We start from the raw sequence: 55402 nt of genomic DNA, 5'->3' as shown, positions 1-55402 counted from the left end.
GCGATCGGCCCATTTGCAGGCGTTATCCAGCAGATTCCCTAGCAGCTCCAGCAGGTCTTCACGGTCCCAGGGCAATCGCAGTTCGGGTTCGGCTTGCCAGCTGAGTTCCAGATGATGGCCGTGGATCATCGCCAGGGTTGCGAATAGCTCAGGCAACTCGCTGGCACACTCGAAATGAGCCCCCGGTAATGCTTCACCCGCCAGGCGTGCACGGCCTAGCTCACGGCTAATACGCTGCTGAATATGCTGCAGCTGGCTATTGAGGCTCTCGCGCAACTCTGGCAACTGTTTGAGCTCCTCACGGGAGGCCAGGCTGACCAGCACCGCCAAGGGCGTTTTTAATGCGTGTCCGAGGTTGCCCAAGGCATTACGTGAACGTTTCAGAGTGTCTTCGGTGTGCGCCAGCAGGTGGTTGATCTGCGCCACCAGCGGCTCAAGCTCAAGCGGTACCTGCTGATCCAGCTGGCTGCGCTGGCCTTGTTGCAGCTGCATGATCTGCCGGCGAGTCTGCTCCAGCGGCTGCAACGCACGACTGACAATCAGGCGCTGCAGCAACAAAATCAACAGCAGAGCGGCAACGCCCAACCCCAGGACAACTTTCTGCACGTGGCTGAAACTGTTGAGCATCGGGGTATAGTCACGCGCCACATGGATCATGATGTTCTGGCCATAGCGTTGATAGTCGGCGCGGTACACCAGCCACTCCTGCCCTTGCGGGCCGTCAGCCAGCTCGTCCTGCAAGCCTTCAGCCTCAGCCGTGTTTAGCTCACGATCCCAGAGCGAACGTGAACGCCAGCTTTGCTCGGCAAGGTCGATGCGAAAATACAGGCCCGAGTACGGCCGCTTAAATGCTGCGCTCAGCCGGCGCTCGTCCAGCTGCAGGCCGTTGGGGCCACGCACAATCGCCCCCAGCAGGGTTTGCGTTTCATCCTGCAGGGTTGTCTGTAAATAGTTACGCAAGCTGCGGTCGAACAACCACAGGCTGCTTTGCGCCAGCAGCAGGCCGACAATCAGCAGTACGCTGACCAGCCCTAGACTGAGTCGTCGCTGAATCGACCTCAAGCCGTATCCCCATTAAAACGGTAGCCCTGGCCACGCCGGGTTTCGATGATCTCGCGCCCCAATTTGCGCCGTAGATGGTTAACGTGCACCTCGATAACATTTGAGTCGCGCTCACTCTCACCGTCGTACAGGTGGTCAGCCAGATGACTCTTCGACAATAACTGCCCGGTATGCAGCATGAAGTAACGCAGCAAGCGGAACTCGGCAGCGGTCAGCTGGACCTCTTCACCATTGCGCTTAACCGTTTGCCGGCCTTCATCCAGTTGTAACCCAGCAGCCTCCAGTTGCGGCTGATTGGCCAGACCATGGGCCCGGCGCAACAATGCCTGAATGCGCAGTTGCAGTTCTTCCGGGTGAAAGGGCTTGCTCAGGTAATCGTCCGCGCCGGCCTTCAGCCCCTCAATGCGCTCAGCCCAGGAGCCCCGAGCGGTGAGAATCAGTACCGGCGTGCTGAGGCCACCTGCACGCCACTCCTGCAACACCTGCAGCCCCGGTTTGCCAGGCAGTCCGAGGTCAAGAATGATCAGGTCATAAGGCTCAGTAGCGCCTTGGTAGGCCGCATCACGGCCATCGGCTAACCAGTCCACGGCGTAGCCCTGACACGCCAGGCTGGCCAGTAACTCATCGGCGAGGGGCACATGGTCTTCAACCAGCAGTAGGCGCATTTAGTCTTCCACTTCGTCCTTGAGTACTTCACCGGTACTCGCATGTAATTCCAGTTCGCGCACAATACCCTGCCCAGTTACCAGCTCAACTTCGTAAACCAGTACACCGTCCTCTTCCTCCAGCTCGACTTCAAGCAAAACGGCGCCAGGATGACGCTGCAAAGCCATCTGCAACAGCTGTTCGAGGGGCATGATCAGCCCCTCACGGCGTAGACGCAGTGCTTCGTCCTGATCCAGATCACGCGCGCTGCTGCTGAGCGTAACCGTCAGCAGCAGACAGGCCAGGAGTGGGCGTACAAGCCAAGCAGTGATGTTCATCAATCGTCTCGTTGGTTCTTCAGCACTTGAGCGTTGGTAGCATCCAGCTCGACATCCCATTGAACACCCTGGGCATCGCGCACTTCGACCTGGTAAATGTAGCGGCCGTACTCTTCTTCCAATTCAGTGTCTTCGGTTTTGCTACCTGGGTGCAGCGCCAATGCTGCTGCGTTGAGCTTTTCAAAGGACATAATAGTGCCCGCATCACGCAGTTTTAAGGCTTCATCCGGGCCCAGGTCACGGGCTTGGACCAGGCCGGCAGTCAGTGTCAGGGCAGCAGCGGTCAATACGGCAGTCAATGTGTGCATATCCACGTTCCTTTTCACGTTGGCTTTGGGTGGCATTCAAGTTACTGCAAATGACTTAATTCAAGCTGAATGCAGCTAAGGGCGAGCTCAAAGGCTGATCAATCCATCGCTGTACGCGTCATTCACACGCTGAACGTACTTGGTCTGGCCACTCAGCGTTTTATAATCGCCGCCCTGCGCGATGGAGGCCAGCATGAGTGCGATAGTAATCAAGTCCCCTGCCCTGACGATCAGAGCCGGCAAACGCGCCCTTGCGCGCATTCGTGAGCAGGGCCTACAACCGGCAGATGTCGGTATTCTGCCCGGTGCAGCAGGCGGCCCGAAGGCCCTGGGTATTCAAGGGCTGGATCTGGCCTTGTTTGGTGATTGGCTGCAACGTGCGCCGCGTGAGCGCTCGCTGATTGGGGCATCCATCGGCTCGTGGCGGTTTGCCAGCGCCTGCCTACCTGATCCAGCTGTCGGCTTACGCCGACTCGGTGAGCTATACACCTCACAGCGCTTTACCAAAGGCGTGAGCATGAAGCAGGTATCACACAGCTGCAGCCTTATGCTGGAGCAACTGTTGGGCAGCGACGAGCCCAGCATCCTCAGCAACCCGCATTACCGGCTTAACATTGTGGTGGTGAAAAGCCATGGCCTGCTGCAGCACGATCACCGTGGCGCACTGAGCCTGGGTTTGTCTTCGGTGATTGGCAGTAACCTGATGGGCCGAGCGCGCCTGGCTAAGCACTTTGAGCGGGTGATCCTGCACGACGCCCGCCAGGCTCCACCGCTGGGCGTGCTCAATGATTTCCCATCACGCTACCTGCGACTCGACAGCGGCAATTTACGTCATGCGCTGCTGGCCTCGGGCTCTATCCCGATGATCATGCAAGGCGTGCGTGACATACCGGGTGCCGGGCCCGGAACCTACCGCGATGGCGGGCTGCTCGACTACCACCTCGACCTGCCCTTCAGCGGCGATGACATCGTCCTCTACCCTCATTTCACCGACAAGATCATCCCTGGCTGGTTCGATAAAAGCATGCCGTGGCGGCGCGGTGATGGTGGCCGCCTTCAGGATGTGCTGTTACTCGCCCCCTCACGTGAATACCTGGCACGCCTACCTCACGGCAAACTCCCAGACCGTAAGGACTTCAGCCGTTATCAGGGTGATGATGGCGGCCGTGAACGCTATTGGCGTAAGGCCATGAGCGAGAGCCAGCGCCTTGGCGATGAGTTTCTCGAGCTTGCCGAAAATGGTCGCCTTGGCGAGCGCCTTCAGCCGTTATAAGTGATGCTGTCCGCATGAAGGCCGAGGCCGAGCAGACTGGAACATTCAGTCGATATTCGTTATGCAACCGGTAAAACTGTGATTTATCGGGCAAATAGGTGCAATTTTTGGCCAACATGTGACTTAACAGTCAACTTCGTTCATCAACAGCTATGACTGGCAAGCGGAACCTACCGCCTGTCCTTGTGTATTTGGGATCACCTCGGAGAAACCGACCCCATGAACGCACCGCTGCGTTTTAACGAAGCCCTGCTGATTGCTGACCGCGCCTTTCAACCTTTCCAATGTGTGGCCTGGGCCCCGCAGGACGGTTCTGGCAATCTCAGCCTGACAGTCATTGACCGCACCAGCACTCGACTGCTCGGTCGCACTCAACTGTCGAGCAGTATCTACAGCGACCCCGTGCAGTTTGCCGACATGCTCAAACAGTCCCGCGAGCAGCTAAGCCAGCAAGGCTTCGCGCTAGAACCGTGGAGCATGCCGGAGTAATCCGCTACTTCTTGAGGGCTCTAAGCTACCGTTAGGCCACGTCCTAATTAGAGCCCTCAACGTGTGCACGGTTTAGCGAGCGCACGGCCTCGTTAAACCGCGCGCATAGCCACCGTAGAACAGTTTTGTCGCACATGAACATTTGCGTTTATGCTCAGCCGACACGTCTTTCTGCGGAGCCTTCCATGCTGCAATTGCGCCCTAACTGCGAATGCTGTGACCGTGACCTGCCGGCTGACTCAAGCGATGCCCTGATCTGTTCGTTCGAGTGCACGTTTTGTCGTGATTGCGCCTTGCACACCCATCAAGGTGTCTGCCCGAATTGCTCGGGAGAATTGCTGCAACGACCACGCAGACCAGCAGCCAAATTATTGAAATACCCCGCCTCCAGCGTGCGCGTCAATAAATCCTGAGTCCTAGCATTGCCAGATACAGCAGCTACTCTGAGCACACAGGGGGACGGCATGATGGACGATGACCAAGACAAACCGCTGACGTTAAAGGAAATGCTGCAGAGCGTTCTTAGTGCGGCGCTCGGTGTGCAGAGTGGCAAGAACCGCAGTCGGGATTTTTCCCGCGGCAAGCCCAGTCACTTCATCATTCTTGGTGTGCTATTCACGATGGTGTTTGTGCTGGTGATTTTCGCTGTGGTCAAACTCGTCTTGCACTTGGCGGGCGTCTGACTTACTGCAGCAAGGGTTTGATGGAGAAGCCGTAATCCCTGATCTGCGGCCGGTACACCGCGCTGAACTGACGAAAATCCAGCGTAGAGCCCGGCACCTTAAGCAGCTTTTGCAGGTGCGCGGCCTGTTTGACATCCAGAAGACTGAACAGCGGATCGACCCGATCCTTACCCCCGCGCGCAGCAAAATCTAGCCCCTTATGGTAATCATGCAGCATCACCATGGCCCAGCCGCCAAGGGTGAAATGCCCGCTAGCCAATACACTGAGAGTGCCGTCTATACGCGCCTGCAGCACTTCATCCGAATTGTTCAGCGCTGCCAGGTAAATATCCTTGCCCGGTTGCTTACCCAACTCCCGCGCGGCCTGCATCACGCCAAACGCCATTTCGTCGTTGGCCGACCACACAAGCCGTACTTCTGGATAACGTGCCAGCACCAGCTGCGCCTGTTCGTAGGCGCGCTGACGCTTCCACTCGCCCTGTAACACCTGCTGAAGTTTGATCTCAGGGTGCTCGCGTAAAGCGCGGCGCAGGCCATCTTCGCGCAGGGTGGCGGATGGCGTGAAGCGCACCCCTGCAAAGGCCAGCAGGCTAGCTGGCTGGCCTTCCAGCTTGCCGATCAAAGCCTTAGCCATCCAGTAACCGGCCTGCTCGTCGTTAGGCACCAGGCTGCCTATCCAGTTACGGTACTGACCACGCGAGCCGCCAATGATCTGCTGTTGTTCAAGCGTTAAGGTGCTGTGCAGGGAGAACAGCTTGATTGGGCTTTCCGCGAATAATCTGAGCAGTTGCGGCGCGGTATACATTTCATTGACGAACACTAGGTAGTCCGGCTGCTTATCTCTGGCCATTAGGCTGCGGGCGCTCTCAAGCAAGCGCTGCGAATCGCGCTCACCATAAATAACCTCTAGGTGCATGCCCAGATCATCCGCAGCAGCCTGCATAAATGCGCTGTAACTAACCCAAAAAGGCTCGTCAGAAAACCCCGGGTTAAGGAACACCACCGACGCCGGAGCCTTGCTTTTAACATGTGCGTTTTCTGCAGCGGCCAGGACTAATTGGCTGAAGACCAATAAACATAAGGTGCCAATAACAGCCAAAGCGGACCTGAACACATCGATCATCCTAAAAACGGGTGCAGAGTATATCGGCAAAGCAGTAGCCATTAGCCATCCAGCCGACAAGCGTCTTTTAGCCGCCAAGACGCCACGCCCGGCAATCGCTACAATCGCCGTCCCTTGTTACCTCTCGCTAACCGGTGATGTGTGTCCTCTCTGGAAATTATCGCTTCAGCCATTGGCATATGGGCCGTTTGGCTGACCGTGCGGCAAAATCGCTGGTGCTGGCCGCTAGGCTTGTTGATGGTGCTGATGTACGCCTGGATTTTCTATGACGGGAAACTCTACTCAAACATGCTCCTGCAGGGTGTGTATGCCGTGTTGCAAGGTTACGGTTGGTGGCTATGGACACGAGGCGGTAGCAATCACAACGGGGTGCAGGTCAGCCGGCTAAGCCCAAACGGCATATTGGCGAGCCTGGCGGTCGGTGCAATCGGTTCACTTACCCTCGGTTACCTGATGGCCACGTTCACGGACGCCGCCGCCCCCTGGCAGGATGCAGCCCTCAGCGCGTTTAGCCTGGTGGCTCAAGTATGGATGGCACAGAAACGGGTGGAATGCTGGCCCCTGTGGATCGCTCTGGACCTGCTGTTTGTCGCTCTATTTATGCAGCAGGGTCTTTACCCAACTGCAGCGCTGTATGGGGTATTTACCCTGCTAGCACTCAACGGCTGGCTAACCTGGCGACGTGACCGCGCCCTGGCTTGCGCATGAAGGTGCTGGTACTCACTGGGCCAGAATCCAGCGGTAAAAGTTGGCTGGCTGCAGAAATTCAGACGAACTTTGGTGGGCAACTGGTTGGCGAATATGTGCGGCACTTTATCGAACGCGAGCAGCGCGACACCTGTTACGCCGACATTACGACCATTGCGCAAGGGCAATTGGCCTGGGAAGACCAGGCCAGAGCTGCGCGCCCCGAGCTGCTGATTCTTGACACCCACTTATTGAGTAATCTGCTCTGGAGCCAGGCCCTGTTTGGCGACTGCCCTTCGTGGATCGAACACGCCTTGCTCGAGCGCGATTACCACCTTCATTTGCTGCTCGACCCAGTCGATGCACCGTGGGTCGATGATGGCCAGCGCTGCCAGCCGGAGCTGGCTCAGCGGCTGGCGTTCTATCAACAGTGTGAGGGCTGGTTACAGCGACATCAGCAACCGCTGCGGCGCATACAGGGCAATTGGACGCAGCGACGTGAACAGACTCTAAAGACGGTGGAGCACTGGCTCAACTCAACGCAGCAACACACTGCCCCAGGCCAGTAGCAGACTCAGGCACACGACAATCGTCAAAGGCCTGCGCAAACTGGGGTACCACTGCGGAGCCAGGCCCAGTTTGACCGCTCGCAAATCCGCAACGTACAAACCGCCGAACGCCAGCAAACATAACGGCAAGGCCAAACTGGTTGGCATGCCGCCAGTAATCGCCAGCCAACCCAACAAGGGCGGCACCACTGAAAGCCCCAGCTGCACTTGCGCCTGCTCGTTCGTATCCTCTGCACGCATAGCCAAGCCCCAGTGAATCGCCCCCATGAAAGCCAGAATCACCGCGGCATAATCCAGCAACGCCGCCAGCACCACCGGCCGCCAGCCTTCAGGGGTAATCCAAATACCCAAAGCACCGCTTACAAAAGGCACTAACCCGGCATAGCCAAGCAGCAATGCCAATTTAGGCGGGTGCGCCGCGTCAAATGGATGCATATCTTCACTCCTGTTAATCAATCCTGGATAGCCACACTTTAAGGTCATATTCGTTATTAGTAGAGGGCCGCCCTCTTAATTACTCATCTTACAGGCTGCTGCTCCCGCCCTACCGACATAGCGGCAGAACGCGTCAATCTGACCCCAATCAAAAGCCACGCCAGTTTTTCCGCAGAACACCTGATACGCGCGACCTAATGGCAGAAAAAATCTATCGACTGATGCCTGGCCATACATAAACCGTTACCCAGTTCCCACGGCACTCGGTTAACCGCGCCTGAGCTGATAATATTCGCGGCTTGCTAAGCGCGCGGTTAACTGCGCACACCTGAGAGAAATACCGTGGAATTGTTCAAAGAGTTTATGTTCGAGGCCGCGCACCGCCTGCCTCACGTCCCCGAAGGGCACAAGTGCGGTCGCCTGCATGGCCACTCGTTCAAGGTCGCGGTGTATATCGAAGGTGAGGTTGATCCTTATACCGGCTGGATTCGTGACTTCTCCGAGATCAAGGCGATCTTCAAGCCACTGTATGAGCAACTCGATCACAACTACCTGAACGATATTCCTGGCCTGGAAAACCCCACCAGTGAAGTGCTGGCTAAATGGATCTGGCAACAACTCAAGCCGCTGCTACCTGAGCTGTCGCGTATTCGCATCCACGAAACCTGCACCAGCGGCTGCGAATACCGCGGCGACTAATCGCCCAGCGCTTAGTGCGCTTACACCAGCCCGCTCTACTGGCTAGACCGCGCATAGCACCAACTCTAACCAGTCACTGCCCTCACGCGTTACGCTGGAGGGCAGTGCACAGCGGATAACGCGCCTAGAGGCCGAAGCCAGCTAAAGCTGACAAGAACTGCGCCTCGTCCATAACCCGCAGCCCCAACTCGCTGGCTTTGGCCAATTTTGAGCCTGCGCCAGGACCTGCCACCACACAGCTGGTCTTAGCCGACACAGAACCCGCCACCTTGGCCCCTAGGCTCTCCAGCTTTTCCTTGGCGACATCGCGGCTCATCACCTCCAAACTGCCGGTCAGCACCCAGGTCTGTCCGGCCAGCGGTAGGCCAGCGATAACTTTCTTCTCACTGTGCCAGTGCATGCCAAAGGCTTTTAGCTGAGCCTCAATGGCGCGCGCGCGTTCGGCATTGGCTGCGTGATCAAAAAACTCACGCACGGCCTTGGCTTGTTTCTCGGGTAAGGTCTGGCGCATGTCCAGCCAATCAGCCGCCAAGATAGCCTCCAGGCTGGCGAACTTGTCTGCCAGTTTTTGCGCACCGCCAGGCCCCACTGACGGGATATTCAACTTGTCGAGCATCGCCGCCAAAGTGACGCTGGCGCTGAACTCGGCACTCAGCTCGCCCTGCTCCTGCAGCTGCAGGCCGCACTCATCACGGCTAAGTAAGTCTGCAATCACCTGCTGGTTATGGCTGTCGGCAAAGAAGCTATGAATCTCATGTGCCACCTCCAGGCCGATATCCGGCAGGTAGGTCAGCACCTCGGGCAAGGCTTGCTGGACACGCTCCAGCGAGGCCAGCGCACGGGCCAGCACCTTGGCGGTTTCCTCACCCACGTCAGGAATCCCCAGGGCATAGATAAAGCGCGCCAGACTCGGCTGCTTGCTGTCGGCAACGGCCTGCAGCAGCTTATTGCTGGAAACCTCAGCAAAGCCTTCCAGGGTGATGATCTGCTCGTATTTCAGCTTGTACAGATCGGCCGGCGAGGCAATCAGTTGCTCATCCACCAATTGCTCGATGGTCTTGTCGCCTAGGCCTTCAATATCCATGGCACGACGCGAAACAAAGTGGATGATCGCCTGCTTGAGCTGCGCAGCACAGGCCAGGCGACCGACGCAGCGGTACACCGAGCCCTCGCTAAAGGTTTCCTTACCCTTGCTACGTTTAACCAACTGGGTGCGCTCAACGTGAGAACCGCATACCGGGCAGCTTTCAGGAATTTGCACGGGTTTGGCGTTGTCTGGGCGCCGCTCAAGCACCACCTGTACCACCTGCGGGATCACATCACCAGCGCGGCGGATGATGACCGTATCGCCGATCATCACCCCCAGACGCGCCACTTCATCCATATTGTGCAGCGTGGCATTGGACACCGTGACACCGGCTACTTTCACCGGTTTCAAGCGCGCCACTGGGGTGACTGCGCCGGTGCGGCCGACCTGAAACTCTACATCCAGCAGCTCAGTCAGCTCTTCCAGCGCCGGAAACTTATGGGCGATTGCCCAGCGCGGCTCGCGAGCACGAAAGCCCAACTCACGCTGATAAGCCAGGCTATTGACCTTGAACACCACCCCGTCAATCTCATACGCCAATGCATCACGCCGTTCACCGATATCGCGGTAATACGCCAGGCATTCCTCTGCGCCTTTGGCCAGCTTCAATTCACGGCTGATCGGCATGCCCCATTGTTTCAGGGCCTCCAGAATGCCGATATGCGTCTGCGGCAACTCACCTTGTACCTGGCCGATGCCATAGCAACAGAACTCCAAAGGCCGGCTGGCGGTGATTTTTGAGTCCAACTGACGCAAGCTACCTGCGGCCGCATTACGCGGATTAGCGAAGGTCTTGGCGCCCTGTTCCAGTTGCCTGGCGTTAAGCGCAGCAAAACCGGCCTTGGACATAAAGACTTCGCCACGCACTTCAAGAACCGCTGGCCAGCCTGCGCCCTGCAGCTTTAAGGGCACATTACGAATGGTGCGCACATTAACGCTGATGTCCTCACCCGTGCTGCCATCACCGCGCGTTGCGCCGCGCACCAGCAATCCATCGCGGTACAACAGGCTGACGGCCAGGCCGTCGAGCTTAGGTTCGCAGCTGTACTCGACCTCGGCACCGCCGCCAAACAAATCGCCCGCTGGCAAATCCAGCCCCTCACGCACCCGCCGATCGAAGTCCAACAGGTCAGTTTCAGCAAAAGCATTACCCAGGCTGAGCATCGGTACTTCATGCTTGATTTCGCCAAAGGCAGAAAGCGCCAAACTACCAACGCGCTGGGTCGGCGAATCCGCAGTGACCAGCGCCGGATGCTCAGCCTCCAGGGCTTTAAGCTCATGGAACAAGCGGTCATATTCGGCGTCTGGAATACTCGGTTCATCGAGTACGTGGTAGCGGTAGTTATGCCCATCCAGTTCGGCTCGCAGTTGCAGAATGCGCTGGGCGGCAATAGAGGCGTCGGTCATTGCGGTGTGCTCTCAAACGAAAAGAGCAGCCTTGGCTGCTCTTTCTACTTCACAGGTTAATTCAGCGTTTGTTGGTCAGCAGCTTGCGTTCATATTCAACAATGCGCTGACGGTAGTGCTCGATAGTTTGCGCCGTCATAACGCTGCGTTGATCATCCTTCAACTCACCGTTGAGTTCATGAGCAAGCTTGCGTGCGGACGCTACCATCACATCAAATGCCTGCTTAGGGTGGCGTGGGCCCGGTAGACCGAGGAAGAAGCTCACCGCACGGGTACTGAAACCTTCAATATCATCCAGATCAAACGTGCCGGGCTTAAGCGCATTGGCCATGGAGAACAAGACTTCGCCATTACCAGCCATGCTCTCATGGCGATGGAAAATATCCATCTCACCAAAACGCAGGCCACTTTCGAGAATATTCTGTAGCAACGCCGGGCCTTTGAAGCCATCGTCTTCACGGGCGATCACATGGATCACCAAGACTTCTTCAACCGGCGGCAGCTCTTTAGTGTTTTGTTTACCCTGAGCAGAAGGCTTAACTGCATCGCCATCTACTGGATTGAGCAGCGTCGGCACAGGCTCTTCCTGGCCCAAGTTGAGGTCGCCCTGCTGCGGCTCGCCGGTGCGACGGTTCAATTCACGGGCACTTAGCGACGGCAAATCTTCTTCGTCAAAACCAGGTTCATGGCTGCGATCAACAACCCGTGGCTGACTGAGCAGATCAGGGTCGCTGTCATCATCCGGCAGGTTGGCAAAACTGCGGTCAAGTTTGAACTTGAGTTTACCCTTGCCACCGCGCATTCGCCGCCAGCCATCAAACAAGATGCCAGCAATCACAATAATGCCGATGACAATCAGCCACTCGCGCAGACCGAATTCCATGAAATACCTTAACCCCTAATAATAATGTGATGAAAAAGGCCATCCCGGGCCATTTTGCTAATTCTTTTACGTGACGCCAAGCCTATGTTCTGACAAGCCTTTCCGTGCTTTTCGCAGATAAGCCTAATAACAATGCGCATTAAGCTAGCACGACGAAAGATAACTTTACACCGCCTCGCGCATCAGGACTCCACCAGCGCCAGCGCTTCTTCTACATCGACCGCCACCAGACGCGAACAACCCGGCTCATGCATGGTCACGCCCATCAACTGATCGGCCATTTCCATGGCGATTTTATTATGGGTGATATAGATAAACTGCACGGTTTCTGACATCTCTTTAACCAATCGCGCATAACGCCCTACGTTGGCGTCATCCAATGGCGCATCCACTTCATCGAGCATGCAAAAGGGTGCTGGGTTGAGCTTGAAGATGGCAAACACCAATGCCAATGCAGTCAGCGCCTTCTCACCACCAGACAACAAATGAATGGTGCTGTTCTTCTTGCCCGGCGGCCGCGCCATGATGGTTACACCGGTATCCAGTAAATCTTCGCCCGTCAGTTCCAGATAGGCATTGCCACCCCCGAAAACTTTTGGAAACAGCGCCTGCAGGCCGCCATTTATCTGGTCGAAGGTTTCCTTGAAGCGGTTACGGGTTTCCTTGTCGATCTTGCGTATGACGTTTTCCAGCGTTTCCAGCGCTTCTACCAGATCAGCGTTTTGCGCATCGAGGTAACGTTTGCGTTCAGACTGCTGCTGGTATTCATCGATTGCCGCCAAGTTAATCGGCCCAAGACGTTGAATTCGCGCAGCGAGCCGCTCCAGCTCATCCTCCCAGGCGTTCTCGTTGGCCTCTGCCGGCATACTGGCGAGTACGCCATGCAAGTCGTAATTTTCTTCCAGCAACTGATCCTGCAGCGCCTTGCGTCTTACGGTCAGCGATTGCCAGTCCATACGCTGCTGCTCCAGCTGACCACGCAACAACTGCGACTGCTGCTCGGCCTGGGTGCGGCGCTTTTCCGCGTCACGCAGTTCACGGTCGGCATCTTCTAGAGCCAGGCGTGCCAGTTTGAGCTCGTCTTCAACCGTCATGCGCTTGTCGAGCTGTTCTTCCAGCTTCATGCGCAGTTCTTCCAGCGGCGCTTCGCCCTCCTCCAGATTCAGGTTGAGCTGCTCGCGTTTCTCGTGCAAACGCTCGGCCTGCAGCTCTAGACGCTCCAGGGCCTGACGGGTGGAATCATGCTGGGCTTTCAGCGAACCCAGGCGCACGGCCAGTTGGTGAACGTGGTCCTTGTGCTGACGGGCCTCTTGACGCACACGATCGAGGCGTTCGCGCAAGCTGTCGCGGCTGGCCAGCAGACTTTCGCGCTGCTCATTATCAGTGGCCATGGCATCCAGTGCATCCTGCAGATGCAGGCGCGCCTCACCCAGCTGCTCATGTTCGATTGCACGCTGCTCGGCCAGTTCCAGCAATTCGCTGTCCAGACGACTGCGGCGCAGAACCAGTTGCTCGACCTTGGCCTGCCCGGCAGACAGTTGGGCCTTAAGCTCACCGAGGCGACGAGCCAGGTCCTGGGCCTGGCGGCGCTGCTGTTCACGCTGTTCTTCCTGGCTGCGTTGGCTCTCACGCAAGTGCAACAAACGCTCATCCAGCACGGCCAGCGCGGCTTCACGTTCATCGCGTTCCAAGCTTAATCGTTCGATCTCCTGGCCACGGGCCAGCACGCCGCTTTCCGCTTCACTGGCGCGACGTACGCGCAGGAAATGCCGACCAACCCAATAACCGTCACGGCTGATCAGGCTTTCGCCTTCGGCCAAGTTCAGGCGCGCTGCCAGTGCATCATCCAGGCTCTGCACGGGTTTAACCTTGCCCAGCCAAGGCGCCAGGTCGAGGCTGGTTTCAACCTTATCGAGCAAACTACCCGCCACTCGCGCGCCGCCCTTGCTGGGGCTGGCCAGGCGTAAATCGCCTTGGGTCAGGTCGGAAAAATCCAGGCCCTGAAAGTCATCCAGCAGCACAGCCTGCAGATCGGCACCCAGTACGGTTTCCACCGCCAGTTCCCAGCCGGCCTCAACCCGCAAGCCCTCAGCCAGGCGCGGGCGCTCGCTCAGCTGCTGTTCGCGCAGCCATTCGCTGGTGCCTTTACCGGGATCCAGCGCGGCTTGCTGCAGTGCTTCCAACGAAGCAAGGCGACCATTCAGGCGCTGAAGCTCACCTTGCGCTTGCTGCTGAGCCTGGCCGCTGTGCTGCAAATCATTGCGCAGCTGCTGAAGACGCTCGGCCTGCTGCTCTTCTTCCAGCTGCAGGTCTTCCAGGCTGATTTCGCCGGCGGCGATCTGCTCGCCCAGTTCGATAATCGCCGCATCTTCCGGGTCGGCCGCCAGTTGCTGAAGCTCATCGCTGAGACGCCGCTGACGCTCAGCCAGGCGCTCCAGGCTCTGCTCTAACTGGGCGATGCGTGATTGCTGCACCTCGGCTTGTCGCCGTGGTTCGGCGCTGCGCTGGTTGAAGCCGTCCCACTGTTCCTGCCAGCCGTGCATCGCCGTTTCGGACTCTTCCAGCATGGCAGCAGACTCTTCGGCAGCCGCGGTGCTCAGTTCCTGCTCGGGCAGCAGCATTTCCAGCTCTTCGGCGAGCGTTGCCAGCAAAGTGCGGTCATGACCCAGATGCGACTCAGTTTCTAGGCGCGAACGCTCGGCTTCGTTGAGGTCGTCCTGCAACTGGCGCAACCGTTGCTGGCCGTGCTGGATGCTCTGCTCAATGCGCGCGATATCGCCGCCGATCGAATAAAAACGCCCCTGTACCAGGTTAAATCGCTCGCTCAGCTCGTGATGGCCATCGCGCAGGCGTTCAATGCTGGCGTCGGCGTTGCGCTGCTCGGCCACTAGCGCTTCGAAGCTGATTTCCTGATTGCTGATTACCGCCTCACGGCTACCGACCTGCTCATTCAGAGCCTGCCAGCGCAGCGCCGTGAGCTGGGCTTTGAGCTGACGCTCTTCGGCCTTGTATTCCTGGTACTTCTCGGCTGACTGGGCCTGGCGGTGCAGACGATCGAGCTGACGCTCCAGTTCTTCACGCAGGTCGGTCAGGCGCGCCAGGTTTTCATGGGTGCGGCGGATGCGGTTCTCGGTCTCGCGGCGGCGCTCCTTGTACTTGGAGATGCCGGCGGCTTCTTCAATAAAGTTGCGTAGGTCTTCCGGCTTGGCTTCGATCAGCTTACTGATCATGCCCTGCTCGATAATCGAGTAGCTGCGCGGGCCCAGGCCGGTACCGAGGAAGATGTCGGTAATGTCGCGACGACGGCACTTGGTGCCGTTGAGGAAATAGGTGTTCTGGCTGTCGCGGGTCACCCGACGACGGATGGAAATTTCGTTATAGCCAGCGTATTCGCCCGTCAAGGTGCCATCCGAGTTATCGAAGACCAGCTCGATGGAGGCCTGGGTCACGGGCTTACGGGTATTCGAGCCATTGAAGATGACGTCGGTCATCGACTCGCCACGCAGGTTCTTCGCCGAGCTTTCGCCCATCACCCAACGTACGGCGTCGATAATGTTAGATTTGCCACAACCATTGGGCCCCACCACCGCTGCCATATTGCTGGGAAAAGTCACCGTGGTTGGATCAACGAAGGATTTAAACCCCGCGAGCTTGATGCACTTGAGCCGCATGAAGCGCTTCCCTTAGGCCTCGGCCAGTGCAGCCAGCACCAGCTGGCAATTGTGCTCACCATAACCCAGCAAGACTTCGCGAATGGCCTGGTGATCACGGGCAATAATCGCCTGCAACAGGGCCGCAAAGGTATTGAGGAACTGAGCCATTTCACCTTTGCGCCGCTCCAGCGCCAGGTGGTAGGTGCGGCTGATAGCGGGTAGCAGGTTCTCCACGGTTTCCTGCAGATAAGGGTTATTGGAGAACGGGAACGCGGCACGCATGATGTCGAAGCTGCTTTCGACAAAGCCGTGGATGTCCTCGCGCTGCAAGCTGTCCTGCAAGCGCTGCTGAATCACCAAGAAAGGCGCAAGGTCCGCTTCTACCTGCCAGCTATCCGCCACAGCCTTGCCCAGCAGGATGTACAACTCCATTACCAAGGCATACAGGCTTTTAACATTGTGCGGGGTCAGCTCAGCAACCTGGGCACCACGGCGCGGCGGGATCACGATCAGGTGACGACGCTCAAGAATCAGCAGCGCTTCACGCACCGATCCCCGGCTGACGTTTAGCGCCTGGGTGACTTTCTGTTCCTGAATCCGCTCACGTGCCTTTAGCTCACCACGAATGATGCGCTCCGCAAGGTGATGGGCAATCTGCTCAGCGAGGCTATCCGGTGCCTTGAACGTCATGATGATCCTTAGGCTCTATCTGGCCTAATCAGGGGCAAACGAAGGTGACATAAAGCGGCTTGAGCCCTCGCCAGGCTTGGCTTAGGCGTTGCAACGCAGGGCACGAGTGTAACACAGGGCGTTACCGGGCAAAGGCTGCCTGAATAGCGCTTTCAGCGCAAAAAAGTGGGCTGATAAAATAGCCATATCAATTAATTGTCCTACAATCGAACAATGAAAGTAATCCACAATAAAAATAGGTAACCACCATGTTCGAACGCCTGCCCTCCAACTGGATGCTCACGATAAAAAGTATCGGCTATTGGTTCTGGTTGATCCCTGTATTGGGCATCCCCATGAGTTATCACGCGTCATTGCGCGGCGAGTACAGCAACGCCTGGCCATGGCTGGTGGTACTGGTGGTATTCGGGGTTATTCCAGTGCTGGATTTTATTATTGGGCGCGACTCGGCCAATCCCGATGAAGCGGTACAAGTACCGCATATGGAACAGCAGGGTTACTACCGCCTGCTGAACCTGGCCGCGGTACCTGCCCTACTCGGCATGCTTGCCTGGGCGGGCTGGGTGTTCGTTAACAATGAGACATGGAACTGGATCGGCCAACTGGGCTGGGTGCTGTCGGTCGGCACGGTCACTGGCTCAATTGGCATCACCGTGGCCCATGAGTTGATTCACAAGGACCCGCCACCGGAGCAGAACGCTGGCGGCCTGTTGCTGGCAGCCGTCTGCTACGGCGGCTTCAAGATCGAGCATGTGCGCGGCCATCACGTGCATGTTTCCACCCCGGAAGATGCCAGTTCTTCACGCTATGGCCAAAGCCTCTACGCGTTTTTACCGCGCGCCTATCTGCACAATTTTTTGAATGCCTGGAAACTTGAGGCAGAACGCTTGAAACGCAAAGGTTTGCCCGCCCTGCATTGGCGTAATGAATTGATTGGCTGGTATGCACTGAGCGCGTTGTTTCTGCTGGGTTTCACCCTGGCACTCGGCTGGCTCGGCGCGTTGTTCTTCATCGCGCAATCGCTGATCGCCTTTACCCTGCTGGAAATCGTCAACTACGTGGAGCATTACGGCCTGCACCGACGTAAGCTGGATAATGGCCGTTATGAGCGCACCAACCCAACGCATTCATGGAACAGTAATTTCCTGCTGACCAATCTGTTTCTCTTCCATCTACAGCGCCACTCCGATCATCACGCCTATGCCAAACGTCGCTATCAGGTATTGCGCCACTTCGCAGACAGCCCGCAACTGCCTAATGGCTATGCCGGGATGATCGTTCTGGCGCTATTCCCGCCGCTGTGGCGCACGGTAATGGATCCGCGCGTACGCGCTTACTACGCGGGAGAGGAACATCAGCTGAGCGACTCACAACTGACGCGCTCATGAGCACTGTGATTGGAGCAATAAAGGCGGGCTTACCGGGATGAGCTGATTGCTTCGCGGCCCGGCCCGGCTAAAAGCCGGGCCGGGCAAGATCAGATAGGCGGCAAGTCAGCGCTGCGAGGCAATCGCCTTCTCGACAGCGGCCAGCAGCGCCGGATCATCCGGCGTGGTACTGCTGGGGAAGCTGGCGACAACCTTGCCCTGAGCATCCACAACATATTTGGAGAAATTCCAGCGTGGAGCCTGGCTTTGTGCGGCCAGTTCTTTGAACAGCGGCACCGCAGCACTGCCGGTAACAGGCTGGGTTTCGCTCATCGGGAACGTCACACCGTAATTGACGTAGCAGACCTTGGCCGTCTCTTCGCTGCTGTCGGCCTCTTGGCGAAAATCATCGGAGGGCACACCGAGCACCTGCAAGCCTTGCGCTTTGTAGCGCTGATACAGCGCTTCAAGGCCTTTAAACTGTGGCGTAAAGCCACAGAAACTGGCGGTATTGACCACCAAAAGCGGCTTGCCAGCGAAGGTGGCACAAAGGTCTATGCGCTCCTGGCTGCGCAATTTCTGCAGATCGCCCTGTAATAAAGCCGGACATTCAGCCGCCTGCGCTGCGCCCATCCACGTGCCTAACATGAGCAAAATAACCAGGGAATAACGCCGCATCAGGATCACCTTGATTGAATAGACACACGCCAAACGCGTCTTAGCAAACCCCAAGACCGAGCTGCAAAAACGCCAGGCCACTTTGCAACCAGCCCCACCAGGCCAGGCCTAGGAGCAACATGCCGCCCATTACCAGCGCAGTATTCAAGCCATAGTCTGTGTTCATACCTTCGCCTCCTGTTGTTGCAAGCGTGCCACCGGTTGCTCACGTACTGGCCAATTCAGTGCAGCGGCCAGCAGGCTGAGCAGTATCGCAATCTGCCAAACCAGATCATAGCTGCCCGTATGGTCATACAGATAGCCGCCCATCCAGCCACCGAGAAATGCCCCCAGCTGATGGAACAGGAACACGATACCGCCGAGCATCGAAAGGTTACGTACCCCAAACAGGGTGGCCACGGTGCCATTGGTCAACGGCACCGTTGAAAGCCATAGCAGCCCCATGGCCACCCCGAAGGCGTAGGCACTCCATACGCTTAGCGGCGTCAGGATAAAAGCCAAAATCACGATGGCGCGGGCCAGGTACAAGGCGCTAAGCAAACGCGGCTTGGACATCCGCCCACCCAGCAGGCCGGCAATATAGGTACCAAAAATATTGAACAAGCCCACCAAGGCCAGCACCGTGGTGCCCACCAGCGCCGGCAGATGCTGATCGACCAGATAGGCCGGCAGGTGCACGCCAATAAACACCACCTGAAATCCGCAGACAAAAAAGCCCAACGCCAACAGCCAGAAGCCCGAGTGCGCGCACGCCTCGCGCAGCGCTTCGCCTAAAGTCTGCTCCGGCCCGGTAGACGCTAACGGGGTGTCTTTGAGCATGGCGGCCAACGGAATGATCAACGCAACCAGCAGCCCCAACACCATCAGCGCGACCGACCAGCCCAACCAGCTGATTAGGCCCAGGGTGCCGGGGAGCATGGCAAACTGGCCGAACGAGCCGGCTGCTGCGGCCAGCCCCATGGCCATGCTGCGTTTTTCCATCGGTACCGCGCGGCCTACCGCGCCGAGAATCACCGAGAACGAGGTGCCAGACAAACCGATACCAATCAGCACACCAGCACTCAGCGACAGGCTCACCGCGGAGTCGGCAAGGCCCATAAAACCCAAGCCAATGGCATACAGAATCCCGCCCACAATCACCGTACTGCGGGCGCCGAAACGGTCGGCCAAGGCACCGGTAAACGGCTGGGTCAGCCCCCAGATGAGGTTCTGCAAGGCGATGGCGAAGGCGAATACCTCGCGCCCCCAACCGAACTCGGCACTCATCGGCGGCAAGAACAGACCAAAGCCATGACGAATACCCAGTGACAGGGCCAGGATCAGTGATGCGCCCAGCAGAATCCAGAAACTGCCGCGCCCGATTGTCTTCATAACCTGTCCCTTGTGATGACCGCTGATTGATCACGACCCGCTAGATTGAGCCTCGGCTAAACACCTAGCAAGCCGACTATCGGCTAATCGCGAGCAGTTTAAATGACCGCCGCTGCTCAGCCACAATGCCCTAGGGCTTAAAAAGCCAAGGCCACCAGCACCGCGCATTCGGCCAGCTCTAGCAGCGCTCCAGCGGTATCCCCGGTCGTGCCGCCCAGACGCTTGAGCATCACGCTGCGTAGCCAGAGGAAAACCAATCCGGCCATCAGCAAGGCGAGCACCGCAGGCCAGCCCAGCAGCAACATGCCCAGACCATGAGCAGCCAATACCCAGGGCAGTTGCTGACGCGGCAGATGTTCAGCCAACGCTTGGCCCAATCCACCCGCCCGTACATAGGGCGTTGTGAGAAACAGCAGCGGCAACAGCGCACGTGCCAGCCACGGCACCAACAGCACCAGTAACCCGTTGTCGTGCTCCAGCAAGGCCACCAGCGCGGCAAACTTGAGCAAGAGCAGCAGCACCAGAACCACCACGGCAATCGGTCCGCTGCGCGGGTCTTTCATAATGCTCAGGGTGCGCTCTTTATCGCCAAAGCCGCCGACCCAGGCATCGGCGCTGTCAGCCAGGCCATCCAGATGCAGCCCACCGCTGATGCCGACCCACAACGCCAGCAAGAGCGCCGCCTGCAGCAACACACTGGTATCAGCCAGCAAGTGTTGAGCAGCGAGCAGCAGCAGGCCGATCAACAGCCCCACCAGCGGATAGAACAGCAGCGATCGGCCACTCTGCTCGGCTGTCGGCATACCGGCCAACGTCACTGGCAAGCGCGTGAGAAACTGCAGGGCGATCCACCAGGGCGTCATGCCAACTCCCGCAGTTCGCCCTGCTCATCCAAGCTCAGTTGAAAACGCTCAGCGTGGCCCACCACGACCTGCAACAGATCTTTGCGCGGCAAACCCCGCGCCCGCGCCAGCAACAGGCGCATTACGCCACCATGGGTAACCAGCAATAACCGCTCGCCAGCATGACGTACCTGCAAGCGCTGCAACGCGCTCAGTACGCGTGCTTCAAATACCAGCAGTGGCTCCCCCTCAGGCGGGGTGAAGGCATAGGGATCGTTCCAGAAGCGACCTAACTCATCGGCGCTGGTTTGCATCAAATCGGCCGTGCTGCAGCCTTCCCAGGCGCCAAAATGCAGCTCTTGCAGGTCAGGCTCCAGGCTCAACGGCACACCCTGTTGCGCGGCCAGTTCTTCGGCAAACCGCGCACAACGCTGCAAGGGCGAGCTGATCAGTCGGTCCCAGCGGCTGCCGTCGGCGACGGCCGTGCGCAGTTGCGCCCATCCGGTAGCGGTCAGCGCATCGTCCAGGCTGCCACGCAGGCCGCCACCCAGTTCGGTTTCACCGTGCCGCAATAACTCCAGATACACCGTCATAGCGGCCGATCGGCCACGGCCGCCTCGGCAAAAGTAGCCATATCGTTGTGCAGGCTGCAGGCCAATCGCAGCAGCGGCACAGCCAGGGCCGCGCCACTGCCCTCACCCAGGCGCAGGCCAAGACCGAGTAAAGGCTCAGCTTGTAGCGCTTGCAGCACCCGCTGGTGGCCGGGCTCGGCGCCGCTGTGGGCAAACAGCAGCCAATCACGGCAAGCCGGATTCAGGCGCACGGCCAACAAGGCTGCGACGCTGCAGATGAAACCGTCTACCAGCGCAGTGATGCCCTGCTGCGCACAGGCGATATAGGCTCCCGTGAGGGCCGCAATCTCAAACCCACCGAGGCGTTGCAGGATCTCGAAAGGCTCACTAAGCGAGGGTCGATGCAACGCCAGTGCACTTTCGATCACCTCGGCTTTGCGCACTACACCTGCGCTGTCGAGGCCGGTACCCGGGCCGGCCAGCTTCAACGCTGAGCACTCCAGCAGCACACTGGCCATCGCCGTGGCTGAGGTGGTATTGCCGATGCCCATCTCGCCGCCGATAAACAGCTGGCTGCCCGCGTCTTTAGCCTGCCGCACGCTGGACCGCCCAACATCCAAGGCAAGGCGTAACTGGTCAGCGGTCATTGCCGAGCCGCGCGCGAAATTCTCGGTACCTGGGCCAATCGGCAAATGGCGTACGCCTGGCAGCGGCTGCAGTGGCACGGCGAGGCCAAGGTCGAGCACCTCCAGCGTCGCGCCCAGCTGCTTGGCTAATACGCTGATCGCCGCGCCACCATTGACGAAGTTATGCAGCATCTGCCCGGTAACGGCCTGGGGATAGGCCGACACACCTTCGGCCACCACGCCGTGATCGCCGGCAAAAATACTGATCGATAACTGCTCAACTTGCGGCCGCTGGCTGCCCTGCATAGCGGCCAGGGCAATGGCCAATTGTTCCAGCTGTCCGAGCGAGCCCGCCGGCTTGGTCAGTTGCTGCTGGCGCGCTTGCGCCTGGCTGCGCGCAGTCATATCCAGGGCCTGACACCCTTGTAGCCACCATTGCTCACTCATAGTGCTTGTCCTTTCAAAACCATCGGCAAACCCGCCACGCTAAACACCACCCGCTCGCAACGCTCGGCCAGGGCCTGGTGCAGCCATCCCGCCTCGTCGACATAGCGGCGGGTCAGCTCACCCAGTGGCACGACCCCCAAGCCTGTTTCATTACTGACGAAAATAACCCGCCCTGGCAGGCCGACCAGACACTCAAGCAGCGCATCGCGCTCGACATACAGGCGCGCGGGGTCGTCCAGCATTAATAGATTGGTCAGCCACAGGGTCAGGCAATCGACCAGTAAGCATTTATCTGCCCCCGCCTGTTCACACAGCACCCGCGCCAGGTTCAGCGGCTCTTCCACCAATCCCCAGGCGGCCGGGCGACGCTCGCGATGATGTTCGATACGCGCATTCATTTCACCATCCAGCGCCTGACTGGTGGCGATATAGATCACCCCAAGACCAGACTCGCGTGCCAGCTTCTCGGCCAGGCGACTCTTGCCAGAGCGGGCACCGCCCAAAATCAGTTCAAGCATGTCGATTACCCTTTAATTCTGTAGGTGGCGCAGGACTTGTCGGAGGGGCCGGGCGGCGATCCGCTTTAGCCGCGAAACACACCGAGCTAAACCCTCGCGGCTAAAGCCCCTCCCACGCAAACCTCTTTCACCAACGCGCGTCATAGGCCACATAGTGTTCGCAGCCGCTCGACATCCAGATGCGCATCAACCAGATCGGCCAAACGCTCGATATCACGCTCGCGCAAGGCGTGGTAGTCCACGTGTTGCACCTCGCGTAACCCAGCCCAACGCAACAGCGCGCTGCACGCTTCAGTGCGTTCAAACAACCCATGTAGATAGGTGCCCAGCACCTGGCCATCGGCGCTCATGCCGCCGTCACTGCGGCCATCATCCAGGCGCACGGCCGCATTCAGGCCGGCACCGGTGCTGACGCCCGCATGAATTTCATAGCCACTTACCGGGGCATCCTCCAGGCACAGCTGGCCGTGCACATTGCGCAGCTGTTTTTCGGCTTCCAGTACCGTGCTGAAATCCAGCAAGCCCAGCCCTGCGCTGGATCCTGCGGCACCTTCCAGCCCTTGCGGATCGTCGATCTGCATACCGAGCATCTGCAAGCCGCCACAAATGCCGAGCACCTTGCCGCCATAGCGCAGGTGTTTGTTGATCGCCGCCGGCCAGCCCTGCTCACGCAGGAATGCCAGGTCGGCGCGCACGCTTTTCGAGCCGGGAAGGATGATCAGATCGGCGGAGGGAATCACCTGGCCGGGACCGACAAAGGTCAGCTCAACCTGAGGATGCAGGCGCAACGGGTCGAAATCGGTGTGGTTACTGATGCGCGGCAACACCGGGATCACCACTTTCAGCACCTCGGCCGCCTTGGCGCTCTGGCGAATATCGATGGCGTCCTCAGCTTCCAGATGGAAATCCATCAGGTAGGGCAATACCCCAAGTACCGGCTTGCCGGTGCGCTGCTCCAGCCAGTCCAGGCCCGGTTGTAACAGCGCGATATCGCCGCGAAAGCGGTTAATCACGAAGCCCTGCACCCGCGCCTGCTCGCTCTCCGAGAGTAACGCCAGGGTGCCAACCAGGTGGGCAAATACGCCGCCCTTGTCGATATCGGCAATCAGAATCACCGGGCAATCCACCGCTTCGGCAAAGCCCATATTGGCAATATCGCCGGCGCGCAGGTTGATCTCGGCCGGCGAACCGGCGCCCTCCACCATCACCACTGGATAGGCCGCGCTCAAACGTTGGTGCGACTGCAACACCGCCTGCATCGCCACTTTTTTGTAATCGTGATAGGCCACGGCATCCATGCTGCTCAGGGCGCGACCGTGAATAATCACCTGCGCACCGATGTCACTATTGGGCTTGAGCAGCACCGGGTTCATATCGGTATGCGGCGCCAAACCAGCGGCTTGGGCCTGCACGGCTTGGGCGCGGCCGATTTCGCCACCGTCAGCGGTCACTGCACTGTTCAGCGCCATGTTCTGTGGTTTAAACGGCACCACCGCCACGCCCTGGCGTTTAAGCCAGCGGCACAGTGCGGTCACTAGAGTGCTCTTGCCCGCATCGGAGGTGGTGCCCTGCACCATCAAAGTCGTCATGTGCGTTCTCCGCTAAAGACGGCAAGTGCCTGCTGCAGACGCTGCCAACCGGCTTCATCAGGCGGCAAGCCAAAGCGCAGGCTGAGCGGCGTGCTAAACAGCCGCGTGAGAATGCCGCGGGCGGCGAGAAACCCATGCCACTCGGCCGCCTGCGGCGTACAACAAAACTGGAACAACGCGCAGCCGCCGCTGGGTGACAGCCCTTGGGCGCTCAGCAGTGTGGCTAGCCGCTGGCCATCGGCGAGCAAACGCTCCCGCTGCTGGCGCTGCGCGGCTTGATCTTGCAGCAGCGCAGTCGCTACTACCCGACTCGGCCCACTGATCGTCCAAGGCCCGAGCAGTTCAGCCAACTGCAGCAATACGCTTGGCTGGGCCAGCACAAAGCCCAGGCGAATTCCGGCCAGGCCAAAAAACTTGCCGAATGAGCGCAGCACGATCAGCCCCGGGCGCTGGCTAAAGGTCGCCAAGCTGAACTCGGGCGTGCAATCAATAAACGCCTCATCCACCACCAGCCAGCCGCCGCGCTCGGCCAGGCGGGCGTGCCAGTCCAGCAGCTGCTGAGGCTCGAAACGACGCCCCGTGGGGTTATTCGGATTGACCAACAACAGCACATCCAGACGTGCCAGCGCACCCTCGATAGCGCCCTCGCTGATTTCTAGCAGCTGATGCCCCTCACGCTGCCAGGCCGCAGCGTGCTCGGCGTAGGCCGGCGAAACGATGCCGACCGTGGCATTGCGCAGCAGCCGCGGCAACGCCTGAATCGCGGCCTGGGAACCCGCCACCGGCAGCAGGTTGCTCACCCCGTAGTAATCACGAGCAGCGATTTCCAGATCATCCTGCGGCTCGGGCAGGCGCGCCCAGGCGCTGGCAGGAATCATCGGCAGCGGCCAAGCATAGGGCGCGATACCGGTGGACAGGTCCAGCCAATCCGCCAGAGCAATGCCATAGCGCTGCGAGGCCTCACGCAAGCGGCCACCATGCTCAAGCATAAACAGCCCCCCACAACAGCAGCAGCGCCAGCCATAGCAACACACCGCCATTGACCAGGTTAAGGGCGCGTTCGATATCACGCGCTTTGGGTGCAGGCCCTGCGCCCAGATCAGGGCGCACATGCAGTTCGCCGTGATATTCCGCTGCGCCACCCAGGCTAACGCCCAGTGCCCCTGCCCCAGCCGCCATCACCGGGCCGGCATTCGGGCTGTCCCACTGCGGCGCTTGGGTGCGCCAGCAGCGCAGCGCCAACGCGGTTCGCCCGAGCAATGCATAGGTCAACGCGACCAGCCTCGCCGGAAGGTAGTTGAGCACGTCGTCAATCTTCGCTGCGGCCCAGCCGAAACGCTCGAAGCGCTCGTTGCGATAGCCCCACATGGCATCCAGGGTATTGCTCAGGCGATACAGCACCACGCCCGGCGCGCCGGCAACCACAAACCAGAACAGTGCGGCGAATACCGCGTCGCTACCATTTTCCAGCACCGATTCGGTACCCGCGCGGGCCACCCCCGTGGTATCCAGCGCGGCGGTATTACGGCTGACCATATAACCGACACGCTCGCGCGCCAGAGCCAGGTCCCCCAAACGCAGAGCCTGCGCCACCGGTCTGGCATGTTCACCCAGGCTTTTCAGGCCCAGCGCGGCATACAGCGCAAGAATTTCCAGTGCCCAACCCAGCCCGCTGATCTGGCTCAGCAGCCAGGTCAGCAGGGTTAGCGGCAACACCGCCAGGCACCAGGCGCTAACCCCATGGCTGCGCCAACCGCCGCCTGCCGGGTTGAAGCGCTGCTCAATGCGCTCAGCCAACTGCCCGAACGCCACCAGCGGGTGCCAGCCCTTGGACTCGCCAAAAACCGCGTCCAGGGCGACCCCTGCGCAGGTGCTAAGCACCACACTCATGGCGTGCCCCAGTGATTTTCAAACAGCAGCTCACTCAGCGGGCGCGGCTTTGCCCACCCCTCCTGAACCAGCATCGGCGCGTCATAGAAGGCGTGCACCGGGCCCAGGCACAACACCGCCAGCGGCTTACTGCCCGCTGGCATGCCTAGTAGATCGGCCAGTGCCTGGGGTTCGAATAGCGAGACCCAGCCCATGCCTAAACCTTCAGCGCGCGCAGCCAGCCATAGGTTCTGAATCGCGCAGGCCAAGGAGGCCTGATCCATTTCCGGCAAGGTGCGCCGACCAAATACGTGAGCCTCGCGGCCGTCCATCAGCGCCACCACCAGCAGCTCGGCGCAGTCGCGAATACCCTCGACCTTAAGCCGCATAAACGCATCGCTGCGCTCGCCCAGCGCCTCGGCCGTGCGCACCCGCTCCTCTTCCACCAGGCCGTGAATCGATTCACGTAACGCCGGCTGGGTGATGCGGATAAACCGCCAGGGCTGCATTAAACCAACGCTGGGCGCTTGGTGCGCGGCCTCAAGCAAACGCGCGAGCAGCTCAGGAGCCACTTCGCCGCCGCTGAAATGACGCATATCACGGCGCTCGGCAATGGCGCGGTAGACCGCTGCGCGCTCCTCAGGGCTGAAGGCGTGCTCACTCATGCTGGCGCTCCGGGGCTGAATAATGCTGCCGCTGCAGCCGGGTCGGACGGCAGATAAAAGTGGATATACGACGCCGTCAGCCGACCCTGACGATAGACCGCCTCGGCGGTGCGTTTATAGTTCGGGCACTCGCCACGGGTCAGCGGTTGCAGTTCACTGCTCAGGGCTGAGTAGTGGAAACTGTGACCGCGCAACAGGCCTTCCGGCAGTTCGGCTTGCTGCAAGGCCATGGCGGTCATGCGTGGTTGCAACGTCGCCTCGCCGCTTAGCAAGCCGAGCATCTGCCCGCTCGCGCCCTGTTTGTCAGTCAGTTTGTCGAGCAGGTAAAGCATGCCGCCGCACTCGGCGTGAATCGGCTTACCCGCCGCATGGTGCGCGCGAATCGACTCAGCCATCGCCTGGTTGCCCTCCAGCTGTGCCAAATGCAGCTCCGGGTAGCCGCCAGGCAGATAAAGGCTGTCGACGTCGGGCAACTGCGCATCGTTCAGCGGCGAGAAGAACTTAAGTTCAGCACCCAGCTCACGCAGCAAATCCAGGTTGGCCTGATAGAGAAAGGCAAAGCCGCTATCACGTGCGACGCCAATACGCACCCCGCTGAGCAATGCCGCAGGCCTTGCCTGCTCAGGTGCGGCGAAGCTGACGGGCGGTGGCAGCGCCGTATCGGCGCTGGCAGCCAAGGCATCGGCGGCGGCATCCAGGCGTGCATCCAGATCAGCCAATTCAGCGGCCTGGACCAAACCCAAATGGCGGCTCGGCAAGCCCACTTCGGCGCTACGCGGCAGTGCACCGTACCAGCGGATCGAGGCCGGCAAGGCATCGCGCAAAATCTCGCCATGGCGCACGCTGCCAACCCGGTTACCCAGCACCCCGGAAAACGGCAGATCCGGTTCGAAGGTCGCCAGGCCGTGAGCCATGGCGCCAAAGGTCTGGGCCATTGCCGAGCCGTCAATCACCGCCAGCACCGGTACGCCGAAATGTCGCGCCAGGTCGGCCGCCGATGGATTGCCATCAAACAGCCCCATCACCCCTTCGATCAGAATCAGATCGGCTTCGCCAGCCGCTTCCCAGAGCAGGCGGCGACTTTCGGCGGCACCGACCATCCACAGATCGAGCTGATACACCGGTGCACCGCTGGCGCGGGCCAGAATCATCGGGTCGAGAAAGTCCGGGCCGCACTTGAACACCCGCACACGCTTGCCCTGGCGCGTATGCAAACGCGCCAACGCCGCTGTCACAGTAGTTTTACCCTGGCCGGAAGCCGGCGCGGCAATCAACAGTGCGGGGCAGGCACGTGCAGCGCAGTCGCTCATTAAAACTCGACTCCCTTCTGCGCTTTGACTCCGGCTTTGAAGGCATGCTTGACCAAGCTCATTTCGGTCACGGTGTCTGCTGCCTCGATCATCCCCGGCAACGCGCCGCGACCGGTCACCACCACATGCTGTAACAGCGGCCGGGCTTCGATATCGGCCAGCACCGCTTCCAGTTCCAGGTAGCCGTATTTCAGCGCGATATTCAGCTCATCGAGCACTACTAGGCCAATGCCCGGATCGTTAAGCAGTTGCACCGCCACCGCCCAGGCCTCGCGGGCCTTGTCGATGTCGCGCTGGCGGTCCTGGGTTTCCCAGGTAAAGCCTTCGCCCATCACGTGGTAGCTGACTTCATCGGGAAAACGCCGGAAGAAGGCTTCCTCACCGGTGCTGGCTGCGCTCTTGATAAATTGCACCACACCCACTTTGATCCCGTGGCCCAGCGCGCGCGCGACCATGCCAAAGGCGCTGCTGCTCTTACCCTTGCCATTGCCGCTGTGCACCAGCAGCAAGCCGTACTCATCCTGGGACTGAGCGATTTTTTCATCGATCAGGGCTTTCTTGCGTTGCATCCGTGCACGGTGCCGCTCGTCACGTTCGATAGACTCAGTCATCACTTGGCTCCCAGGCTAAGGCGCTGGCCAAACAGCGCCAACGAAGCAATATAAAGCGCACTGCCCACCCCGACATAAAACGTCATGTTGGACAAAAAGCGCGGGTAGTATTCGGCGATACGCGGCAGCCAGGCCGCTAGGGTCGGCTCAGGATAACGGCCGGAGAAGAAGTAGAAACCACCGCCGGAAATCAGGTAGCAGACAAAAGCGCTGACCGCGACAACAGCCGCCAACAGCAACAGGCTCTGCAAGGTGTCACGATGCCAGCCGGCATACAGTCGCCCGCCCAGCCACAGGCTGGCGTAAGCCGGCACCAGCATCCAGTAAGCGGGCGACAGGCACCAGTCACTCACCGTACCGCTGGTCATCATAGAGAAGTCCAGGGCACTGGCCAGCACAAACAGGCCAGCAAAAACCCAGCGTGGTCGCAACAGCACGCCGGCCAGGAAAAACACCGCCCAGGAGGCGCTGGGCAGATTGATGCTGGCGAAGTGACTGCCACGCGTCATGGCCAGCAGCAACGCCAGAGCGATGCCCGTCAGCAGCTGAGCACGGGTTGAAAGAATAGGCATGGGTATCTCCTCAGAGCGCTTGGTAGCGCAGGGTCAAGTAAAAGGCGCGGCCAGGTTGTTCGTAGGTCTGCGCCGTTTCGTAGTCACGGTCGAAGAGGTTGCTGACCTTAGCCTGCAGACGCCATTCGCTGTCGATGTGGTACTCGCCACGCAGATCGACCAAGGCATAGCCGGGCAGGCGTGAATCTTCGGTATTGCTGGCGTCGTTAAACCGCTGGCTGGCAGCGAACAACGTGGCACCGACGCCAAACGAGCCGATGCGGCGGTCGGCGTCGATATTGAAAGTGCGCTTGGCTCGACGCGCCAACTGATGCCCATGGTTTTCCTGGCTGCGGTCCTGCGGGTCGAGCAGCGTCAGGGTGGCTGCCAGGTCCCAATTCTCTAGCTGCGTACGCACACTCGACTCGAGGCCGCGAATGCGTGCGGACTCGACGTTCTGTGGACGCATCGGCTTACTGCCGGCCCAAACAATCAGGTCGTCGATCTGGTTTTCAAAAACGCTGAGACGCCATTCACCCCAGCCAGCACCGCCCTGCAGGCCGAGTTCGTAGTTTTCCGACTTTTCCGGTTTAAGGTCGGGGTTACCCGCGGTGGAACCGCTGTTCGGGGTATACAGGTCGTTAAAGGTCGGCGCACGGAAGGCGGTGCCGTAGGCAGCACTCAACGTCAGGCGCTCGCTGAGCTCATAGCTCCAGCCTAGGTTGCCAGTATCGTGCTCGCCGAACTGCTGGTTGTCGTCGCGGCGCAACCCAACGGACACGCCATGTCGACCGAAACGGCCCTGGTACTGAGTGTAATAACCGCGATTGTCGCGGGAGTCCTCAGCATAGGTGTCGGATGTGTCGATGCGGTCCTGCTGGTAATCAAAACCCAGGCTCAACAGTTGCTCGGGCGTCAGGCTAAAGTCGTTCTGCCAAGCAAAGGTGTAGCGCTCGGTGTCGAAGCGCGAGTAAAAACCACCATCACGGAAGTTGTCGGTGCGATCTTCGCTGTGACCGGCCTGCAAGGTCACATCCCAGGGCTCTAAGGGAGTGAAACGGGCACGACCGCCAAGCACCTGTTGCTCTCCATCGGCATAGCTGTAGCGCCCGGTTTTGCCGGAGCTGCTGCGCAGGTCTTGGTCGCTGTGGATGCTCGATTGCATCCAACTGCCGTCCAGTTCCAGACCGTTGACGAAGCGGTAGCCACCACGCAGTGAACCGGCCAGCTGGCGATAGCCATCGGCGTCTGGCTCGTAGGCACCTGCGGCACTAGGTCGGTAAGCGCGGGCATTAATCCCGTCGGTATCTTCGCTGCTCACGCCAAGGTCAAACCAGCCGTTCTGCGAACCACCGGCCAGGCCAGCATTAGCGCTGGAGCTGGAGCGCGTGCCGGTACCCAAAGCCAGGTAAGGTTTGAGCCCCTGCTTTGCGCCGCGCCGGGTGAAAATTTGAATCACCCCGCCAAGCGCCTCGGAACCATACAGACTGGAACGCGGGCCGCGCACCACCTCAATGCGTTCGACCAGCGCCAATGGAATGTCCTGCAGGGCGGCAGCACCAGAGGTGGCGGAACCCACCTTAACCCCGTCAATCAGCACCAATAGTTGCTTCTCGCTGGTACCGCGCAGGTACAACGAGGTGCTTTTGCCGCGGCCGCCGTTGCTAACGATCTGCACGCCAGCCAGACCGCGCAGCATGTCAGGCACGCTCTGTGCCTGGCTGCGCTCGATATCTTCACGGGTAATCACACTGCTCGACGCCACCGAGACCAACGGCGTAGCCGTTCGCGTGGCGGTGACCACCTGCTGAGCGAGGTTGAGGGGTTCTGCTTGTGCAGTTAAAAAAGGACTACAGCCCAGCCATAAAAGAACGGCCGGACGTTTATAAAAGGTGCGAAACAATGCCTGATTCTCCATCGCGCCGCCCGCGCGATACTGCTGAATAAAACATTGGGAGAACAGCATAGGCAGATAGAGCAGCAATACAGCCACATCAGCCCGGCAACGCCCTCCGCAATGCCGTGGATGCAGCAGGCCGGTCTCCGGGCTTACGAGTGGAACCTTGAGGTTCCTGGATCGCGCCTTCCCATGCCGGTGGGCACAGTGGCTAGTGGCGATCTTTGACTCGTTTACCGTTGCGGGGGCAGCGCCGGAATAGTTGCGTGGTTAACACGAAACGCACCGGCTTCCCTGTTTCACCCTTTGAACGCTATGCGTTTGGGGCACCTGTTGCAGGCGCGCAGGGTAGAGACTTGCATACAGAGCGTCAACGCATAACGCCGCGCATAGCACCGACGCCTCACGTGCCACTCAATGCCGCGGCATAAAACCCGCCGGCTTGCTTGCCAACCACTCAACAAAGGTACGCAAGCGTTCATCACTGAGCAGGCTGTCACGATTGTTGTAGATCAGCGCCAGCTCTTTTTCGCTGAACAGCCGGTGGATCTGGTTGTGACAGGCACGGCACACCCAGAGCGTGGCGCTGATGCGCTCACTTTTACCGAAGCGTTTTTGCACGTAAACCTTGTTGTGCAGTGCCTTGGGGATCAAGTGATGGCGCGTCAGCAGCGCGGCGCGGGCGCAAAGTTCGCAGGCGTCAGGTTGTTCGGGCAGGCGAATCGGTTCGGGCATACAAGCAACGCCGGCTCAGCGTTTACGGCATAGGCTCAGGCCATCGCCGAGCGGTAGCAGGGACAGGTCGATGCGCGGGTCATCACGCAGCGCCAGATTGAGCGCCTGAATCGCTCGGGTGTCAGCGCTTTCGGGGCTCTGCTCAAGCACCCGGCCACTCCACAAGGTGTTGTCGAACAGAATCAGCCCACCCTGACGTACCAGGCGCAGGGCGTGCTCCAAATAAGCCGGGTAGTTGGCTTTATCGGCATCGATAAACAGCAGATCAATTCGCCCTGCCAGCCCCTCAGCAGCAAGCGCCTCAAGTGTTTGCAGCGCCGGCGCCAGCCGCAGCTCAATACGCTCAGCGAGGCCCGCCTCAGCCCAGTAACGTTTGGCCGTGGCGTTGTAGCCGCCGGGAATGTCGCAACAAATCAAGTGGCCATCGCTCGGCATGGCCTGGGCCATACAGATAGCGCTGTAACCGGTAAAGGTGCCGACTTCGACAATCCGCCGCGCGCCGATCAGCTGTACCAACAAGGCCATGAACTGGCCCTGCTCGGGGGCGATTTGCCAGCGTGAATGAGTCAGCAGAGCGGTTTCATCGCGCAGACGCTTGAGCAGTGGCGTCTCGCGCAGCGATACATCCAGCAGGTACTGATAGAGATCAGCATCGAGATTAAGCGTTTGAGTGGTCATAAAAGCCCCTCTACAAATACCCAGGGCTGGGCCTCAGGGGTTACCCGCCAGCTCCGGGGTGAACACACGCTTGGCATTCAAGTAAGTACGCTGCCAATACGTATTGCTCAGGCTGTCCAGGCGCACAGTGCCGCCGCTGGAGGGCGCATGCACGAAGCGGCCATTGCCAACATAAATACCCGCATGGCTGACCTGGCTGCCGCCACTGGTGGCAAAAAACACCAGATCACCGCTTTGCAGCGCGTCGCGCCCAATGCCCGGTGCGCGCATGCTGATCAGCTCACGGGTAGTGCGCGGCAGCTTGATGCCTGCGGCATCGCGGTAAACAAAACCGATCAAGCCGCTGCAATCGAAGCCGCCTTCGGGGGTATTACCGCCATAGCGATAGGGCGTGCCCACCAAGCCCAACGCACGAAATAGCACATCATCAGCATTGCCGTTAAAGCTGCTGATGGGCTGATAGACAGTGGGTTGCGGGGTTGGCGCGGGCGCTTGACTCGCGCAGGCGCTAAGTAGCGCGGCCATCACAATCAAGCTGATACGGGAGAATGCGGTCATGGACAAGGCGATCCTGAGCCGGGATGCGCCCTACTCTGCCGGCTTGCACATGCGAGTGCAAGCTTTAGCTTTGCTTGGCAGGTTGTTGAAATCTATCGAGATGCGTCAGAGAGGACGACGGGCTACAGAGACCTTAACGTTGCGGCCGCTGCACGCCGCACTCAAGGGTTACGTACGAGCGACTCGGTTGGCGCCAGCGCCAAGGCACGCTTGGCCTCGATAAAGGTGCGCTTCCAGTAGCGATCATCCAGGCTATCGACCCGCACACCGCCGCTGCGGCTGCTGGAAGAATGGATGAATTGATCATCGCCCATATAGATGCCGGCATGGCTGACGCGACCACGGCCGTTGGTGCTAAAGAACAGCAGATCGCCCGGCTTAAGGTCATCACGTTCCACCAATGGGGCGTCGATATTGATCATGTCGCGGGTCGAGCGCGGCAACTTCAGGCCGGCCTCTTCTTTAAACAGGTAACCGATAAAACCGCTGCAATCGAAGCCGGAACTTACCGAGCCGCCGCCAAAGCGATAGCGCGTACCTACCAGTGACAGACCGTGGGACAGAATGCCGTCAGCCAGTTGCGGGAGTTTGTAGGCCTTTTCTTCGGTGAAATCGCCAAGGGCGGCTTCTTTGGCTTGCTCATCAAACTCGGCAAGGTCTGTCGAGGAGAACACTGAAGATTGAGTGGTCAGCTCCGGTTGCGGAGCATGGTTGGCGCAGGCGGCCAGGACCAGGGAAAGTGCGATAGGCACGAGGGGTGCGAGGCGTTGGAGCATGGGCACGACCGTGTCGGTTGATTTCACAAGAGCGCGACTATGCCCTCTATGACATGCATTTGCAAATTCTATGGCTCTAAATGTGACTCAGTAGTTCTGGCAAAACATCTAAAGCGCGCCCTTGCAGATGGACATCCACCCTATTGCTCAGGTCGCTGCGCTGCGGGTTGATATCGGCGGTGAATCCTCCTGCTTGCCGGGTGCGCAGCAACGGCTCGACGATGTAGGGAAAGCTGGCGCTGGTGCCGACGCTGATAACGACATCAAAGCCCTTGCCTAACTCGGCATACAGCGAAGCGATGGCCTGCTCCGGCAGCATTTCTCCAAATAGCACCACGGGCGGGCGCAGTATGCCGGCGCATTGCCGGCATTTGGGTGGCAGCGGCCGCTGCAAATGCGCGGCCAGTTCGGCATCTACAGCGCCACAAGACTGGCAATACAAGGGTGCCAGCTCGCCGTGAATCTCGATCACCCGCTCCATCGGGCTGCCTGCCGCACGGTGATAGCCATCAATGTTCTGCGTTAGCAGCCAGCAATGCGGTTTTCTGCGCTGCAGTTCAGCAATCGCGTAATGCCCAGCATTAGCCTGAGCGCCCAGGCAGGCCTTGCCCAGCTCCGCCAGGTACTTCCAGCACAGCGCCGGGTCGCGTTGCAGCATCGGCCCCGAGAGCGCCGTTTCAATCGGCAAGCCCTCAGCAGTCTGGCCGTTATACAGCCCACCCAGCCCTCGGTAAGTCGGCAACCCGGAGTCGGCCGACAAGCCAGCGCCGGTAATCAGCAAGATCCGCTCGGCCTGCTTGAGTTCCTCGGCGACGCGCTTGATGGCTTGTTCCATTAGCAGCTCCAACTTCAATGATTGACGGTATAGGCAAGCATCATCGACAGCTGACACAAGGGGCGCCCGCTCTGCTCATGCCACTCATTAAACGCCGCCTGAACCGCCGCACGCTCTTTCAAGCTGGTCGGTAGCTTATCGACGATCTTCTGCGCTTTTAATGCCGCAACCAAATCATCACTGGGCACAAAGGTATCTTTGCCGACCATGCGTAGAAAGCGCGGCGCCGACAGCCCGCCAAGCTGACTGCCGTGCTTGGCTAAGTACTTCCACAGGCCGACGATATCGCTCACCGGCCAGTCAGCGATCAACGCGCCGAAGCTGCCCTTCTCCTGGCGCACATCAAGAATGAACTGGGCATTGCGCGGCACACTTTTGAGCTTGCCCAAGTGCCGGATGATGCGCGCATCCTGCATCAGATTTTCCAGGCGCTCAGCGCCCATCAGCACCACTTTCTCCGGGTCGAAACCGAAGAACACCTGTTCAAACGCCGGCCACTTGGCATCCACCAAGCTGTGCTTGAGGCCGGCACGGAAGACCCGCAGGCTCAGCGTCGACAGGTAGCGATCATCACTGATCGCGCGTAACTGGGCAGCACTGCGCGGTTCGGGCAGCATTGATTCCAACGCCCCCACCGAGCCAAAGCGGTTCAAACAGTATTCATGCAGCCATTTGTAATCGCGCATCGGGCAGTCCTTAAGCCGGGAAACCGCTAAATCAGAGGTTCATCACATCGAGAAAGCGCGGCGTCGCACTGTCGTCGATTTTCAGGCTCTTGAAATCGAACAGGTTACGGTCGGCCAACTGCGAGGGCACCACGTTCTGCAGCGCACGGAACATGATCTCAGTGCGCCCCGGCGACTTACGCTCCCAGTCCTGCAGCATTTCTTTAACCACCTGACGCTGCAGATTTTCCTGCGAGCCACAAAGATTGCACGGAATGATTGGGAATTCCTTGAGCTGGCTGTAAGCCTCGATATCCGCCTCATTGCAGTAAGCCAGCGGACGAATCACCACGTTACGGCCATCATCGGCGCGCAACTTGGGCGGCATGGCCTTGAGGGTGCCGCCGTAGAACATATTGAGAAAGAAGGTTTCCAGGATGTCGTCGCGGTGATGCCCTAGGGCCATCTTGGTCGCGCCGATCTCATCGGCAAAGGTGTACAGCGTGCCGCGACGCAGGCGCGAGCACAGCGAGCAGGTGGTCTTGCCTTCCGGGATCTTCTCTTTGACCACCGAATAGGTGTCCTTCTCGACGATGTGGTACGGCACACCGATGGACTCCAGATAGGCCGGCAGTACATGTTCGGGAAAGCCTGGCTGCTTCTGGTCCATGTTCACCGCGACGATCTCGAACTTGATCGGGGCGACTTTCTGCAGGTGCAGCAGCACGTCGAGCATTGTGTAGCTGTCTTTGCCGCCGGACAGGCAGACCATCACTTTGTCGCCATCTTCGATCATGTTGAAGTCGGCGACGGCTTCGCCCGCCTGGCGGCGCAAGCGTTTTTGCAGTTTGTTCTGATTGACCGAGAGGGTGCCCATGGTGCGCTGAAATCCGGAAGCCGTTGAGAATGCGGCATTTTACGCAGAAAGCGTGACGCACCCTACCCCACAGTTGGTGAAATGCTAGGCTCGACCGATGAACGACGACATCAACCCGAACCTCGACCTTTCCGAACATGTGCTCCAGTTGCTCGCCGCCGCGCCCGCGGGCCTTGGCGAATACCAATTGATCCAGCAGCTGAAAGCCCGCCACTGCACGCACATCCCCAACCTGCCGCTTACTGACCACCTGGTGCTGTTTCGTACCCATTTTCTGCTGTTCAACGCGCTCTATCGCCTGCGTGAACGGCTATGGGCGACGCAACGCGGCCACCTGCAGATCAGCGCGCTTAACATCCAACTGCTGCCCTATCAACCGGGCAGTGCGCAGCTGAGCGAGCATGACCCACTGCGCGATTACTACCTCGACATGAGCCAACTCCGTGACACCGGCGAGCAGGATGTAGCCAAGCTGCTGCGCAGCTTCTGGTCACGCATGCAGGGTGGCGAGGAGCAACAGGCCGCCCTGGAACTCTTTGAACTGAGCGACAGCCCGCAAACACTCACGCCTGCCAGCATCAAACAGCGCTACCGGCAACTGGTCAGCCTGCACCACCCGGATCGCGGCGGCAGCACAGAGCGCTTGCAGTCAATCAATAAAGCCATGGAAATCCTCGAACGTTATTACGGCCGCGGCTGAGAGTCCGATTTGCTCTAACGCCCCGCCTTGCCTGGCGTAATCGCTGCCTATACTGCGACATACGGTCGCATAGGTTCGGCCTCGCACCTGATCACGCTGCACACGCGAACCAGGCGCTGCGCTGGGGGGCGACCGCATAACAAAAGGAGGTCTGGCATGATCCATCACGTTTGGGGGCTATTCACCCGTCCTGACCAGGAATGGCAGGAAATCCGTGGCGAAGAAGAAAGCATCAGCCACATGTATCTCACCCACGTTCTACTGCTCGCGGCAATTCCTGCCGTCTCGGCTTACATCGGCACCACCCAGGTTGGCTGGGCAATTGGCAATCGAGCGCCAGTGATGCTGACAGAAGCCAGCGCGATGCAAATGACCATCATGACCTACCTGGCAATGCTCGCCGGAGTAGCCGTAATGGGCGCATTTATCCACTGGATGGCACGCACCTACGACGCCAAGCAAAACCTCACTCAGTGCGTGGTATTTGCGGCTTACACCGCCACACCGCTGTTTATCGGCGGCCTTGCGGCGCTCTACCCACACCTCTGGCTGGCCATGGTGGTGGGCACAGCAGCCATCTGCTACACGGTGTACCTGTTGTATGTCGGCATACCGACCTTTATGGGCATACCCGAGGATGAGGGCTTTATGTTCTCCAGCTCGGTGCTCGCGGTAGGTTTGGTGGTGCTGGTGGCGATGATCGCCAGCTCGGTGATTCTCTGGGGCTTCGGCGCAGGCCCGGTTTACACCAGCTAACGTTCCACTGTCGAAACACAACGAAACCACCTACGGGTGGTTTCGTCGTTTCAGAGCTGCGAAGCCGGTGCAGCTTGGGCATAATCGCCGGCCCAGTTTCGATAACCAGATCCATGCCTGAACACCTTCTGAGCCGTGTAGAACACTGCTACCAACAGGCCGAAGCCTTCTTCAAGCAACCCTTTGTCCGCGCCGAGGTGAGTTTCAAGTTGCGTGGGCAAAAAGCCGGCGTGGCGCACCTGACGGAAAACAAACTGCGTTTCAACCCGCAGCTGTACCGGGAGAATCGCGAAGACTTTCTCAAGCAGACCGTGCCCCATGAAGTCGCGCACCTGATCGCCCATCAGCTGTTTGGTGTAAAAATCCAGCCCCACGGCGAGGAGTGGCAGCTGATCATGCGCGGTGTGTATGAGCTGGCGCCCAACCGTTGCCATACCTACGCCGTGCAACGGCGGGCGGTGAGTCGCTACATCTACCGCTGCAGCTGCCCGCAAGGGGAGTTCCCGTTTTCGGCCCAGCGCCACACACTGGTCAGCAAAGGCCGTCGCTACTTCTGCCGACGCTGCAAGGTGACCTTGAGTTTTACCGGTGAGCAGCGCATCGAATAGCCCACTGGGCTCACAGCACGTAACGCAACACCGCCACGAAGTGCATCAAGCTGCCGCCCATCACGAACAGGTGCCAGATGCCATGCCAATGACGGAAGCGGCTGTCGTAAACGAAGAAGATGATGCCCACGGTGTAAAGCACCCCGCCGCCGGCTAGCCAGACAAATCCGGCCATGCCCAGCTTAGCGATCAACGGTTTGACCGCCACCAGCACAATCCAGCCCATTACGGCGTAGATCACAATCGACAGCACGCGCGCCTCGGAGCGCGGTTTGATCTCCTGCACCATGCCAATAACGGCCAACGTCCAGACAACGCCGAACAGCGTCCAGCCCCACGCCCCTTCCAGAGTTACCAGGCAAAACGGCGTATAGCTGCCGGCAATCAACAAGTAGATCGACAGGTGGTCAAGCTTACGCATCACCACCTTCGCCCGCCCCTGCACGCTGTGGTAGAGCGTGGATATGCTGTACAGCAGCACCAGCGTCAGGCCATAGATCGCCACACTGACGATCTTGCTTACGTCACCGTCCAGACTTGCCAGCACTAGCATCCACAAGGCGCCTACGCTGGCCAGTAGCGTTCCGACCAGATGGGTCCAGGCGTTGAAGCGTTCACCGTGATACATGCTGTCTCCCTGCATGGCCTATTGGCACGAACCACGCTTATGCCGGAAAACGCAGCATTTGACGAGCCGCCTGTGCATCTGGTGCTACGCATAAAGCGCTCGGCGGCTCCTTCAACGGGACTCAGGCCACCACTTTTGCCGCCTTGAGCTGGGCAATCTGCTCGGCGCTATAACCCAGTTCAGCCAGCACTTCTTCGGTGTTCGCCCCCAACGCCGCACCGATATGCCGGGGTGCAGGCAAGCCGCTGGAGAACTTGATCGGGCAGCCGATCTGCGCCTGTGGCGCATTGCCGGCACGCGGCACCTCGGTAACCAGATTGCGCGCTTTGATCTGCGGATGCTCAGCGGCCTCACTGAGGGTGAGCATCGGCTCCACGCAGGCATCCAACCCTGCGAATACCTGATTCCACTCGGCGAAATCGCGTTTCTCGAACTCGATTTCGATCTCGCGTTTAAGCGCCTGTTGATCCTCTGGCTTCTGCGACAGACCACGCGCGGCAAGCTCCGGACGGCCGATGGCGGCGCAGAACTGCTGCATAAACTGCGGTTCCAGGCTGCCGACCGAGAACCAACGGCCATCACGGGTGCGGTAATAGTCGTAGAAACTGCCGCCATTGAGTGCCTGGTTTTCCATCGCCGGCTCAACCCCGGCGGCCAGATACCCGGCCCCGGCCATGCCGTGCAGGCTGAAGGCGCAGTCGGTCATGCTGATATCCACCTGCTGGCCCTGGCCCGTGGCCTGGCGCTGGATAACCGCTGCTAGTAGGCCGATCACCCCGTGCAGCGAGCCGCCGGCAATATCCGCTGCCTGAATGCCCAGCGGCAGCGGCCCGGTGTCGCTGCGCCCGGTGTAGCTGGCGATGCCGGCCAGGGCTAGATAATTGATGTCATGCCCAGCGCGATCCTTATATGGCCCGGTCTGGCCATAGCCGGTGATCGACACGTAAATCAGCTTCGGGTTAATCGCCTTGAGTGCCTCGTAGCCGACGCCGAGTTTGTCCATCACCCCTGGGCGGAACTGCTCCAGCACGATGTCGTACTCGGCCACCAGTTGCTTGACCATTTCCACCGCCTCGGGCTTTTTCAGGTCCAGGGCGATGCAGCGTTTGTTGCGGTTGAGGTAGGCGTGGCTGGCCGACACGCCGCCGTCATGCGGCGGCAGCACGCGCACCAGGTCCATGCGCGAAGGCGACTCAACTCGCAGCACCTCGGCGCCCATATCTGCTAGCAATAGAGAGGCGAAAGGCCCCGGCAACAGGGTGGAAAAATCCAGCACTTTCAGGGACGACAGCGGGCCTTGCATAACAGCTCCTTTGGATAATCGTTAATGCCGATGGGTAGCGCTGCGCTCAACTTGCGCGGCCAGCCCATCCTAAGCAGTGCAGCTATTGCCAATGCAGCGGTTGCTTGGCATCCAGCTCGCTTAGTTGGTCAGCAAAGCGTGCTTCCAGTACGTTACGGCGGATTTTCATGGTTGGGGTCATGCAGCCGTTGTCCACGGTCCAGGCCTCGCGCACCAGCACAAAATGGCTAAGCCGTTCGTGGGCCTCAAGCTGAGCATTAAGCTGCTGCAAAGTTTGCGCAAGGTCGGCCGCCACTTGCTCGCGTGCCTGCTCACGAGCCGCTGGTGACAGCTCGATCAGCGCCAATGGCTGATCCAAATTGCTGCCCATCAGGCACACCTGCTCGACCCACAGGTTCTTGGCGATCTCACCCTCAATCGGCGCCGGGGCGATGTACTTGCCTTTGCTGGTCTTGAAGATGTCCTTCACCCGCCCGGTGATTTTCAGGTAACCGGCCGCATCAATCTCGCCCTTGTCGCCCGTGTGCAGCCAGCCATCGCTAATGGTTTCAGCGGTTTTCGCCGGTTCCTGGTAGTAGCCCAGCATTAGGCAAGGGCAACGCAGCAGGATTTCGCCATTCTCGGCAAGGCGCAGCTCATTACCCGGCATCGGCCGCCCCACCGTGCCGAAACGCACCTGTCCGGGCCGGTTGAAGCAGCCATAGGCGAAGTGCTCAGTCATGCCATAACCCTCGCAGATGGTCATACCGATACGCTGGTACCAATCCAGCAAAGCCGGCGGAATCGCTGCCGCGCCACTGACCAGAATCCGTGCGCGATCCAGCCCTAGGCCTTTGCGTATTTTGCTCGCCACCAACCCACCAATCAGCGGAATACCCAGCAAACGCGCCAGCTTGGGCTGCGGCAGTTTCTCCAACACGCCCTGTTGAAAGCGCGTCCACAGGCGCGGCACGGAGAAGAACACAGTCGGCCGCACGTGGCGCAAGTCGCTGGCAAAGGAGTCCAGCGACTCGACAAAGGCCACCCGCCCACCGCTGTACAAGGCGTTCATCTCCACCAGAAAACGCTCGGCGGCATGCGATAGCGGCAGGTATGAGAAGAACTGATCCTGCTCGGTGATTTGCAACTCATGCACCGAGTGGCTACCGGCGTAGGCGAACGCTTTGGCCGAGAGCATCACCCCCTTGGGCTGCCCCGTGGTGCCGGAGGTATAGAGGATGCTGAGCAAGGCATCGGGCGCCTGCTGATGCGTTACGGCCAACGGCTGGTGCGCCGCCAGCAAAGCATGCCAGCCGTGACGGGCCTCGATAGTCGGATACGGCATGGCAATCCGCATCACTTCAGCGGGAATGGCGGGTGCCAACTTGACCGGCTCATCCAACTTGCCGAGGAAGATCGCCTTGCACTGCGAATGTCGCAGCACATACTCGATGCTCTCGGCTGACTGTAGGGGGTAGAACGGCACGCTGATTAGCCCCGCCATCATGATCGCCAGATCGGCAATCACCCATTCGGCGCAGTTCTTCGCCAGCAGCGCTACCCGGTCACCCGGCGCGCAGCCCAGTGCATGCAACGCCGTGGCTATACGCCGCGCCTGCTCATCCACCTGCGCCCAGGTGAAATCATGCCATTGCCCAGCTACCGGCTGGCTGAGCCAGACCGCATCGGGGCGTTTCTCAACCCAGAGCGCCAGGCGCTCCAGAGGCAGTTGTTCGTCCATGTGCAGACCTCTTATTGTTAGTGTCTGTCGCGCCTCGATTTAGCCATTAACCCTCTATCAAAGCTTCATCCCGCGGCTGATGATCTCTTTCATGATTTCCGAGGTGCCAGCGAAGATGCGCTGAATGCGTGCATTCGCGTACATCTTGCAAATTGGGTACTCCCACATATACCCCCAGCCGCCGTGCAGTTGTACCCCCTCATCGACTACCTTGCCCAGTAGCTCAGTGGTGAACAGCTTGGCCTCGGCAGCGACTTCTGGGGTGAGCTTTTTCTCGTTGTGATCGATCACGCAGCGGTCAACAAACACCTGCGCCACGTCGATTTGCGTACGCATTTCAGCGAGCTTGAAGCGGGTGTTCTGGAAGTGCGAAATCGGCCGATCAAAAGCCTTACGCTCTTTCACGTAATCGATGGTCACTTGCAGCGCCGCCTCGGCACCGGCCACCGCGCCGCAGGCATTGGTCAGGCGCTCCTGAGCGAGCATGTTCATTAGATAGAAGAAGCCACCCTTGGCATCCCCCAGCAGGTTGGCTTTGGGTACCTTGACGTTGTTAAAGAACAGCTCGGCGGTGTCCTGGCTCTTCATGCCGAGTTTTTCCAGCTTCTTGCCGCGTTCGAAACCAGGCATACCACGTTCAATCAGGAACAGGCCCATGGCGTGCTTATTGGCCGGGTCGGTCTTGGCTGCGACTATCACCACATCGGCCAGCAGGCCGTTGGAGATAAACACCTTGGAGCCGTTGAGCAGGTAGTGGTCGTCCTGCTCCACCGCCATGGTGCGCATGCCGGCCAGGTCGGAGCCGGCGCTGGGCTCAGTCATCGCCACCGCCAAAATCAGCTCGCCGCTGATAATCCCCGGCATAAAGCGCGCCTTCTGCTCAGCGTTACCGTACTCAGCGATATAGGGGCCGCACAGCGCCGAGTGCAGCGGCAACATAAAACCGGCTTCGTTAACCTTGGCCAACTCCTCGCACATGATCTGCTCGTAGCGGAAATCCTTGAGTCCCGCACCGCCGTATTCCTCATCCGCCCAAGGCAGCAAAAAGCCCATGTCACCGGCCTTCTTCCATACCTCACGGCTGACCATGCCGTCGGCCTCCCATTGGTCCTGATGGGGCACCACTTCCTTCTTCAGAAAAGCGGCAAAGGCGTCGCGAAACATGCTGTGTTCGGTATCGAAAATGTTGCGCTGCATGGGGCTGGCTCCTAGAGCTGAAGTCGTGCTGCAGGTTAGGCCTGCCCAGCCACCAGCCTCAATGACCCATGCGCTCAGCCTGGGTTGACCCATTCGCTCGGTGCTTGTTCTATGCCCGTCAAGCTGCTTACCATCGGCGCACTTTCAAGGAGCCGTCATGCGCGAACGCACCATCGCCAGCCACTTTGTCCGCGCTGCCTTACGCGGTGCCGAGGCCAAGGGCCAAGATTGCACGCCACTGCTGCGCCAGCTGGGGATTCAACCCGCTCTGCTGGATGAGCCACGCGCCCGCATCGCCCCCGAGCAGTTCGCCCGTTTGGTGCAGTTGTTGTGGGAAAGCCTCGACGACGAATACCTCGGCTTTGGCCGTCGGCGCAGTAAGCGCGGCACGTTCGCCATGATGTGTTACGCCATCATTCATTGCCGCTCGCTGGAAAAAGCCCTGGGCCGGGGCGCGCTGTTCTACAGCCTGTTCCCCGAAGCGCCGATCATCAGCATTCAGCGTGAAGGTGATTGGGCACGACTGAGCGTGGACGGCTCAAGCCTGCTGGACCCCGACCACTTTCTGGTGGAATGCCTGCTGGTGATCTGGCATCGCCTCGGCAGTTGGCTAATCGGCCAACGCATCCGTCTGGAAGAAACCACCTTTACCTACAGCCAGCCCGCCCACGCCGCCGAGTACGAATTGCTGTTCCCCTGCAACCGGCGTTTTTCCGCCGGGCGCACCAGCCTGCTGTTCCACGCCCGCTATCTGGCCATGCCGCTGCTGCAGGACGAGCGCACCCTCAAGCAATTCCTCCAGCATTCCCCGGCCGATCTGCTGGCGCGCCCGGATGGCGGCGACAGCCTGATCAGCCAAATCCGCCGCCTGCTTGGGCGCGACTGCAGCAACTGGCCAGACCTCGACGCCGTGGCGCAACAGTTGCACATGAGCCCACAAACCCTGCGTCGGCATTTGCGCGAGGAAGGCTCGAGTTTTCAAGAGTTGAAAGATCATCTGCGCCGGGACTTGGCGATTTATCACTTGGGCCGCGCCGATTTGGCCATTCAGGACATTGCCGAGCAACTGGGGTTTTCGGAGCCGTCTGCGTTTCACCGTGCCTTTAAAAAATGGACGGGGCTGACGCCGGGCGCGTATCGGGCCCAGGAAGCTTAAGCCGCTGAATACTCCCCACCGCACTGATGGCGGGGAGACTTGGCCGCCTATGCTTTACTGAGCAGACATATACAGAGGGTGCTAATCATGGACATACGCCGTTTGAAAGGATCATTACCCCTGCGCTTATGCCTACTACTCAGCGCATTCGCCTGCTCGGCCCACGCCAGCACACCTGCGCAATTCCCAAGCGCGCAGGCCAGTGACCCGGCTGAACTGGGCTGGATGGTTGGCTCACCACCCCCGCCAGAGCGTATTTTGCGTTTCGATGACGGCAGTTATTTTCGCTTCCCGCAGATGCGCTGGAGTGTCTCCAACTTTCGCCAACTCATGCCCACCGTCAATGTGTCGCACGGGCTTAGCGCGCCTCCGCCGCTAAAGCGCAACCTGCTGGACGCCATCGACACTGTCTCGTTCATGCCACTCGGCGCTGATAAGCCCATGACCTGGCAGCAGTCGCTGCTGGCCAACTACACCGACGGGATTGTTGTGCTGCATCGCGGCGCAGTCGTCTACGAACGCTATTTCGGTGTGCTCAAGGCGCAAGGCCAGCATGGCGCCATGTCAGTCACCAAGACCTTTATGGGCACCCTCGCCGCGCTACTGGTTGCCGAAGGGACGCTTGAGCCTGAACGCAAGGTGGCCTACTACGTACCCGAGCTGGCTGCATCTGCCTTCGGTAACGCCACGGTTCGCCAGTTGATGGATATGACCACCGGCATTCGCTTTAGCGAAGACTATGCCGACCCCAATGCCGAAGTCTGGGCGCATGCCGCCGCCGGCAATCCGCTGCCCAAACCCGCGGACTACCAGGGGCCACGTACTTATTATGAGTTTCTGCAAACGGTTCAGCCGCAGGGTAAACATGGCGAGGCCTTTCACTACCGGACCGCCAACACCGATGCCCTCGGGTGGGTGCTAGCGCGTGCGAGTGGCCGCAACGTGGCAAAACTGCTGTCGGAGCGCATCTGGAGCAAACTTGGCGCTGAGCAGGATGCCTATATGTCCGTCGACTCCATCGGCACACCGTTTGCCGGTGGCGGGCTGAACAGCGGCCTGCGTGACCTGGCGCGCTTTGGTGAAATGGTGCGCAACAACGGCCGTTACAACGACCAGCAAATCTTGCCGGCCGAGGTCGTGACAGACATCCGTAACGGTGCAAGCCGTGAAGATTTCGCCAAGGCTGGCTACTCGCTGTTGCCCGGCTGGAGCTATCGCAATATGTGGTGGGTCACTCACAACGCGCATGGTGCCTTTATGGCGCGCGGGGTGCACGGCCAAGCGCTGTACATTGACCCGGCTGCCGAGATGGTGATTGCCCGCTTCGCCAGCCACCCAATCGCGGCCAATTCCGCCAACGATCCCACCTCGTTACCCGCTTATGCGGCCGTTGCAAAATACCTGATGGAGCAGCCGAAGCCCTAAGTCACCCAGGCCGTAAATCAACGCCCCAATGAACTTGCTGCACACGTAGCGTTCAAGTCTTAAGGCGATGAGACAGTGAGCAGCCGAGCCAAGCACATGGTCTCGGCGCCTCCCTCCAGTGATCCACAATACCGGGTGAACGCGAATGACCTATCTAAAACAGGCTGCAGCAGTGTTTTTTGCTGCACTCCTTGGGAGCGGAAACGCGATGGCGGTTGAGGAAGCGAAATACTCAGTTGTGCTCAAAGAAGACAGCTTTGAGTTGCGTAACTATGAGCCCCATTTTGTTGCAGAAACCCGGGTAGACGGAGATTTTGATCAGGCTGGCAGCAAAGCGTTTAGCCGGCTGTTTGATTACATTTCGGGCAACAACAACTCAAACCAGAAAATTGCGATGACCGCACCGGTCGCTCAAGAGGCTGAAGGTGAAAAAATCGCCATGACGTCACCCGTTGGCCAACAGCAAATCGATGGCACTTGGGCGGTGAGCTTTATGATGCCAGCGACCTTCTCACTGGCCACTCTGCCGGTTCCTAAAGACCCACGAGTAACATTGCGCCAAGTGCCCGCGCGGCAGATAGCCGCGGTGCGCTACTCAGGCTTCTGGAGTGAGCGCGCCTATACGCGCAATAAAGCAGAGCTCGATGCGTGGATTAGCCAAAATGGTTGGCGCGTCGTCGGCGAACCGGTATGGGCTCGCTACAACCCACCGTTTATGCCGTGGTTTTTACGCCGCAATGAAGTTTTAGTGCCCATCGCAATGCCGGCGGATGGCATCAACTGAGTGTTTACTCAGTCAATCGATGGCCTGCCGCCGGATTCACAAGCGCTTGCGTGAACTCACAACTCAAGCCTTAGAGCTTACGCACACTGATTCCGGCTGAGACAAACAGCGCGGCCAGCACCGCAAGCATCGGCAGCCAGCCGGCATGTTCCCAAATATACCCAGCACCATAGCCAATCACGCTGGAACCCAGGTAATAAGCGCACAGGTACAACGCCGAGGCCTGCGCCTTGGCGCCGTTCGCGCGCTGCCCTACCTGCCCGCTAGCCACCGCATGGGCGGCAAAGAAGCCCAGGGTAAACAGCGCCAGGCCGGCCACCGCCGCACTTAGCCAGGGCGTGGCACAGAGCGCCACACCCAACAACATGATGCCTATACCGCCAAGCATCACCTGCCGCACGCCAAGACGCGGCACCAATCGCCCTGCCCAGCCGGCGCTAAAAATGCCCACCAGGTAAACCGTGAACAGCAAACCAATCAGGCTGGATGACAGGTTGAATGGTGCCGCCGCCAGCCGAAAGCCGACGTAGTTAAACAAGGCAACAAAGCCGCCCATCAATAAAAACGCCACCAGAAACAGCCGACGCAGCTCAGCATTACCCAAGTGCGCAGCAAAGTTACCCAGCAGGCCGCGGAGCGATAACGTCTGCTTCTGAAAATGCCGGGACGGCGGCAGCAGCCAGATAAATAGCAGCAGGGCCAATAGGCCCATACCGGCAATACCCGCCAAGGCCAGCGGCCAACCGCCCAGATCACTCAACAGACCGGCTAGCAAACGTCCGAGCAGACCACCCAGCGCCGTGCCGCCGATATACAGCCCCATGGCCGCGGGTAAAGCTTCGGGGTCGAACTCCTCGCCCACATAAGCCATCGCCAGTGCTGGCAATCCGCTCAGGGCCAGGCCGAGCAAGGCGCGTAGCCAAAGCAAATGATCCCAGCTCTCGACCAGCGCGCAGGCGATCCCCAACAGCGAGGCGAGGCCCAGCGCCGCCACCATCACCGGTTTACGCCCCCAGCTCTCGGCCAGCGCACCCGACACCAGCAGGCAGACGGCCAGGCTCAGCGTCGTCAGCGATAACGCCAGGCTACTGCCGGCCGCCGACACAGAGAAATGCTGCGCCAACAACGGCAGCAGCGGCTGCACGCAGTAGAGCAAGGCAAAGGTGGCAAAACCGGCGCAGAACAGCGCCAGGGTGGCGCGCCGGTAGGCGGCAGTACCGCGCATCAAATACGCAGACGAATCGGCAGCAGGCATCGGCAGGCTCGCAAAATGGCTCTAAATCGGCCGTTCCGGCAGATTAACACGCAGTCGGACAAGCCGGCTTTGCGCGCGGTGCATAGCCGCTGTGCTGCACTGGAACAAATACCGAGGAAAGCCATTCGTCTTGATTCAGATCAGCACTTTTGTCCATATCAAGAGTAAGGTCTAACCTGATTGCTACACCTGAGGGGAGTCAGTCGCCATGACCACCGACAATAACAACGACAACAATGTGCAAAAAAGTAAGGAAACCCGCCTTTTTCTGTTTCTTGTCGTCTGCTTTTTCCCCCTCCTGTCCATCGCCCTGGTCGGTGGCTACGGTTTCTTTATCTGGTTTATGCAAATGCTGATTGGTCCACCCGGACCGCCTAGCTGATCGCCCTGCCTGATCACCATCGGAGCCACGGAATATGGCCGAAACCCTGCACATTGCCAGCCTGCTGGTACACGCCCGCCCGGAGCAGTTCGAAGCGGTGAAAGCCAATCTGAGCCTGCTTGACGGGGTTGAACTGCATCAGCAAAGCCCACTGGGCAAGCTGGTGGTAGTACTGGAAACCGCCGACGAGCAGCAGATCCTTGAGCGCATAGACCAGATCAGCAACCTGCCGGGCGTACTCAACGCCGCGCTGGTCTACCACGAACTGCTGAGCCCCGAAGGAGCCGACGAATGAGCATGACCCGCCGTCAATTCGCCAAAGCCAACGCCGCCGCCATTGCCGCAGCAGCGGCCGGCCTGCCGATTGCCACCTCGGCCAGCAACCTGATCACCGAAGCGGACATGACCACGCTGAACTGGAACAAAGCCCCCTGCCGCTTCTGCGGCACCGGTTGCAGCGTGATGGTGGCGACCAAGAACAACCGCGTGGTGGCCACCCACGGTGACGTCAAGGCCGAGGTCAATCGCGGCCTGAACTGCGTCAAGGGCTACTTCCTATCGAAGATCATGTACGGCGTTGACCGCCTGACCGAGCCGCTGCTGCGCATGAAGAACGGCGTGTATGACAAACAGGGCGAGTTCCAGCCGATCAGTTGGGAGCAGGCCTTCGACATCATGGAGCTGAAGTTCAAGGAAGCCTTGAAGAACAAAGGCCCCGAGTCGGTGGGCATGTTCGGTTCGGGGCAATGGACCATCTGGGAAGGCTACGCGGCCAACAAGCTGATGAAAGCCGGCCTGCGCAGCAACAACATCGACCCCAACGCGCGCCACTGTATGGCCTCGGCGGTGATGGGTTTTATGCGCACCTTCGGTGCCGATGAGCCGATGGGCTGCTATGACGATATCGAAGCCGCCGACGTGTTCGTGCTGTGGGGCTCGAACATGGCCGAGATGCATCCGATCCTCTGGAGCCGGGTCACCGACCGCCGCCTGAGCTACCCGCAGACCAAAGTGGTGGTGCTCTCTACCTTTGAACACCGCAGCTTCGAGCTGGCTGATATTCCCATGGTGTTCAAACCGCAGACTGACCTGCTGATCCTCAACTACATCGCCAACCACATCATCGAAAGCGGTGCGGTGAACAAGAGTTTCGTCAACCAGCACACCAAGTTCGCCAAGGGTGCCGACGACATCGGCTACGGCCTGCGCCCCGATCACCCGCTTGAAGTGCAGGCGAAAAACGCCGAGACCGCCAACACCTGGAGCGATATATCCTTCGAGCAGTTCGCCGCTTTCGTCAAACCCTACACCCTGGAGCGCACCGCCAAGGAAACCGGGGTGCCAGCCGAGCGCCTCAAGGCCCTGGCCGAGCTGTATGCCGACCCCAAGCGCAAGGTCATGTCGTTCTGGACCATGGGCTTCAATCAGCACACCCGTGGGGTGTGGGCCAATAACCTGATCTACAACATCCACCTGCTCACCGGCAAAATCAGCGAACCGGGCAACAGCCCGTTCTCGCTCACCGGCCAGCCCTCGGCCTGCGGCACTGCGCGCGAAGTCGGCACCTTCTCCCACCGCCTGCCGGCGGACATGGTGGTGACCAACCCGAAACACCGCGCCACCGCCGAGAAAATCTGGAAGCTGCCCGCCGGCACCATCCAGGAAAAGGTCGGTTTCCACGCCGTGCAGCAAAGCCGCATGCTCAAAGACGGCGTGCTCAACGTCTATTGGACCCAGGTCAGCAACAACATGCAGGCTGGGCCGAACATCATGGGCGAAGTGCTGCCCGGCTGGCGCAACCCAGACAACTTCATCATCGTCTCCGACGTCTACCCTACCGTCTCGGCTCAGGCCGCCGACCTGATCCTGCCCAGCGCCATGTGGGTGGAAAAGGAAGGCGCGTACGGCAACGCCGAGCGTCGCACGCAATTTTGGCATCAGTTGGTCACTGCCCCCGGCGAGGCCAAATCTGATCTGTGGCAACTGGTGGAGTTTTCCAAACGCTTTACCACCGATGAAGTCTGGCCGGCCGAACTGTTGGCCACCTCGCCGCAGCACAAGGGCAAGACCCTGTACCAGGTGCTGTTCGCCAACGGTCAGGTCGACCAGTTCCCCAGCGAGCAGATCGAAGCCGGCCATATCAACGATGAAGCCAAGGCTTTTGGCTTCTACCTGCAAAAAGGCCTGTTCGAGGAATACGCGCAGTTCGGCCGTGGCCATGGTCATGACCTCGCCGACTTCGACCGTTACCACAGCGAACGCGGCATGCGCTGGCCGGTGGTGGACGGCGAGGAAACCCGCTGGCGCTACCGTGAAGGCCTCGATCCTTATGTGGAAAAAGGCAGCGGCGTGCAGTTCTACGGTTACCCGGACAAGAGGGCGATCATCTTCGCCCTGCCCTACGAGCCGGCCGCCGAAGCCCCGGATGCCGACTACCCGTTCTGGCTCAGCACCGGCCGGGTACTGGAGCACTGGCACACCGGCAGCATGACCCAGCGTGTCGAAGAGCTGCACAAGGCGGTGCCCGATGCCCTGGTGTACATGCACCCGGACGATGCCAAGGCGCTTAACGCCCGGCGCGGCAGCGAGGTCAAAGTGATCAGCCGGCGCGGTGAAATGCGCGCGCGCATCGAAACCCGAGGGCGCAACAAACCGCCCCAGGGGTTGGTGTTCGTGCCGTTTTTCGACGCCAACAAGCTGATCAACAAGGTCACCCTGGATGCCACCGACCCGATCTCCAAGCAGGCCGACTACAAGAAGTGTGCGGTGAAGATCGAACTGATCAGCGTGGCCTGAGGAGAACTCTGATGAACATTCGCCTACTGCCTTTCCTGCTGCTGGCCGCGTTTGGCATTGCCGTGGCCGCCGAAGTCAATTACCCGCTGGATGCCCCGGCACCGGATGGCCGCCGCCCAGGCGGCACCATCAGCCAGACTCTATCAGCGCCGCCTATTGCCAATGAGGACAACAAGGACCTCAAGCGCGAACGCAACTACCCCGAGCAACCGCCGACCATCCCGCACAGCATCAGCAGTTACCAGATCGACAAAAACGGCAACAAGTGCCTGACCTGCCACAGCCGCGCCGGTAGCGCGCGCAGCCAAGCCCCGATGATCAGCATCACCCACTACATGGACCGCGACGGCCAGCCGCTGGCAGCAGTATCGCCACGGCGCTACTTCTGCAATCAGTGCCACGTTTCACAGAACGAGGTGAAACCGCTGGTGGGCAACAGTTTCGAGACCATCGACAAGCTGTTGCAAGACGAAATCAATGCCCCGGCCAAACCCTGAGGAGGCGTCATGAAATCATTGTTTGCCCTGCTCAAGGACTACTGGCGCATCCTGCGCCGACCGAGCGTGCACTACAGCCTGGGCTTTCTCACCCTTGGCGGTTTTATCGCCGGGATCATCTTCTGGGGCGGTTTCAACACCGCGCTGGAAGTCACCAACACCGAGCAGTTCTGCATTTCCTGCCATGAAATGCGCGACAACGTGTATGTCGAACTGAAGGACACCATCCACTACAGCAACCGCTCCGGCGTGCGCGCCACCTGTCCGGACTGCCACGTGCCGCACAAATGGACCGACAAAATCGCGCGCAAGATGCAGGCCTCCAAAGAGGTGTGGGGCAAGATTTTCGGCACCATCAACACCCGCGACAAGTTCCTCGCCCACCGCCGCACACTCGCCGAACACGAATGGGCGCGGCTCAAAGCCAACGACTCGCTGGAATGCCGTAACTGCCACAACTTCGAGTTTATGGACTTCACCCGCCAGGGCCAGCGCGCCCGGCAGATGCACTCCACCGCCCTGGCCAGCGGCGAAGCTACGTGCATCGACTGCCATAAAGGCATCGCCCACAAGCTGCCGGACATGAGCGGGGTGCCGGGCTGGTAGCGCGAAAGTTAAAGCGTCGCGAAGGATGACCGCCCTAAATAGCGTCCATAAAAAAACGGGAGCCCAAACGGGCTCCCGTACTCATTCTCAGAGAAATGCCGGAACAAGCCTCACGCCTGCGCCAGCTACAACCTCACCTGCGTCCCCGAAGAAACGCATGCCACAGTGTGGCAAAAAAGCCCGCGCAACTTCGTTTAGCTTTGTTGCCGCTTTGCAAAGAAATGTAAACGCGCGCAGCGGCTGGCCGTGCAAAGCGCCGCACGGCAGAATAGGTCGATGAATACAGCCTACCTCCCGCCCTGCTGCAGCCCCCTGAAGAGTCACTGGCCATTGCCGCACAGCCTGCCGGCGCTGCAGTTAATCAGCACCACCTTTAATCCCGAACTACTGGATGCAGCGGATTTCAGCCGCTGCGCAGTCGCGCCGGTGCGCGGCGTAGCCAAACGCCAGGCCGAATACCTGGCCGGGCGCCTGTGTGCGCGTGAGGCCTTGATGCGTTTGACCGGTGCGGCGACGGTTCCGGCCTGCGGTGAAGATCGCGCGCCACAGTGGCCGTTAGGTGTGGTCGGCTCAATCACCCACGGCAGCGGCTGGGCCGGCGCCGTGGTGGGCAACAGCGCCGACTGGCGCGGCCTGGGGCTGGATATCGAACAACTTATACCGGCCAGCCGCGCGGAACGCCTGGCAGCGGAAATTCTTACGCCCGCCGAACTGTTCCGCCTGGAAAACCTCTCCGCCGAACAGCGCGCGCAACGCATCAGCCTGACCTTCTCGCTCAAGGAAAGCCTGTTCAAGGCGCTCTACCCGCAGGTATTGCAGCACTTCTACTTTCAGGATGCCGAGCTGCTCAGCGTCGAGGCTGACAATAAAGTGTGCATGCGCCTGTTGATTGACCTGCATGGGGACTGGCCCGCCGGCAGCGAGCTGGAAGGCCAATTCGCCGAGTTCGACGGTTATCTGCTCAGCCTGGTCAGCATCCCGAGCTGATCTGTCGAGCGCGGCAGCCCAAAGCGCTAGGCAAATCCGCTAAACTCGGCCGATTGCCGTCTGGAGTGCCCTATGCGCGAAGATTTGAATCAAGGCCTGATCGAGTTCCTCAAGGCCTCGCCGACCCCTTTTCATGCCACCGCCAGCCTGGCTCAGCGCCTTGAGGCGGCCGGTTTCCAGCACCTGGACGAACGCGCCAGCTGGCACACCGAGGCCGGCGGCCGCTATTACGTGACGCGCAACGACTCCTCGATCATCGCCTTCAAGCTGGGCAAGCGCGCACCGCTGGAAGGCGGCATTCGCCTGGTCGGCGCGCACACCGACAGCCCGTGCCTGCGGGTCAAACCGCAACCGGAGCTGCAGCAACATGGCTTTTTCCAGCTCGGCGTTGAGGTGTACGGCGGCGCTTTGCTGGCGCCCTGGTTCGACCGCGACCTGTCGCTGGCCGGCCGGGTGACCTACCGCCGCGACGGCAAGGTGGAAAGCCAGCTGATCGACTTCCAGAAGCCGATTGCGATCATTCCCAACCTGGCCATTCACCTCAACCGTGAAGCCAACCAGGGCTGGGCGATCAACCAGCAGATCGAGCTGCCGCCGATCCTCGCGCAGCTATCCGGCGATGAGCCGGCCGATTTTCGCGCCTTGATCACCGATCAACTGGCCCGCGAACACGACTTCAGCGCCGATGCAGTGCTGGATTACGAGCTGAGCTTCTACGACACCCAGAGTGCTGCGGTGATTGGCCTGAATGGCGACTTTATCGCCGGCGCGCGGCTGGACAATCTACTGTCCTGCTACGCAGGCTTGCAGGCGCTGCTCGCCGCGCCGGATGAAGAAAGCTGCGTATTGGTCTGCACCGACCACGAGGAAGTCGGCTCCTGCTCGGCCTGCGGTGCGGACGGCCCGATGCTCGAACAGGTATTGCGCCGCGTGCTGCCGGACGGTGATGCCTTCGTGCGCACCATCCAGCGCTCGCTGCTGGTCTCAGCCGACAACGCCCACGGCGTGCACCCCAACTACGCCGACAAGCATGACCAGAACCATGGCCCCAAGCTCAATGCCGGCCCTGTGATCAAGATCAACAGCAACCAGCGCTACGCCACCAATAGCGAAACCGCCGGGTTCTTCCGTCATCTGTGCCTGGAAAATGAAGTGCCGGTGCAGAGCTTCGTGACTCGCAGCGACATGGGCTGCGGCTCGACCATCGGCCCAATCACCGCCAGCCAACTGGGCGTACGCACCGTGGATATCGGCCTGCCGACCTTCGCCATGCACTCGATCCGCGAACTGGCCGGCAGCCATGACCTGGCGCATCTGGTCAAAGTACTCACGGCCTTCTACGCCAGCGCCGAGCTGCCCTGACCGACGCTCCGTAGGGCGGACATGCCGAAAGCTTGTCCGCCATCTGGCCGCTAGCGGTGGACAACGCCTCGCATGCCCCCCCTACAAAAGCGAGATTCGTAGGCCTGCTACTCCGGCACCTCGACGCTCACATGCAGGGCGTCGTGGCGCCAGAACTCCAGGTCGCAGTCAATCAAACGGCCATGCTGATCGCGGTTGACCCGCACGATACGCAGCGCCGGGCTGCCCACCGCTACTTTCAATGCTGACGCGGCTTCGCTGTGCAAAGCCGTGGGTACCATATCGAAACGCACCCGGCCGTAATGAATGCCGTATTCGCTGGCATACAACTCGGTCAGTGAACGGGTCAGGTCGAAATCCAGAATGCCGGCAAAGTAATTCGGGTTGAGGTAGTGCTCGACGTACAGCACCAACCGACCATCGATACGTCGCGCACGGCGGATCTGATACACGCTAGAAAGCGCCGGCAACGCCAGTAGCTGGCAGATCTCGGCGCTGGCGGGAATCAGCCGCGCACTCAACACCTCAGTGGCCGGCACCCGGCCCTGCTCACCGACCATCGCGTGAAAGTGGCTGCGCACCAGCGGGTTATAGGCCACGCGCGGTGGCGAAACAAACCAGCCGCGGCGCTCCTCACGGTAAATCAGCCCCTGAGCCTCTAGCTGCCCAAGCGCCTCACGCAAGGTGATGCGTGTGGTGTCGAACACCTCGCTGAGCTTGCGCTCTGCCGGTAGCTGACTTCCAGACGGCAACAAACCGTGTTCGATCTGCTCCTCCAATGCCCGACATATAGCAGTCACTGCCCGCGGCGCTTCATCGCGCATCAAGACCTCCGAATTTGGACTAGTCCAGCCCCAATAGAGGGCAAAAACCTGTTCATGCCGCTGTAAATATCATGTTTCAAGTTTAAGCACTCTAGATGACCGAAACATGACACGCGGTTGGTCAACCCAGCCAATGCGCGCAAACCCTAGCCTGCAAGCCGCGTACTAGGGGTTTTAATCATGGTCTACGCTAGTGATGCGCCCGTTTAGGCAGCGCGGTTATAACCGGAAAATGATCAACGTACATAAAACTGTCATTTAACCCGCCTAAGGATGGTCTGAAGTAGTCATGTATTTCTGGCTAACTTCAGCCTCCGCCGATTTTGAAAGCGGCAAATCGATCAAAAG

The 55402-nt window shown here is 59.7% G+C and carries 59 protein-coding genes and 1 riboswitch (1 of these 60 cut by a window edge); of the genes, 21 read left to right on the top strand and 38 right to left on the bottom strand.

Going from position 1 to position 55402, the window contains the following annotated elements; all coding sequences use genetic code 11:
- The 4 genes in view from N1078_RS13685 to N1078_RS13670 are tightly spaced (each overlapping or abutting the next) and all read right to left on the bottom strand, a layout consistent with a single transcriptional unit that may run on beyond the window.
- Positions 1–1062, bottom strand: partial view of a sensor histidine kinase gene (locus tag N1078_RS13685; protein WP_274088724.1) — the 5' portion only. 258 nt of this gene lie to the left of the window's left edge; 1062 of the gene's 1320 nt are visible here — the first part of the coding sequence; its start codon is at positions 1060–1062; its stop codon lies off the left edge, out of view.
- Positions 1059–1727, bottom strand: a complete 669-nt coding sequence (locus N1078_RS13680; protein WP_274088723.1) for a response regulator transcription factor — start codon at positions 1725–1727, stop codon at positions 1059–1061. The genes N1078_RS13685 and N1078_RS13680 overlap by 4 nt, the downstream gene beginning before the upstream one ends.
- On the bottom strand, positions 1728–2045 hold the full coding sequence (locus N1078_RS13675) for a PepSY domain-containing protein (protein ID WP_274088722.1): 318 nt from the start codon (positions 2043–2045) through the stop codon (positions 1728–1730).
- On the bottom strand, positions 2045–2353 hold the full coding sequence (locus tag N1078_RS13670) for a PepSY domain-containing protein (protein ID WP_274088721.1): 309 nt from the start codon (positions 2351–2353) through the stop codon (positions 2045–2047). The genes N1078_RS13675 and N1078_RS13670 overlap by 1 nt, the downstream gene beginning before the upstream one ends.
- Positions 2354–2546: 193 nt before the next feature.
- Between N1078_RS13670 and N1078_RS13665 the strand changes: the two genes are divergently transcribed.
- From N1078_RS13665 to N1078_RS13650, 4 genes are all read left to right on the top strand, one after another.
- Positions 2547–3626 (top strand): patatin-like phospholipase family protein, encoded by a 1080-nt coding sequence (locus tag N1078_RS13665; protein WP_274088720.1) that lies wholly within the window; start codon positions 2547–2549, stop codon positions 3624–3626.
- A 219-nt stretch (positions 3627–3845) separates the two neighbouring features.
- Positions 3846–4115: a hypothetical protein gene (locus N1078_RS13660; RefSeq protein WP_274088719.1), complete on the top strand. Its 270-nt coding sequence runs from the start codon at positions 3846–3848 to the stop codon at positions 4113–4115.
- A gap of 185 nt (positions 4116–4300) precedes the next feature.
- A complete protein-coding gene (locus N1078_RS13655) occupies positions 4301–4528 on the top strand; it encodes a DUF1272 domain-containing protein (RefSeq protein WP_274088718.1) in 228 nt (75 codons plus the stop codon).
- A 54-nt stretch (positions 4529–4582) separates the two neighbouring features.
- Positions 4583–4798, top strand: coding sequence for a DUF2970 domain-containing protein (locus tag N1078_RS13650; protein WP_274088730.1), 216 nt, complete (start codon positions 4583–4585; stop codon positions 4796–4798).
- 1 nt (position 4799) lies between these two features.
- On the opposite strand, the gene N1078_RS13645 is transcribed toward N1078_RS13650, so the two are convergent.
- Complete coding sequence (locus N1078_RS13645; RefSeq protein WP_337993324.1) at positions 4800–5921, bottom strand: ABC transporter substrate-binding protein; 1122 nt, start codon at positions 5919–5921, stop codon at positions 4800–4802.
- Positions 5922–6062: 141 nt separating this feature from the next.
- Between N1078_RS13645 and pnuC the strand changes: the two genes are divergently transcribed.
- Together pnuC and N1078_RS13635 are read left to right on the top strand one after the other, a co-directional pair.
- Complete coding sequence (gene pnuC / locus N1078_RS13640) at positions 6063–6629, top strand: nicotinamide riboside transporter PnuC (RefSeq protein ID WP_274088717.1); 567 nt, start codon at positions 6063–6065, stop codon at positions 6627–6629.
- Complete coding sequence (locus tag N1078_RS13635) at positions 6626–7177, top strand: AAA family ATPase (RefSeq protein ID WP_274088716.1); 552 nt, start codon at positions 6626–6628, stop codon at positions 7175–7177. The genes pnuC and N1078_RS13635 overlap by 4 nt, the downstream gene beginning before the upstream one ends.
- Here N1078_RS13635 and N1078_RS13630 read toward each other — a convergent pair.
- Positions 7145–7612 carry a DUF3429 domain-containing protein gene (locus N1078_RS13630; protein WP_274088715.1) on the bottom strand — a complete coding sequence of 156 codons (468 nt, stop codon included), beginning with the start codon at positions 7610–7612 and terminating at the stop codon, positions 7145–7147. The genes N1078_RS13635 and N1078_RS13630 overlap by 33 nt on opposite strands.
- Before the next feature lie 342 nt (positions 7613–7954).
- Here N1078_RS13630 and queD point away from each other — a divergent pair, with 342 nt between their 5' ends.
- The gene (queD, locus tag N1078_RS13625) at positions 7955–8311 is read left to right on the top strand and encodes a 6-carboxytetrahydropterin synthase QueD (protein ID WP_090241991.1); all 357 of its coding nucleotides are present in this window, start codon (positions 7955–7957) and stop codon (positions 8309–8311) included.
- 124 nt (positions 8312–8435) lie between these two features.
- Here queD and ligA read toward each other — a convergent pair whose 3' ends face one another.
- The 4 genes from ligA to N1078_RS13605 form a co-directional block, all read right to left on the bottom strand.
- Positions 8436–10805: an NAD-dependent DNA ligase LigA gene (gene ligA, locus N1078_RS13620; protein WP_274088714.1), complete on the bottom strand. Its 2370-nt coding sequence runs from the start codon at positions 10803–10805 to the stop codon at positions 8436–8438.
- Positions 10806–10866: 61 nt separating this feature from the next.
- Complete coding sequence (zipA, locus tag N1078_RS13615; protein WP_274088713.1) at positions 10867–11688, bottom strand: cell division protein ZipA; 822 nt, start codon at positions 11686–11688, stop codon at positions 10867–10869.
- Positions 11689–11870: 182 nt separating this feature from the next.
- Entirely contained in the window at positions 11871–15359 is a 3489-nt protein-coding gene (gene smc / locus N1078_RS13610; protein ID WP_274088712.1) for a chromosome segregation protein SMC, read from the bottom strand.
- 12 nt (positions 15360–15371) lie between these two features.
- A complete protein-coding gene (locus N1078_RS13605; protein WP_274088711.1) occupies positions 15372–16031 on the bottom strand; it encodes a GntR family transcriptional regulator in 660 nt (219 codons plus the stop codon).
- A gap of 248 nt (positions 16032–16279) precedes the next feature.
- On the opposite strand from N1078_RS13605, the gene N1078_RS13600 reads away from it, so the two are divergent.
- Positions 16280–17419, top strand: a complete 1140-nt coding sequence (locus N1078_RS13600) for an alkane 1-monooxygenase (RefSeq protein WP_274088710.1) — start codon at positions 16280–16282, stop codon at positions 17417–17419.
- A 105-nt stretch (positions 17420–17524) separates the two neighbouring features.
- Here the strand turns inward: N1078_RS13600 and N1078_RS13595 are convergent, their stop codons facing one another.
- From N1078_RS13595 to ttcA, 22 genes are all read right to left on the bottom strand, one after another.
- Complete coding sequence (locus tag N1078_RS13595) at positions 17525–18076, bottom strand: glutathione peroxidase (protein WP_274088709.1); 552 nt, start codon at positions 18074–18076, stop codon at positions 17525–17527.
- 40 nt (positions 18077–18116) lie between these two features.
- On the bottom strand, positions 18117–18242 hold the full coding sequence (locus tag N1078_RS13590) for a hypothetical protein (RefSeq protein ID WP_274088708.1): 126 nt from the start codon (positions 18240–18242) through the stop codon (positions 18117–18119).
- Positions 18239–19438 (bottom strand): MFS transporter, encoded by a 1200-nt coding sequence (locus tag N1078_RS13585; protein ID WP_274088728.1) that lies wholly within the window; start codon positions 19436–19438, stop codon positions 18239–18241. The genes N1078_RS13590 and N1078_RS13585 overlap by 4 nt, the downstream gene beginning before the upstream one ends.
- A gap of 146 nt (positions 19439–19584) precedes the next feature.
- On the bottom strand, positions 19585–20310 hold the full coding sequence (locus N1078_RS13580) for an adenosylcobinamide-GDP ribazoletransferase (RefSeq protein ID WP_274088707.1): 726 nt from the start codon (positions 20308–20310) through the stop codon (positions 19585–19587).
- Positions 20307–20882: an alpha-ribazole phosphatase family protein gene (gene cobC, locus N1078_RS13575; protein WP_274088706.1), complete on the bottom strand. Its 576-nt coding sequence runs from the start codon at positions 20880–20882 to the stop codon at positions 20307–20309. The genes N1078_RS13580 and cobC overlap by 4 nt, the downstream gene beginning before the upstream one ends.
- Positions 20879–21934, bottom strand: coding sequence for a nicotinate-nucleotide--dimethylbenzimidazole phosphoribosyltransferase (gene cobT / locus N1078_RS13570; protein WP_274088705.1), 1056 nt, complete (start codon positions 21932–21934; stop codon positions 20879–20881). Before cobT ends, cobC begins: the two co-directional genes overlap by 4 nt.
- Positions 21931–22452 (bottom strand): bifunctional adenosylcobinamide kinase/adenosylcobinamide-phosphate guanylyltransferase, encoded by a 522-nt coding sequence (cobU, locus tag N1078_RS13565; RefSeq protein ID WP_274088704.1) that lies wholly within the window; start codon positions 22450–22452, stop codon positions 21931–21933. The genes cobT and cobU overlap by 4 nt, the downstream gene beginning before the upstream one ends.
- Before the next feature lie 140 nt (positions 22453–22592).
- Complete coding sequence (locus N1078_RS13560; protein ID WP_274088703.1) at positions 22593–24041, bottom strand: cobyric acid synthase; 1449 nt, start codon at positions 24039–24041, stop codon at positions 22593–22595.
- Positions 24038–25030, bottom strand: a complete 993-nt coding sequence (gene cobD, locus N1078_RS13555) for a threonine-phosphate decarboxylase CobD (RefSeq protein WP_274088702.1) — start codon at positions 25028–25030, stop codon at positions 24038–24040. Before cobD ends, N1078_RS13560 begins: the two co-directional genes overlap by 4 nt.
- Complete coding sequence (cbiB, locus tag N1078_RS13550; RefSeq protein ID WP_274088701.1) at positions 25023–25931, bottom strand: adenosylcobinamide-phosphate synthase CbiB; 909 nt, start codon at positions 25929–25931, stop codon at positions 25023–25025. The genes cobD and cbiB overlap by 8 nt, the downstream gene beginning before the upstream one ends.
- Complete coding sequence (gene bluB, locus N1078_RS13545; RefSeq protein WP_274088700.1) at positions 25928–26575, bottom strand: 5,6-dimethylbenzimidazole synthase; 648 nt, start codon at positions 26573–26575, stop codon at positions 25928–25930. The genes cbiB and bluB overlap by 4 nt, the downstream gene beginning before the upstream one ends.
- The gene (locus tag N1078_RS13540) at positions 26572–27885 is read right to left on the bottom strand and encodes a cobyrinate a,c-diamide synthase (RefSeq protein WP_274088699.1); all 1314 of its coding nucleotides are present in this window, start codon (positions 27883–27885) and stop codon (positions 26572–26574) included. The genes bluB and N1078_RS13540 overlap by 4 nt, the downstream gene beginning before the upstream one ends.
- Positions 27885–28496: a cob(I)yrinic acid a,c-diamide adenosyltransferase gene (cobO, locus tag N1078_RS13535; RefSeq protein ID WP_274088698.1), complete on the bottom strand. Its 612-nt coding sequence runs from the start codon at positions 28494–28496 to the stop codon at positions 27885–27887. The genes N1078_RS13540 and cobO overlap by 1 nt, the downstream gene beginning before the upstream one ends.
- Positions 28496–29068: a hypothetical protein gene (locus N1078_RS13530; protein WP_274088697.1), complete on the bottom strand. Its 573-nt coding sequence runs from the start codon at positions 29066–29068 to the stop codon at positions 28496–28498. Before N1078_RS13530 ends, cobO begins: the two co-directional genes overlap by 1 nt.
- Positions 29069–29078: 10 nt before the next feature.
- A complete protein-coding gene (gene btuB / locus N1078_RS13525) occupies positions 29079–30965 on the bottom strand; it encodes a TonB-dependent vitamin B12 receptor (RefSeq protein WP_411912093.1) in 1887 nt (628 codons plus the stop codon).
- Between the two features lie 99 nt (positions 30966–31064).
- Positions 31065–31293, bottom strand: a riboswitch (cobalamin riboswitch).
- Positions 31294–31358: 65 nt separating this feature from the next.
- Positions 31359–31679, bottom strand: coding sequence for a hypothetical protein (locus tag N1078_RS13520; RefSeq protein ID WP_274088695.1), 321 nt, complete (start codon positions 31677–31679; stop codon positions 31359–31361).
- A 15-nt stretch (positions 31680–31694) separates the two neighbouring features.
- Positions 31695–32357, bottom strand: a complete 663-nt coding sequence (locus N1078_RS13515) for an O-methyltransferase (RefSeq protein ID WP_274088694.1) — start codon at positions 32355–32357, stop codon at positions 31695–31697.
- Positions 32358–32390: 33 nt separating this feature from the next.
- On the bottom strand, positions 32391–32915 hold the full coding sequence (locus tag N1078_RS13510) for a C40 family peptidase (RefSeq protein ID WP_274088693.1): 525 nt from the start codon (positions 32913–32915) through the stop codon (positions 32391–32393).
- Positions 32916–33076: 161 nt separating this feature from the next.
- Entirely contained in the window at positions 33077–33691 is a 615-nt protein-coding gene (locus tag N1078_RS13505) for a C40 family peptidase (RefSeq protein ID WP_274088692.1), read from the bottom strand.
- 76 nt (positions 33692–33767) lie between these two features.
- Positions 33768–34526 (bottom strand): NAD-dependent deacylase, encoded by a 759-nt coding sequence (locus tag N1078_RS13500; RefSeq protein ID WP_274088691.1) that lies wholly within the window; start codon positions 34524–34526, stop codon positions 33768–33770.
- Between the two features lie 14 nt (positions 34527–34540).
- Positions 34541–35212 (bottom strand): DNA-3-methyladenine glycosylase I, encoded by a 672-nt coding sequence (locus tag N1078_RS13495; protein WP_274088690.1) that lies wholly within the window; start codon positions 35210–35212, stop codon positions 34541–34543.
- A 31-nt stretch (positions 35213–35243) separates the two neighbouring features.
- Positions 35244–36068, bottom strand: coding sequence for a tRNA 2-thiocytidine(32) synthetase TtcA (ttcA, locus tag N1078_RS13490; RefSeq protein WP_090253070.1), 825 nt, complete (start codon positions 36066–36068; stop codon positions 35244–35246).
- Positions 36069–36165: 97 nt separating this feature from the next.
- On the opposite strand from ttcA, the gene N1078_RS13485 reads away from it, so the two are divergent.
- From N1078_RS13485 to N1078_RS13475, 3 genes are all read left to right on the top strand, one after another.
- Positions 36166–36768, top strand: a complete 603-nt coding sequence (locus tag N1078_RS13485; RefSeq protein WP_274088689.1) for a DNA-J related domain-containing protein — start codon at positions 36166–36168, stop codon at positions 36766–36768.
- A 156-nt stretch (positions 36769–36924) separates the two neighbouring features.
- Positions 36925–37524: a Yip1 family protein gene (locus tag N1078_RS13480; RefSeq protein WP_274088688.1), complete on the top strand. Its 600-nt coding sequence runs from the start codon at positions 36925–36927 to the stop codon at positions 37522–37524.
- 113 nt (positions 37525–37637) lie between these two features.
- Positions 37638–38132, top strand: a complete 495-nt coding sequence (locus N1078_RS13475) for a SprT family zinc-dependent metalloprotease (RefSeq protein WP_274088687.1) — start codon at positions 37638–37640, stop codon at positions 38130–38132.
- A 10-nt stretch (positions 38133–38142) separates the two neighbouring features.
- Here N1078_RS13475 and trhA read toward each other — a convergent pair whose 3' ends face one another.
- From trhA to N1078_RS13455, 4 genes are all read right to left on the bottom strand, one after another.
- Positions 38143–38760 (bottom strand): PAQR family membrane homeostasis protein TrhA, encoded by a 618-nt coding sequence (trhA, locus tag N1078_RS13470; RefSeq protein WP_274088686.1) that lies wholly within the window; start codon positions 38758–38760, stop codon positions 38143–38145.
- 121 nt (positions 38761–38881) lie between these two features.
- Positions 38882–40063, bottom strand: coding sequence for a CaiB/BaiF CoA transferase family protein (locus tag N1078_RS13465; RefSeq protein WP_274088685.1), 1182 nt, complete (start codon positions 40061–40063; stop codon positions 38882–38884).
- An 82-nt stretch (positions 40064–40145) separates the two neighbouring features.
- Positions 40146–41783, bottom strand: coding sequence for an AMP-binding protein (locus N1078_RS13460; protein ID WP_274088684.1), 1638 nt, complete (start codon positions 41781–41783; stop codon positions 40146–40148).
- 57 nt (positions 41784–41840) lie between these two features.
- Positions 41841–42980: an acyl-CoA dehydrogenase family protein gene (locus tag N1078_RS13455; protein WP_274088683.1), complete on the bottom strand. Its 1140-nt coding sequence runs from the start codon at positions 42978–42980 to the stop codon at positions 41841–41843.
- 157 nt (positions 42981–43137) lie between these two features.
- On the opposite strand from N1078_RS13455, the gene N1078_RS13450 reads away from it, so the two are divergent.
- The 3 genes from N1078_RS13450 (at position 43138) to N1078_RS13440 (ending at position 46345) form a co-directional block, all read left to right on the top strand.
- Positions 43138–44136 carry an AraC family transcriptional regulator gene (locus tag N1078_RS13450; RefSeq protein WP_274088682.1) on the top strand — a complete coding sequence of 333 codons (999 nt, stop codon included), beginning with the start codon at positions 43138–43140 and terminating at the stop codon, positions 44134–44136.
- An 87-nt stretch (positions 44137–44223) separates the two neighbouring features.
- The gene (locus N1078_RS13445) at positions 44224–45561 is read left to right on the top strand and encodes a serine hydrolase domain-containing protein (protein ID WP_274088681.1); all 1338 of its coding nucleotides are present in this window, start codon (positions 44224–44226) and stop codon (positions 45559–45561) included.
- A gap of 145 nt (positions 45562–45706) precedes the next feature.
- Complete coding sequence (locus N1078_RS13440) at positions 45707–46345, top strand: SOUL family heme-binding protein (RefSeq protein ID WP_274088680.1); 639 nt, start codon at positions 45707–45709, stop codon at positions 46343–46345.
- A 70-nt stretch (positions 46346–46415) separates the two neighbouring features.
- On the opposite strand, the gene N1078_RS13435 is transcribed toward N1078_RS13440, so the two are convergent.
- Positions 46416–47600: an MFS transporter gene (locus N1078_RS13435; protein WP_274088679.1), complete on the bottom strand. Its 1185-nt coding sequence runs from the start codon at positions 47598–47600 to the stop codon at positions 46416–46418.
- Positions 47601–47808: 208 nt separating this feature from the next.
- Between N1078_RS13435 and N1078_RS13430 the strand changes: the two genes are divergently transcribed.
- The 7 genes from N1078_RS13430 (at position 47809) to N1078_RS13400 (ending at position 54230) form a co-directional block, all read left to right on the top strand.
- Positions 47809–47982: a periplasmic nitrate reductase, NapE protein gene (locus N1078_RS13430; RefSeq protein WP_274088678.1), complete on the top strand. Its 174-nt coding sequence runs from the start codon at positions 47809–47811 to the stop codon at positions 47980–47982.
- Positions 47983–48016: 34 nt separating this feature from the next.
- Positions 48017–48277, top strand: coding sequence for a chaperone NapD (locus tag N1078_RS13425; RefSeq protein ID WP_274088677.1), 261 nt, complete (start codon positions 48017–48019; stop codon positions 48275–48277).
- Positions 48274–50778 (top strand): nitrate reductase catalytic subunit NapA, encoded by a 2505-nt coding sequence (gene napA, locus N1078_RS13420; RefSeq protein WP_274088676.1) that lies wholly within the window; start codon positions 48274–48276, stop codon positions 50776–50778. Before N1078_RS13425 ends, napA begins: the two co-directional genes overlap by 4 nt.
- A gap of 11 nt (positions 50779–50789) precedes the next feature.
- Entirely contained in the window at positions 50790–51275 is a 486-nt protein-coding gene (locus tag N1078_RS13415) for a nitrate reductase cytochrome c-type subunit (RefSeq protein ID WP_274088675.1), read from the top strand.
- 9 nt (positions 51276–51284) lie between these two features.
- A complete protein-coding gene (locus N1078_RS13410) occupies positions 51285–51881 on the top strand; it encodes a cytochrome c3 family protein (protein ID WP_274088674.1) in 597 nt (198 codons plus the stop codon).
- A 276-nt stretch (positions 51882–52157) separates the two neighbouring features.
- Positions 52158–52868: a 4'-phosphopantetheinyl transferase family protein gene (locus N1078_RS13405; RefSeq protein ID WP_274088673.1), complete on the top strand. Its 711-nt coding sequence runs from the start codon at positions 52158–52160 to the stop codon at positions 52866–52868.
- 72 nt (positions 52869–52940) lie between these two features.
- Positions 52941–54230: a M18 family aminopeptidase gene (locus tag N1078_RS13400; RefSeq protein ID WP_274088672.1), complete on the top strand. Its 1290-nt coding sequence runs from the start codon at positions 52941–52943 to the stop codon at positions 54228–54230.
- Between the two features lie 107 nt (positions 54231–54337).
- Here N1078_RS13400 and N1078_RS13395 read toward each other — a convergent pair whose 3' ends face one another.
- A complete protein-coding gene (locus tag N1078_RS13395; RefSeq protein ID WP_274088671.1) occupies positions 54338–55054 on the bottom strand; it encodes a UTRA domain-containing protein in 717 nt (238 codons plus the stop codon).
- Positions 55055–55402 lie beyond the last annotated feature (348 nt).

Origin of the sequence: Pseudomonas sp. MIL19 (genome assembly GCF_028680365.1) — a bacterium.
GTDB classification, from domain to species: domain Bacteria; phylum Pseudomonadota; class Gammaproteobacteria; order Pseudomonadales; family Pseudomonadaceae; genus Aquipseudomonas; species Aquipseudomonas spirodelae.
The sequence above is the reverse complement of the archived record's forward strand: the minus strand, read 5'-3'. Positions and strand labels throughout refer to the sequence as shown.

What these genes read in the sequence shown, in the direction of transcription:
- N1078_RS13520 (WP_274088695.1), bottom strand. Translation starts at nt 31,679, where the DNA reads ATGCCCGAACCGATTCGCCTGCCCGAACAACCTGACGCCTGCGAACTT.
- cobO (WP_274088698.1), bottom strand. Translation starts at nt 28,496, where the DNA reads ATGACTGAGTCTATCGAACGTGACGAGCGGCACCGTGCACGGATGCAA.
- N1078_RS13415 (WP_274088675.1), top strand. Translation starts at nt 50,790, where the DNA reads ATGAACATTCGCCTACTGCCTTTCCTGCTGCTGGCCGCGTTTGGCATT.
- N1078_RS13665 (WP_274088720.1), top strand. Translation starts at nt 2,547, where the DNA reads ATGAGTGCGATAGTAATCAAGTCCCCTGCCCTGACGATCAGAGCCGGC.
- N1078_RS13450 (WP_274088682.1), top strand. Translation starts at nt 43,138, where the DNA reads ATGCGCGAACGCACCATCGCCAGCCACTTTGTCCGCGCTGCCTTACGC.
- trhA (WP_274088686.1), bottom strand. Translation starts at nt 38,760, where the DNA reads ATGTATCACGGTGAACGCTTCAACGCCTGGACCCATCTGGTCGGAACG.
- N1078_RS13500 (WP_274088691.1), bottom strand. Translation starts at nt 34,526, where the DNA reads ATGGAACAAGCCATCAAGCGCGTCGCCGAGGAACTCAAGCAGGCCGAG.
- N1078_RS13600 (WP_274088710.1), top strand. Translation starts at nt 16,280, where the DNA reads ATGTTCGAACGCCTGCCCTCCAACTGGATGCTCACGATAAAAAGTATC.
- N1078_RS13660 (WP_274088719.1), top strand. Translation starts at nt 3,846, where the DNA reads ATGAACGCACCGCTGCGTTTTAACGAAGCCCTGCTGATTGCTGACCGC.
- N1078_RS13460 (WP_274088684.1), bottom strand. Translation starts at nt 41,783, where the DNA reads ATGGACGAACAACTGCCTCTGGAGCGCCTGGCGCTCTGGGTTGAGAAA.
- N1078_RS13605 (WP_274088711.1), bottom strand. Translation starts at nt 16,031, where the DNA reads ATGACGTTCAAGGCACCGGATAGCCTCGCTGAGCAGATTGCCCATCAC.
- N1078_RS13455 (WP_274088683.1), bottom strand. Translation starts at nt 42,980, where the DNA reads ATGCAGCGCAACATTTTCGATACCGAACACAGCATGTTTCGCGACGCC.
- N1078_RS13395 (WP_274088671.1), bottom strand. Translation starts at nt 55,054, where the DNA reads ATGCGCGATGAAGCGCCGCGGGCAGTGACTGCTATATGTCGGGCATTG.
- cobT (WP_274088705.1), bottom strand. Translation starts at nt 21,934, where the DNA reads ATGAGTGAGCAATGGTGGCTACAAGGGTGTCAGGCCCTGGATATGACT.
- N1078_RS13650 (WP_274088730.1), top strand. Translation starts at nt 4,583, where the DNA reads ATGGACGATGACCAAGACAAACCGCTGACGTTAAAGGAAATGCTGCAG.
- N1078_RS13530 (WP_274088697.1), bottom strand. Translation starts at nt 29,068, where the DNA reads ATGCCTATTCTTTCAACCCGTGCTCAGCTGCTGACGGGCATCGCTCTG.
- N1078_RS13400 (WP_274088672.1), top strand. Translation starts at nt 52,941, where the DNA reads ATGCGCGAAGATTTGAATCAAGGCCTGATCGAGTTCCTCAAGGCCTCG.
- bluB (WP_274088700.1), bottom strand. Translation starts at nt 26,575, where the DNA reads ATGAGTGAGCACGCCTTCAGCCCTGAGGAGCGCGCAGCGGTCTACCGC.
- N1078_RS13445 (WP_274088681.1), top strand. Translation starts at nt 44,224, where the DNA reads ATGGACATACGCCGTTTGAAAGGATCATTACCCCTGCGCTTATGCCTA.
- N1078_RS13505 (WP_274088692.1), bottom strand. Translation starts at nt 33,691, where the DNA reads ATGCTCCAACGCCTCGCACCCCTCGTGCCTATCGCACTTTCCCTGGTC.
- N1078_RS13630 (WP_274088715.1), bottom strand. Translation starts at nt 7,612, where the DNA reads ATGCATCCATTTGACGCGGCGCACCCGCCTAAATTGGCATTGCTGCTT.
- N1078_RS13475 (WP_274088687.1), top strand. Translation starts at nt 37,638, where the DNA reads ATGCCTGAACACCTTCTGAGCCGTGTAGAACACTGCTACCAACAGGCC.
- N1078_RS13675 (WP_274088722.1), bottom strand. Translation starts at nt 2,045, where the DNA reads ATGAACATCACTGCTTGGCTTGTACGCCCACTCCTGGCCTGTCTGCTG.
- N1078_RS13595 (WP_274088709.1), bottom strand. Translation starts at nt 18,076, where the DNA reads ATGCGGCGTTATTCCCTGGTTATTTTGCTCATGTTAGGCACGTGGATG.
- N1078_RS13590 (WP_274088708.1), bottom strand. Translation starts at nt 18,242, where the DNA reads ATGAACACAGACTATGGCTTGAATACTGCGCTGGTAATGGGCGGCATG.
- N1078_RS13435 (WP_274088679.1), bottom strand. Translation starts at nt 47,600, where the DNA reads ATGCCTGCTGCCGATTCGTCTGCGTATTTGATGCGCGGTACTGCCGCC.
- ttcA (WP_090253070.1), bottom strand. Translation starts at nt 36,068, where the DNA reads ATGGGCACCCTCTCGGTCAATCAGAACAAACTGCAAAAACGCTTGCGC.
- ligA (WP_274088714.1), bottom strand. Translation starts at nt 10,805, where the DNA reads ATGACCGACGCCTCTATTGCCGCCCAGCGCATTCTGCAACTGCGAGCC.
- N1078_RS13560 (WP_274088703.1), bottom strand. Translation starts at nt 24,041, where the DNA reads ATGACGACTTTGATGGTGCAGGGCACCACCTCCGATGCGGGCAAGAGC.
- cobD (WP_274088702.1), bottom strand. Translation starts at nt 25,030, where the DNA reads ATGCTTGAGCATGGTGGCCGCTTGCGTGAGGCCTCGCAGCGCTATGGC.
- N1078_RS13480 (WP_274088688.1), top strand. Translation starts at nt 36,925, where the DNA reads ATGATCCATCACGTTTGGGGGCTATTCACCCGTCCTGACCAGGAATGG.
- N1078_RS13655 (WP_274088718.1), top strand. Translation starts at nt 4,301, where the DNA reads ATGCTGCAATTGCGCCCTAACTGCGAATGCTGTGACCGTGACCTGCCG.
- N1078_RS13580 (WP_274088707.1), bottom strand. Translation starts at nt 20,310, where the DNA reads ATGACGCCCTGGTGGATCGCCCTGCAGTTTCTCACGCGCTTGCCAGTG.
- N1078_RS13510 (WP_274088693.1), bottom strand. Translation starts at nt 32,915, where the DNA reads ATGACCGCATTCTCCCGTATCAGCTTGATTGTGATGGCCGCGCTACTT.
- N1078_RS13635 (WP_274088716.1), top strand. Translation starts at nt 6,626, where the DNA reads ATGAAGGTGCTGGTACTCACTGGGCCAGAATCCAGCGGTAAAAGTTGG.
- zipA (WP_274088713.1), bottom strand. Translation starts at nt 11,688, where the DNA reads ATGGAATTCGGTCTGCGCGAGTGGCTGATTGTCATCGGCATTATTGTG.
- N1078_RS13425 (WP_274088677.1), top strand. Translation starts at nt 48,017, where the DNA reads ATGGCCGAAACCCTGCACATTGCCAGCCTGCTGGTACACGCCCGCCCG.
- N1078_RS13680 (WP_274088723.1), bottom strand. Translation starts at nt 1,727, where the DNA reads ATGCGCCTACTGCTGGTTGAAGACCATGTGCCCCTCGCCGATGAGTTA.
- cobC (WP_274088706.1), bottom strand. Translation starts at nt 20,882, where the DNA reads ATGACGGTGTATCTGGAGTTATTGCGGCACGGTGAAACCGAACTGGGT.
- N1078_RS13670 (WP_274088721.1), bottom strand. Translation starts at nt 2,353, where the DNA reads ATGCACACATTGACTGCCGTATTGACCGCTGCTGCCCTGACACTGACT.
- N1078_RS13540 (WP_274088699.1), bottom strand. Translation starts at nt 27,885, where the DNA reads ATGAGCGACTGCGCTGCACGTGCCTGCCCCGCACTGTTGATTGCCGCG.
- N1078_RS13645 (WP_337993324.1), bottom strand. Translation starts at nt 5,921, where the DNA reads ATGATCGATGTGTTCAGGTCCGCTTTGGCTGTTATTGGCACCTTATGT.
- napA (WP_274088676.1), top strand. Translation starts at nt 48,274, where the DNA reads ATGAGCATGACCCGCCGTCAATTCGCCAAAGCCAACGCCGCCGCCATT.
- N1078_RS13485 (WP_274088689.1), top strand. Translation starts at nt 36,166, where the DNA reads ATGAACGACGACATCAACCCGAACCTCGACCTTTCCGAACATGTGCTC.
- N1078_RS13440 (WP_274088680.1), top strand. Translation starts at nt 45,707, where the DNA reads ATGACCTATCTAAAACAGGCTGCAGCAGTGTTTTTTGCTGCACTCCTT.
- N1078_RS13430 (WP_274088678.1), top strand. Translation starts at nt 47,809, where the DNA reads ATGACCACCGACAATAACAACGACAACAATGTGCAAAAAAGTAAGGAA.
- smc (WP_274088712.1), bottom strand. Translation starts at nt 15,359, where the DNA reads ATGCGGCTCAAGTGCATCAAGCTCGCGGGGTTTAAATCCTTCGTTGAT.
- N1078_RS13515 (WP_274088694.1), bottom strand. Translation starts at nt 32,357, where the DNA reads ATGACCACTCAAACGCTTAATCTCGATGCTGATCTCTATCAGTACCTG.
- cbiB (WP_274088701.1), bottom strand. Translation starts at nt 25,931, where the DNA reads ATGAGTGTGGTGCTTAGCACCTGCGCAGGGGTCGCCCTGGACGCGGTT.
- N1078_RS13405 (WP_274088673.1), top strand. Translation starts at nt 52,158, where the DNA reads ATGAATACAGCCTACCTCCCGCCCTGCTGCAGCCCCCTGAAGAGTCAC.
- cobU (WP_274088704.1), bottom strand. Translation starts at nt 22,452, where the DNA reads ATGCTTGAACTGATTTTGGGCGGTGCCCGCTCTGGCAAGAGTCGCCTG.
- N1078_RS13465 (WP_274088685.1), bottom strand. Translation starts at nt 40,063, where the DNA reads ATGCAAGGCCCGCTGTCGTCCCTGAAAGTGCTGGATTTTTCCACCCTG.
- N1078_RS13495 (WP_274088690.1), bottom strand. Translation starts at nt 35,212, where the DNA reads ATGCGCGATTACAAATGGCTGCATGAATACTGTTTGAACCGCTTTGGC.
- btuB (WP_411912093.1), bottom strand. Translation starts at nt 30,965, where the DNA reads ATGGAGAATCAGGCATTGTTTCGCACCTTTTATAAACGTCCGGCCGTT.
- N1078_RS13410 (WP_274088674.1), top strand. Translation starts at nt 51,285, where the DNA reads ATGAAATCATTGTTTGCCCTGCTCAAGGACTACTGGCGCATCCTGCGC.